Origin of the sequence: Luteitalea sp. (genome assembly GCF_022842525.1) — a bacterium.
Lineage (GTDB): Bacteria > Acidobacteriota > Vicinamibacteria > Vicinamibacterales > Vicinamibacteraceae > Luteitalea.
Window position 1 is genome coordinate 1 of the sequence record NZ_JALHPM010000008.1, and the last position, 55,240, is coordinate 55,240.

At 67.9% G+C, this 55,240-nt stretch carries 60 protein-coding genes and 2 tRNA genes (1 of these 62 cut by a window edge); 26 read left to right on the forward strand and 36 right to left on the reverse strand.

Annotation, left to right across the window (positions count from 1 at the left end; genetic code table 11):
• Nucleotides 1–278, forward strand: a 278-nt coding sequence (locus Q0C41_RS03000; RefSeq protein WP_291980968.1) for a MarR family winged helix-turn-helix transcriptional regulator, incomplete at its 5' end; no start/stop codon positions are given.
• Between the two features lie 43 nt (nucleotides 279–321).
• Here the strand turns inward: Q0C41_RS03000 and Q0C41_RS03005 are convergent.
• The gene (locus tag Q0C41_RS03005) at nucleotides 322–705 is read right to left on the reverse strand and encodes a hypothetical protein (protein ID WP_291980969.1); all 384 of its coding nucleotides are present in this window, start codon (nucleotides 703–705) and stop codon (nucleotides 322–324) included.
• Between the two features lie 672 nt (nucleotides 706–1,377).
• Nucleotides 1,378–1,503 (reverse strand): hypothetical protein, encoded by a 126-nt coding sequence (locus tag Q0C41_RS03010; protein WP_291980970.1) that lies wholly within the window; start codon nucleotides 1,501–1,503, stop codon nucleotides 1,378–1,380.
• A 79-nt stretch (nucleotides 1,504–1,582) separates the two neighbouring features.
• Between Q0C41_RS03010 and Q0C41_RS03015 the strand changes: the two genes are divergently transcribed.
• Both Q0C41_RS03015 and Q0C41_RS31330 read left to right on the forward strand, forming a co-directional pair.
• Complete coding sequence (locus Q0C41_RS03015; RefSeq protein ID WP_291980971.1) at nucleotides 1,583–2,269, forward strand: hypothetical protein; 687 nt, start codon at nucleotides 1,583–1,585, stop codon at nucleotides 2,267–2,269.
• A 78-nt stretch (nucleotides 2,270–2,347) separates the two neighbouring features.
• Nucleotides 2,348–2,872, forward strand: coding sequence for a zinc-binding dehydrogenase (locus tag Q0C41_RS31330; RefSeq protein ID WP_367079102.1), 525 nt, complete (start codon nucleotides 2,348–2,350; stop codon nucleotides 2,870–2,872).
• Between the two features lie 40 nt (nucleotides 2,873–2,912).
• Here the strand turns inward: Q0C41_RS31330 and Q0C41_RS03020 are convergent, their stop codons facing one another.
• The 7 genes from Q0C41_RS03020 to Q0C41_RS03050 all read right to left on the reverse strand — a co-directional run bounded on the left by Q0C41_RS03020 (nucleotide 2,913) and on the right by Q0C41_RS03050 (nucleotide 7,671).
• Entirely contained in the window at nucleotides 2,913–3,224 is a 312-nt protein-coding gene (locus Q0C41_RS03020) for a type II toxin-antitoxin system RelE/ParE family toxin (protein ID WP_291980972.1), read from the reverse strand.
• Complete coding sequence (locus Q0C41_RS03025; protein WP_291980973.1) at nucleotides 3,221–3,439, reverse strand: hypothetical protein; 219 nt, start codon at nucleotides 3,437–3,439, stop codon at nucleotides 3,221–3,223. Before Q0C41_RS03025 ends, Q0C41_RS03020 begins: the two co-directional genes overlap by 4 nt.
• Before the next feature lie 204 nt (nucleotides 3,440–3,643).
• Nucleotides 3,644–3,719: transfer RNA gene (locus tag Q0C41_RS03030), tRNA-Lys, on the reverse strand.
• Between the two features lie 67 nt (nucleotides 3,720–3,786).
• A complete protein-coding gene (locus Q0C41_RS03035; protein ID WP_291980974.1) occupies nucleotides 3,787–4,293 on the reverse strand; it encodes a DinB family protein in 507 nt (168 codons plus the stop codon).
• Nucleotides 4,294–4,331: 38 nt separating this feature from the next.
• Nucleotides 4,332–5,372 carry an ABC transporter permease gene (locus Q0C41_RS03040; protein WP_291980975.1) on the reverse strand — a complete coding sequence of 347 codons (1,041 nt, stop codon included), beginning with the start codon at nucleotides 5,370–5,372 and terminating at the stop codon, nucleotides 4,332–4,334.
• A gap of 2 nt (nucleotides 5,373–5,374) precedes the next feature.
• Complete coding sequence (locus tag Q0C41_RS03045) at nucleotides 5,375–6,358, reverse strand: ABC transporter ATP-binding protein (protein ID WP_291980976.1); 984 nt, start codon at nucleotides 6,356–6,358, stop codon at nucleotides 5,375–5,377.
• Between the two features lie 5 nt (nucleotides 6,359–6,363).
• Nucleotides 6,364–7,671, reverse strand: a complete 1,308-nt coding sequence (locus Q0C41_RS03050) for an adenylosuccinate synthase (RefSeq protein ID WP_291980977.1) — start codon at nucleotides 7,669–7,671, stop codon at nucleotides 6,364–6,366.
• Between the two features lie 157 nt (nucleotides 7,672–7,828).
• On the opposite strand from Q0C41_RS03050, the gene Q0C41_RS03055 reads away from it, so the two are divergent.
• Nucleotides 7,829–8,947 (forward strand): hypothetical protein, encoded by a 1,119-nt coding sequence (locus Q0C41_RS03055; protein WP_291980978.1) that lies wholly within the window; start codon nucleotides 7,829–7,831, stop codon nucleotides 8,945–8,947.
• Here the strand turns inward: Q0C41_RS03055 and rnc are convergent.
• Together rnc and Q0C41_RS03065 are read right to left on the reverse strand one after the other, a co-directional pair.
• A complete protein-coding gene (gene rnc, locus Q0C41_RS03060) occupies nucleotides 8,915–9,898 on the reverse strand; it encodes a ribonuclease III (RefSeq protein WP_291980979.1) in 984 nt (327 codons plus the stop codon). The genes Q0C41_RS03055 and rnc overlap by 33 nt on opposite strands.
• Nucleotides 9,895–12,039 (reverse strand): SpoIIE family protein phosphatase, encoded by a 2,145-nt coding sequence (locus Q0C41_RS03065; RefSeq protein WP_291980980.1) that lies wholly within the window; start codon nucleotides 12,037–12,039, stop codon nucleotides 9,895–9,897. Before Q0C41_RS03065 ends, rnc begins: the two co-directional genes overlap by 4 nt.
• Before the next feature lie 98 nt (nucleotides 12,040–12,137).
• Here Q0C41_RS03065 and Q0C41_RS03070 point away from each other — a divergent pair, with 98 nt between their 5' ends.
• Nucleotides 12,138–13,298, forward strand: a complete 1,161-nt coding sequence (locus Q0C41_RS03070) for a PLP-dependent aspartate aminotransferase family protein (RefSeq protein WP_291980981.1) — start codon at nucleotides 12,138–12,140, stop codon at nucleotides 13,296–13,298.
• A 45-nt stretch (nucleotides 13,299–13,343) separates the two neighbouring features.
• Here Q0C41_RS03070 and cutA read toward each other — a convergent pair whose 3' ends face one another.
• Nucleotides 13,344–13,724 (reverse strand): divalent-cation tolerance protein CutA, encoded by a 381-nt coding sequence (gene cutA, locus Q0C41_RS03075; protein ID WP_291980982.1) that lies wholly within the window; start codon nucleotides 13,722–13,724, stop codon nucleotides 13,344–13,346.
• A gap of 26 nt (nucleotides 13,725–13,750) precedes the next feature.
• On the opposite strand from cutA, the gene Q0C41_RS03080 reads away from it, so the two are divergent.
• Both Q0C41_RS03080 and Q0C41_RS03085 read left to right on the forward strand, forming a co-directional pair.
• Nucleotides 13,751–14,140 (forward strand): septum formation initiator family protein, encoded by a 390-nt coding sequence (locus Q0C41_RS03080; RefSeq protein ID WP_291980983.1) that lies wholly within the window; start codon nucleotides 13,751–13,753, stop codon nucleotides 14,138–14,140.
• A gap of 69 nt (nucleotides 14,141–14,209) precedes the next feature.
• A tRNA-Met gene (locus Q0C41_RS03085) sits at nucleotides 14,210–14,286 on the forward strand.
• A gap of 153 nt (nucleotides 14,287–14,439) precedes the next feature.
• Here Q0C41_RS03085 and Q0C41_RS03090 read toward each other — a convergent pair.
• From Q0C41_RS03090 to Q0C41_RS03140, 11 genes are all read right to left on the reverse strand, one after another.
• Complete coding sequence (locus Q0C41_RS03090; protein WP_291980984.1) at nucleotides 14,440–15,693, reverse strand: site-specific integrase; 1,254 nt, start codon at nucleotides 15,691–15,693, stop codon at nucleotides 14,440–14,442.
• An 18-nt stretch (nucleotides 15,694–15,711) separates the two neighbouring features.
• Entirely contained in the window at nucleotides 15,712–16,005 is a 294-nt protein-coding gene (locus tag Q0C41_RS03095; protein ID WP_291980985.1) for a helix-turn-helix domain-containing protein, read from the reverse strand.
• Between the two features lie 794 nt (nucleotides 16,006–16,799).
• Nucleotides 16,800–17,885, reverse strand: a complete 1,086-nt coding sequence (locus tag Q0C41_RS03100) for a VWA domain-containing protein (protein ID WP_291980986.1) — start codon at nucleotides 17,883–17,885, stop codon at nucleotides 16,800–16,802.
• A 1,001-nt stretch (nucleotides 17,886–18,886) separates the two neighbouring features.
• Nucleotides 18,887–19,318 (reverse strand): putative toxin-antitoxin system toxin component, PIN family, encoded by a 432-nt coding sequence (locus Q0C41_RS03105; RefSeq protein ID WP_291980987.1) that lies wholly within the window; start codon nucleotides 19,316–19,318, stop codon nucleotides 18,887–18,889.
• Nucleotides 19,319–19,329: 11 nt separating this feature from the next.
• Nucleotides 19,330–19,563 (reverse strand): hypothetical protein, encoded by a 234-nt coding sequence (locus Q0C41_RS03110; protein WP_291980988.1) that lies wholly within the window; start codon nucleotides 19,561–19,563, stop codon nucleotides 19,330–19,332.
• A 546-nt stretch (nucleotides 19,564–20,109) separates the two neighbouring features.
• Nucleotides 20,110–21,006, reverse strand: a complete 897-nt coding sequence (locus tag Q0C41_RS03115; protein ID WP_291980989.1) for a hypothetical protein — start codon at nucleotides 21,004–21,006, stop codon at nucleotides 20,110–20,112.
• Nucleotides 21,003–22,004 (reverse strand): hypothetical protein, encoded by a 1,002-nt coding sequence (locus Q0C41_RS03120; RefSeq protein ID WP_291980990.1) that lies wholly within the window; start codon nucleotides 22,002–22,004, stop codon nucleotides 21,003–21,005. The genes Q0C41_RS03115 and Q0C41_RS03120 overlap by 4 nt, the downstream gene beginning before the upstream one ends.
• Nucleotides 22,005–22,181: 177 nt before the next feature.
• Nucleotides 22,182–23,822, reverse strand: a complete 1,641-nt coding sequence (locus Q0C41_RS03125; RefSeq protein WP_291980991.1) for a recombinase family protein — start codon at nucleotides 23,820–23,822, stop codon at nucleotides 22,182–22,184.
• Nucleotides 23,819–23,995 (reverse strand): hypothetical protein, encoded by a 177-nt coding sequence (locus Q0C41_RS03130; protein WP_291980992.1) that lies wholly within the window; start codon nucleotides 23,993–23,995, stop codon nucleotides 23,819–23,821. The genes Q0C41_RS03125 and Q0C41_RS03130 overlap by 4 nt, the downstream gene beginning before the upstream one ends.
• Before the next feature lie 716 nt (nucleotides 23,996–24,711).
• Complete coding sequence (locus Q0C41_RS03135; protein WP_291980993.1) at nucleotides 24,712–26,313, reverse strand: hypothetical protein; 1,602 nt, start codon at nucleotides 26,311–26,313, stop codon at nucleotides 24,712–24,714.
• The gene (locus Q0C41_RS03140; RefSeq protein WP_291980994.1) at nucleotides 26,279–26,878 is read right to left on the reverse strand and encodes a hypothetical protein; all 600 of its coding nucleotides are present in this window, start codon (nucleotides 26,876–26,878) and stop codon (nucleotides 26,279–26,281) included. Before Q0C41_RS03140 ends, Q0C41_RS03135 begins: the two co-directional genes overlap by 35 nt.
• A gap of 495 nt (nucleotides 26,879–27,373) precedes the next feature.
• Between Q0C41_RS03140 and Q0C41_RS03145 the strand changes: the two genes are divergently transcribed.
• The 3 genes from Q0C41_RS03145 to Q0C41_RS03155 are packed head-to-tail and all read left to right on the forward strand — an operon-like array spanning nucleotide 27,374 to nucleotide 29,034.
• Nucleotides 27,374–28,435, forward strand: coding sequence for a type IV toxin-antitoxin system AbiEi family antitoxin (locus Q0C41_RS03145; protein ID WP_291980995.1), 1,062 nt, complete (start codon nucleotides 27,374–27,376; stop codon nucleotides 28,433–28,435).
• A gap of 19 nt (nucleotides 28,436–28,454) precedes the next feature.
• Nucleotides 28,455–28,784, forward strand: coding sequence for a DUF6883 domain-containing protein (locus Q0C41_RS03150; RefSeq protein WP_291980996.1), 330 nt, complete (start codon nucleotides 28,455–28,457; stop codon nucleotides 28,782–28,784).
• A gap of 1 nt (nucleotide 28,785) precedes the next feature.
• Entirely contained in the window at nucleotides 28,786–29,034 is a 249-nt protein-coding gene (locus Q0C41_RS03155) for a DUF4926 domain-containing protein (protein WP_291980997.1), read from the forward strand.
• Between the two features lie 571 nt (nucleotides 29,035–29,605).
• On the opposite strand, the gene Q0C41_RS03160 is transcribed toward Q0C41_RS03155, so the two are convergent.
• The 5 genes from Q0C41_RS03160 to Q0C41_RS03180 all read right to left on the reverse strand — a co-directional run bounded on the left by Q0C41_RS03160 (nucleotide 29,606) and on the right by Q0C41_RS03180 (nucleotide 32,787).
• Nucleotides 29,606–30,091 carry a hypothetical protein gene (locus tag Q0C41_RS03160; RefSeq protein WP_291980998.1) on the reverse strand — a complete coding sequence of 162 codons (486 nt, stop codon included), beginning with the start codon at nucleotides 30,089–30,091 and terminating at the stop codon, nucleotides 29,606–29,608.
• 35 nt (nucleotides 30,092–30,126) lie between these two features.
• The gene (locus tag Q0C41_RS03165; protein ID WP_291980999.1) at nucleotides 30,127–30,789 is read right to left on the reverse strand and encodes a PadR family transcriptional regulator; all 663 of its coding nucleotides are present in this window, start codon (nucleotides 30,787–30,789) and stop codon (nucleotides 30,127–30,129) included.
• A gap of 101 nt (nucleotides 30,790–30,890) precedes the next feature.
• Nucleotides 30,891–31,157 carry a hypothetical protein gene (locus Q0C41_RS03170; protein ID WP_291981000.1) on the reverse strand — a complete coding sequence of 89 codons (267 nt, stop codon included), beginning with the start codon at nucleotides 31,155–31,157 and terminating at the stop codon, nucleotides 30,891–30,893.
• Complete coding sequence (locus Q0C41_RS03175; protein ID WP_291981001.1) at nucleotides 31,154–32,389, reverse strand: hypothetical protein; 1,236 nt, start codon at nucleotides 32,387–32,389, stop codon at nucleotides 31,154–31,156. Before Q0C41_RS03175 ends, Q0C41_RS03170 begins: the two co-directional genes overlap by 4 nt.
• 59 nt (nucleotides 32,390–32,448) lie before the next feature.
• The gene (locus tag Q0C41_RS03180; RefSeq protein ID WP_367079104.1) at nucleotides 32,449–32,787 is read right to left on the reverse strand and encodes a cupin domain-containing protein; all 339 of its coding nucleotides are present in this window, start codon (nucleotides 32,785–32,787) and stop codon (nucleotides 32,449–32,451) included.
• A gap of 182 nt (nucleotides 32,788–32,969) precedes the next feature.
• On the opposite strand from Q0C41_RS03180, the gene Q0C41_RS03185 reads away from it, so the two are divergent.
• Both Q0C41_RS03185 and Q0C41_RS03190 read left to right on the forward strand, forming a co-directional pair.
• A complete protein-coding gene (locus Q0C41_RS03185; RefSeq protein ID WP_291981003.1) occupies nucleotides 32,970–33,392 on the forward strand; it encodes a hypothetical protein in 423 nt (140 codons plus the stop codon).
• Between the two features lie 324 nt (nucleotides 33,393–33,716).
• Nucleotides 33,717–33,998 (forward strand): hypothetical protein, encoded by a 282-nt coding sequence (locus Q0C41_RS03190; protein ID WP_291981004.1) that lies wholly within the window; start codon nucleotides 33,717–33,719, stop codon nucleotides 33,996–33,998.
• Nucleotides 33,999–34,078: 80 nt separating this feature from the next.
• Here Q0C41_RS03190 and Q0C41_RS03195 read toward each other — a convergent pair whose 3' ends face one another.
• Entirely contained in the window at nucleotides 34,079–35,248 is a 1,170-nt protein-coding gene (locus Q0C41_RS03195) for a nitrate/nitrite transporter (RefSeq protein ID WP_291981005.1), read from the reverse strand.
• 119 nt (nucleotides 35,249–35,367) lie between these two features.
• Between Q0C41_RS03195 and Q0C41_RS03200 the strand changes: the two genes are divergently transcribed.
• Genes Q0C41_RS03200 through Q0C41_RS03230 form a run of 7 tightly spaced genes read left to right on the forward strand, consistent with a single transcriptional unit; the run spans nucleotide 35,368 to nucleotide 42,158 of the window.
• Nucleotides 35,368–36,519, forward strand: coding sequence for a hypothetical protein (locus tag Q0C41_RS03200; RefSeq protein WP_291981006.1), 1,152 nt, complete (start codon nucleotides 35,368–35,370; stop codon nucleotides 36,517–36,519).
• Nucleotides 36,516–38,798, forward strand: a complete 2,283-nt coding sequence (locus tag Q0C41_RS03205; RefSeq protein ID WP_291981007.1) for a molybdopterin oxidoreductase family protein — start codon at nucleotides 36,516–36,518, stop codon at nucleotides 38,796–38,798. Before Q0C41_RS03200 ends, Q0C41_RS03205 begins: the two co-directional genes overlap by 4 nt.
• A gap of 16 nt (nucleotides 38,799–38,814) precedes the next feature.
• Nucleotides 38,815–39,483: a 4Fe-4S dicluster domain-containing protein gene (locus tag Q0C41_RS03210; RefSeq protein ID WP_291981008.1), complete on the forward strand. Its 669-nt coding sequence runs from the start codon at nucleotides 38,815–38,817 to the stop codon at nucleotides 39,481–39,483.
• The gene (locus Q0C41_RS03215; RefSeq protein WP_291981009.1) at nucleotides 39,480–40,043 is read left to right on the forward strand and encodes a Rieske (2Fe-2S) protein; all 564 of its coding nucleotides are present in this window, start codon (nucleotides 39,480–39,482) and stop codon (nucleotides 40,041–40,043) included. The genes Q0C41_RS03210 and Q0C41_RS03215 overlap by 4 nt, the downstream gene beginning before the upstream one ends.
• Nucleotides 40,040–40,264 (forward strand): DUF6755 family protein, encoded by a 225-nt coding sequence (locus tag Q0C41_RS03220; RefSeq protein WP_291981010.1) that lies wholly within the window; start codon nucleotides 40,040–40,042, stop codon nucleotides 40,262–40,264. Before Q0C41_RS03215 ends, Q0C41_RS03220 begins: the two co-directional genes overlap by 4 nt.
• Nucleotides 40,265–40,274: 10 nt before the next feature.
• Nucleotides 40,275–41,420: a cytochrome P450 gene (locus tag Q0C41_RS03225; RefSeq protein ID WP_291981011.1), complete on the forward strand. Its 1,146-nt coding sequence runs from the start codon at nucleotides 40,275–40,277 to the stop codon at nucleotides 41,418–41,420.
• A 36-nt stretch (nucleotides 41,421–41,456) separates the two neighbouring features.
• On the forward strand, nucleotides 41,457–42,158 hold the full coding sequence (locus Q0C41_RS03230; protein ID WP_291981012.1) for a DUF542 domain-containing protein: 702 nt from the start codon (nucleotides 41,457–41,459) through the stop codon (nucleotides 42,156–42,158).
• 486 nt (nucleotides 42,159–42,644) lie between these two features.
• Here the strand turns inward: Q0C41_RS03230 and Q0C41_RS03235 are convergent, their stop codons facing one another.
• Both Q0C41_RS03235 and Q0C41_RS03240 read right to left on the reverse strand, forming a co-directional pair.
• Nucleotides 42,645–43,619: a hypothetical protein gene (locus Q0C41_RS03235; protein WP_291981013.1), complete on the reverse strand. Its 975-nt coding sequence runs from the start codon at nucleotides 43,617–43,619 to the stop codon at nucleotides 42,645–42,647.
• The gene (locus Q0C41_RS03240; protein WP_291981014.1) at nucleotides 43,619–44,539 is read right to left on the reverse strand and encodes a hypothetical protein; all 921 of its coding nucleotides are present in this window, start codon (nucleotides 44,537–44,539) and stop codon (nucleotides 43,619–43,621) included. Before Q0C41_RS03240 ends, Q0C41_RS03235 begins: the two co-directional genes overlap by 1 nt.
• Before the next feature lie 362 nt (nucleotides 44,540–44,901).
• Here Q0C41_RS03240 and Q0C41_RS03245 point away from each other — a divergent pair, with 362 nt between their 5' ends.
• The gene (locus tag Q0C41_RS03245) at nucleotides 44,902–45,345 is read left to right on the forward strand and encodes a hypothetical protein (protein WP_291981015.1); all 444 of its coding nucleotides are present in this window, start codon (nucleotides 44,902–44,904) and stop codon (nucleotides 45,343–45,345) included.
• A complete protein-coding gene (locus tag Q0C41_RS03250) occupies nucleotides 45,315–46,019 on the forward strand; it encodes a tetratricopeptide repeat protein (protein WP_291981016.1) in 705 nt (234 codons plus the stop codon). Before Q0C41_RS03245 ends, Q0C41_RS03250 begins: the two co-directional genes overlap by 31 nt.
• A 43-nt stretch (nucleotides 46,020–46,062) precedes the next feature.
• Here Q0C41_RS03250 and aroA read toward each other — a convergent pair whose 3' ends face one another.
• Nucleotides 46,063–47,352 (reverse strand): 3-phosphoshikimate 1-carboxyvinyltransferase, encoded by a 1,290-nt coding sequence (gene aroA / locus Q0C41_RS03255; protein ID WP_291981017.1) that lies wholly within the window; start codon nucleotides 47,350–47,352, stop codon nucleotides 46,063–46,065.
• Between the two features lie 67 nt (nucleotides 47,353–47,419).
• Between aroA and Q0C41_RS03260 the strand changes: the two genes are divergently transcribed.
• A complete protein-coding gene (locus Q0C41_RS03260; RefSeq protein ID WP_291981018.1) occupies nucleotides 47,420–48,283 on the forward strand; it encodes an alpha/beta hydrolase in 864 nt (287 codons plus the stop codon).
• A 14-nt stretch (nucleotides 48,284–48,297) separates the two neighbouring features.
• Entirely contained in the window at nucleotides 48,298–48,882 is a 585-nt protein-coding gene (locus Q0C41_RS03265) for a hypothetical protein (RefSeq protein ID WP_291981019.1), read from the forward strand.
• Nucleotides 48,883–48,940: 58 nt separating this feature from the next.
• Here the strand turns inward: Q0C41_RS03265 and Q0C41_RS03270 are convergent, their stop codons facing one another.
• Nucleotides 48,941–49,594 carry a response regulator gene (locus Q0C41_RS03270; RefSeq protein WP_291981020.1) on the reverse strand — a complete coding sequence of 218 codons (654 nt, stop codon included), beginning with the start codon at nucleotides 49,592–49,594 and terminating at the stop codon, nucleotides 48,941–48,943.
• Nucleotides 49,522–50,553: a PAS domain S-box protein gene (locus tag Q0C41_RS03275; protein ID WP_291981021.1), complete on the reverse strand. Its 1,032-nt coding sequence runs from the start codon at nucleotides 50,551–50,553 to the stop codon at nucleotides 49,522–49,524. Before Q0C41_RS03275 ends, Q0C41_RS03270 begins: the two co-directional genes overlap by 73 nt.
• Before the next feature lie 254 nt (nucleotides 50,554–50,807).
• Between Q0C41_RS03275 and Q0C41_RS03280 the strand changes: the two genes are divergently transcribed.
• Complete coding sequence (locus Q0C41_RS03280; protein ID WP_291981022.1) at nucleotides 50,808–52,208, forward strand: Gfo/Idh/MocA family oxidoreductase; 1,401 nt, start codon at nucleotides 50,808–50,810, stop codon at nucleotides 52,206–52,208.
• A 79-nt stretch (nucleotides 52,209–52,287) separates the two neighbouring features.
• On the opposite strand, the gene Q0C41_RS03285 is transcribed toward Q0C41_RS03280, so the two are convergent.
• The gene (locus tag Q0C41_RS03285) at nucleotides 52,288–52,794 is read right to left on the reverse strand and encodes a hypothetical protein (protein WP_291981023.1); all 507 of its coding nucleotides are present in this window, start codon (nucleotides 52,792–52,794) and stop codon (nucleotides 52,288–52,290) included.
• Between the two features lie 97 nt (nucleotides 52,795–52,891).
• On the reverse strand, nucleotides 52,892–53,869 hold the full coding sequence (locus tag Q0C41_RS03290) for a hypothetical protein (RefSeq protein ID WP_291981024.1): 978 nt from the start codon (nucleotides 53,867–53,869) through the stop codon (nucleotides 52,892–52,894).
• A gap of 127 nt (nucleotides 53,870–53,996) precedes the next feature.
• On the opposite strand from Q0C41_RS03290, the gene Q0C41_RS03295 reads away from it, so the two are divergent.
• Together Q0C41_RS03295 and Q0C41_RS03300 are read left to right on the forward strand one after the other, a co-directional pair.
• Entirely contained in the window at nucleotides 53,997–54,950 is a 954-nt protein-coding gene (locus tag Q0C41_RS03295) for an L-threonylcarbamoyladenylate synthase (protein WP_291981025.1), read from the forward strand.
• 49 nt (nucleotides 54,951–54,999) lie between these two features.
• Nucleotides 55,000–55,240 carry the 5' portion of a hypothetical protein gene (locus Q0C41_RS03300; RefSeq protein ID WP_291981026.1) on the forward strand. 74 nt of this gene lie beyond the right edge of the window, so 241 of the gene's 315 nt are visible here — the first part of the coding sequence; the start codon lies at nucleotides 55,000–55,002; its stop codon lies off the right edge, out of view.

The following is a 55,240-nucleotide window of genomic DNA, read 5'->3' on the forward strand; positions in this document are numbered from 1 at the left end:
TGGAAACCGCCGGGCTCGTCACGCGACACATCGACCAGACCGACCGCCGCCGGGCCGCGATTCGTCTCACGCCGGCCGGGCGCCGCGTCGACACGCGCCTGACGGGCACCGTCGAGGCAGCGGTTCAGGGCGTCCTCGACGCCAGCGCCCCACGCGAACGCCGCGCCGCCGAGCGTCTGCTGGGCCGCCTGGCCCTCGCCCTGGCCGAGCCGCCGCGGTCGCGTCGCGGACAGGCAGCCCGTCCGTTGCCGTCTCCCACGCGACGGCCGCATCCCTGACGGTATCAGCCAAGTGCTTGGAGGTCCAACCTTCGACCGTCGATCACATCAGCACGAGCCGACGTTCACCGGCGGACACGCGATGAAGAATCGACACGATGGCGCGGGGGTGACAGGGCTTGGCCACGAACGCGGCACAGCCCGACTCGAAGGCACGCCGACGAAAGCGACCGTCGGCCGCCACCCATCCGGTCAGGGCCACGACCGGAGCGACCTGGCGCGCGGTGAGGCGCCGGCACTCGTCCCACTGCTGCCAGCGGGTGACGTCGACCAGCACGACGTCCGCGCCATGACGCTCGAGCGCCTGCTCGGCGTCGGCACAGGTCGGCACACACGACGTGCGCACGCCCATGGTCCCCTCCAGCCAGTGTCCGTACATCGTCGCGACCTCGGCGTCCCCTGACACCACCAGCACGTGTCCTACCATCCCCGGCACCTCCCTTCCCGCGACGAGCGATTCGCGCGGTCGCCCGGTGCCCATGCAAACGAGAGGCCCGCAGACGCCTTGCCGGTCACGCGCATCGATGCCCGCAGCGACGCCGAAGCCGCGACATGTCGTGACAGTGACGAGTGAGCGTGCGTCGGCCGACAGCAAGCGGACCGGGCACCGGGCATCGGGCACCGGACATCGGGACACATGGACGAGTCGTGGCGGACGAAGGACGGGAGCCACGCGCATGAGGCTAGTGCGCCTGAGGTCAGCGTGACTTGCTCGGAGCTGACGCGTTGGGGCTTGCGGAGTCGGGAACGTCCACGGGACACGAGGGACACGCCCGGTGGGGCTCGAGCGCGAGGCGAGCCGGAGGCGGAGCCGAGCGCCTGAGGCCAGCGGGCCCACCAGCCGCGCGCATGCGCGGCTGGTGCGCCCGGTGGGACTCGAACCCACGACCAACGGCTTAAAAGTATTTGGCGGCCAGGGGCCTCTCCGTGTGCATCCCAGAGATCACCAGTCCTCCAACCGATTCATCGACATTCCCCGCACTCGCCGCGTCGCCCCCCACCGAGCCCGCTCGCTGCCGACGGCTCCGCACCCCTTATGCACCCCCCGCTTGTCGCCTGGGGGTGCAGCCCTGCAAAGTGGGTCCAACGTTCGACGGGCTCATGCGCTCGTGGCACCGCCGTCACCTCGACAGCACTCGTCCGCACCGTCCTCGCCACGCCACCGGAGCATGTCGCCGACGCCGACCGCATCGATGGCATCGGCCACCACCATCTGCGCGTTCACTTCGACGAGTGGTCGGCACCAAGGATGCTCGCAATCCCAGTCGTTGGCCCCCGGCTGTTCTGACGGTGTCAAAGCATGTATGCGCCATCTCTCCCGCACGCCAGGCCCGCGCGGTGCTGGGCAGTTCATTGTCTGTGCGGCACTGCTGTGCGCCGGCGCGTTGCACGCCGCCCAGGCTCCACCAGCATTGCCACCGCCAGACGCGTCGACTCCTGACCTGCGCTACGCCGCGTCGCTCGTCGCCGCGGAGCGGCCTGTCGGTGTGGTCCTGATGGACGACGAGCTATACGTCGCTCCTCGCGCGATGTGGCCATATCTCGCGCCCGACGCCACGCGAACGACGTCGGCCACGGTGAGCGAGGATGATGGCTTCACGCTGATCGAGAGCCAACGCGCCAGCGTGTGCCGCGCGGCCGTCGCTCGTGCTGTGCGGCCCATGCGGCTGACCGGCACGATCCTCGAGATTCCCTACCCCCTGGTCAGGCAGGATGCGCAGGCGAAGCCCCCGGTTCCTCCCGGCAGCCTCGGTGGCGGCGGATCACGACCGTCACCGCGGAGCCGGGAGCGTCTCGACCAACTCTTCGATGTCGAGGTCCGCGCTGGCGACACGCTCTCCGATGCGCTGACCCGCATCGTCCGCGAGGGCGTCCCCTTTGGCTGGGGTGTCGTTGAACGCGCCGGCGAGGGCACCCGCTGCCAGCTGATTTGGATCACCGAGGACACGGTGTCGTGGACGTCCTACGATTTACTGGACCTGGGGCGCTGAAGGGGACGGAAGAGGAAGCTGCTCTTCAAGGGGCCCGCTCCACTCATCCGGCTGCTGATCCGCGGCGGCACCACTTCGATCGGCCTTGCGGCGCCAGCCATCGCACGAACGGACGGTGCGCAGGTCGCCGCGACCTCCCGCCAGCGGACGGGAGAGGCGTCGGTGTGTGGCGGTGGCGCCGACCACTTCTTCCTCGACGACGGTGCGTTCGCGAACGCAGTGCGGCGGACCTGGCAGGACGGCGCCGACAAGGTGCTCGAACTGGCAGGCACGGCGACGCTGGCGGACTCGATCGCGGCGGTGCGAGAGCCGGGGGGCGTATGCACGGCGTGCATGGTCGGTGACCGCTGTTCGTTCGCTGACTTCGCGCCGATGGATGTCATCCCGACGAGCGTCTCCCTCACGCCTACTCGGGCGGGTCGACGATTTTCCTGGCGATGCCGCTGCAGGCGCTCCCCGAGCAGGTGGCGGACGGGACGCTGCGGTACGGACAGGCCGGGTCTTCGACCTAAACGACACGTCGAGGCGCATCCGACGATGGAATCCAACATCGCCGGCGGCAGAATCGTGGTCGTCACCCACCGAGCACCGAGGACGACATGAACACGCCGAAACGACGCCACGCACCCGGCATCGCGAGGTTCTACAGCACCGGACGGCGGCCGCGACTGGCATGCCAGAAGGCAAGGACCTCGACGCGCTCGAGGTCTTCGTTGACGCGGTAGTAGATGTCGTAGCGGACGCGTGCCAGGTGGAGGCGGCGCACACCAGCCAGGTCTGCGTCGCGAGCCGTGGAACCCACGCCGGGCTGGGCAGCGATGAGCGACGACGCCCGCTCGACCTCTTCACCGATCGCGCCTGGTGCTTTCGGCCGGTTGAGACGCCACCACTCCTCAGCGGTAAGGATCTGCGCTTTCGCGACATCTGTGACGACGATGTCGAGGGGTCGCCTCATCCTCGCCGGCGAAGATCGGCGAGGAGGTCGGCCATCGGTGTCGTCTGGCCATTGCTGCACTGCGCGATGGCCGTCAGCAAGACCCGCTTGGTCTCCGCGTCGACCTCGAAGGTCTCGTCACCGTCGGTCGCCAGTACGGCAACCGTGGCGCCTTCGGGCAGCTCGCCGTCCAACTCGACGCGACCATCCACCACGCGTCCATGTGCAATCCTCATGCGGGGATTCTAGCGCCCTATGGGCGTGACACGTGCGGGTGCGCAGCTGCGACTCACATCACCGGCGAGGCGTCGACTCGACCATCTGCACTTGGGACGGCGAGGGGCTGGGGCTCGCACCCCTAATGCACCCCTGAGCCGTTTTGCGGCGATTCGTCTAGCTAGGAGCAGATACTATAAGTTGCTTATTTACAACAACTTACGTGGTGCGCCCGGTGGGACTCGAACCCACGACCAACGGCTTAAAAGGCCGCTGCTCTACCGACTGAGCTACAGGCGCGCCGCCCTCCAGTCTAGCAGTCCGGCCCGACGGTGCGTACGCCTCGCGGCGGGCCGCGGCGCCCGTCCTACATCGGCTCGTCGGCGCTGTCGCCGTAGATGGCCGGGACCGTCGAGCCCGAGGCACGCAGGTACGCCGCCAGCTGGCCGCGATGGTGGATGCCGTGGTTGTTGGCAAGACCGAGCAGCGTCGCCGCGGGCCGCTTCATCATGCCGAAGAAGTCGACGAGCCGCGCCATGTCCTCCCCTGACGCCTCGCGCAGGCCGGCCAGCCGCAGCGGCATCGCCCGCTCGTAGAAGCCGACCACGTCGTCGACCGTCGCGAACCCGGCGATCTGGGCCGCTGCCGCGTCCTTGTCGACACTGAACGCGCCCGCCAGGATGCAATCGAGGAACCACACGTCGGACTGGGCCAGATGCGTTGCCAGCTCCCAGGCCGACCGCGACTTCGCGTCGGGTCGATAGTCACGCCCGCTCTCCGGCACGGCGCGCAGGACCTTGAGGGTGATGGGCAGTTCCCCTTCCATCAACTGGGCGAACTGTTGGGCGAGGAACGTGGCCTGTTCTGGCGTCATCGAGGTTCTCCTGCGGGGCTGTCGGCCGCCCCTCCTGCCTAGCGCCAGCGGAAGAGCCGCAGCGCCATCGTGAAACTGAGCAGCATCCAGGTTGCGAGAATGACGATCTGCGGCAACAGCGTCATGACGCCACTGCCGTCGATCATCACGCCGCGCAGTGCCTGGTTCAGCGCCGTCAGCGGGAGCAGCGCGATGAAGGGCTGCATGGCCTCGGGGAAATTCTCCGAGGCGAAGAACACGCCGGAGAAGACCCACATCGGGACCATCACCAGGTTCATCAGCCCGGAGACGCCTTCGATGGTCTGGGCCCGGCTGGCCACCAGCAAGCCGAGGCCGGAGAATGCCACGGCGCCAAGCACGCACAGCGCCGCCAACAGCAGCCACGACCCGTGAATGGGAATCCCGAAGACGGGGACGGCGAACCCGAGCAGCAGCCCGACTTCGAGCACGAGGAAGATGAGACGCGCCGCCATCTGCGAGAGCAGATAGTCGCGTCGACGCATCGGCGTGGCGATGAGGCGCTTGAGCAGCTTGCGGACGCGCGCGTTGACCACCGAGAACGCGACGCTCCACATGCCGGTGCCCATGATGTTCATCCCGAGCAGCCCCGGCACCACCCAATCGATGTACCGCGATCCCGGCATCGTCACCAGCCGATCCGCAACCGGCAGGGCCGGGCGTCGACCAGCACCGGCCTGCAGCGCCTCGTCGACGACAAAACGCCCGACACGGCTCTCGGGGCGGCTGGCATCGAGTTCATAGGTCACCGGTGTGCCCGGCACCACGAGCAGATGAATGGCGCCATTGCGCAGCGCCACGTCGGCCTGTGTGCGGTCGACAACGCGCACACGCACGCCCGTGACCTGCTCCAGGGCCGAGACCATCTCGGCGTGCGGCGCGGTGCCGTCGCGCAGGACGCCGACGAGGACGTCGGGCGTGCCCTGCGAGCGGAACGCGAGGCCGAGCGCGCACGCCAGCAACACCGGGAAGGCGAACACCCAGAAGATGGCCTCGGGCTCCCGCAGGAACTCGCGGAACCGGGCCACGGTCAATTCGATGAGCGGATGGCGGGGAGACATGGTCAGGCGTCGCGCAGTTGGCGGCCCGTGAGGGCGACGAAGACGTCCTCGAGCGTGGCGCTGTGGGTCGTGAGCAGCGTGAACGCATCCGGGTCGGCGACCGAGGCCAACAGTGCCGGCAGCGCTTCATGCAGGTGCGCGACGATCAGCGTGCCTCGGCCGTCCTGGATCGACGCGCGACGCACGCCGGGCAGCGCCGACAGCACCGCGACCGACGGCAGGTCCTTGCCCTCGGCGAGCGCGAACTCCACGACGTGCTCCGCGCCGAGCGACGCGATCAACTCCAGCGGCGTGCCCAGGGCAATCACCTTGCCGTGATCGACGATGGCGACGCGGTCGCAGAGGACCTGTGCCTCGTCCATGTAGTGGGTGGTGATGAGGACGGTCCGGCCGCGCTGCTTGTAGGCCGCGAGCAGGTCCCAGAGCTGGCGGCGTGATTGCGGGTCGAGGCCGGTCGTCGGCTCGTCGAGGAACAGCAGTTCCGGATCACCGGCGAGCGCGCAGGCCAGCGCCAGCCGCTGCTTCTGTCCACCCGAGAGCTTGCCGTACCAGGCATCGCGCTTCGCTTCGAGCCCCACCATCTGGAGCAACGCATCGACGGACGGCCCCTGGCGATAGAAGGAGCGGAACAGCCGCAGCAGTTCGGCGGCCGTCAGCTTGTCGTTGAGCTGTGTTTCCTGCAGCTGGATGCCGAGGCGCTGGCGGAGGGCGTCGGCATCGGTGGCCCAGCGCCGGCCCAGCAGCTCGACGTCGCCGGCGTCGGCGGTGTTGAGCCCCTCGAGGATCTCGATGGTGGTGGTCTTGCCGGCGCCATTGGGGCCGAGCAGCCCGAAGCACTCGCCGGCCCGCACCTCGAGGTCGAGGCCGTCGACGGCGAGCACGTCACCATAGCGCTTGACGAGCCCGGTACACCGGAGGGCGACCAGCTCGTCCGCGCCTCCCCGCACCGCGTCCCGTGTCGTGTCGGAGGCGGGGATCGTGGTCATCGCCGTCAGTCAGGCAGCGTGAACCAGCGGGCCGCGAGCGAGTCGCTGCGCAGGATCGTGTCGTGGCGGTCCGAGCCGGTGGAAATCAACACGACGGGCACGCCGCAGACCTCCTCGAGTGTGGCGATGTACGCGCGGGCCTCGTCCGGCAGGTCCTCGAACCGACGAGCGCCGGCGGTGGGCGCCGTCCAGCCCTTGACCTCGCGATACACCGGCTCGCAGCGCGCGAGCTGACCGATCTCCGACGGGAAGTGGTCGAGCGCTTGGCCGCCCACCGTGTACGACGTGCAGATCTTCAGCGTCTCGAAGCCGTCGAGCACGTCCATCTTGGTGATGGCCAGGGCATCGAGGCCGTTGACGCGCACCGCGTAGCGCAGCGCGACGGCATCGAACCAGCCGCAGCGACGCGGCCGGCCGGTCACCGAGCCGTACTCGCTGCCGCCATCACGGAGCTTCTGGCCCATGTCGTCCAGCAGTTCGCTCGGGAACGGCCCCTCGCCGACGCGTGTGGTGTAGGCCTTGGCGACGCCCATGACGCCGGTGATGTGCCTCGGTCCGATGCCGAGCCCGGTGCAGATGCCGCCCGTGGTGGCATTCGAGGACGTCACGTACGGGTACGTGCCGTGATCGATGTCGAGCAGCGTCCCCTGCGCCCCCTCGAACATGACGCGCTTCCCGGACCGGATGGCCTCGTCGAGCAGCACCGACACGTCGGCGACGAACGGGCGCAGGCGCGTCCAGATGGCGTCGAGCCCCGCGAGCACCTCGCGCCAGTCCATGTGCGCGTCGGGAATCAGGTGGTTGCGCGCTTCGACGTTGTGACGGACCGCATCCTCGAGCATCTGCCGCGAGGCGTGCTCGGCCAGGTCGCCGACGCGGATGCCGCGCCGGCCGATCTTGTCCTCGTAGGCCGGGCCGATGCCGCGCGACGTGGTGCCGATCTTCCGCTCGCCCCGCTTGGCCTCCGACAGGACGTCGAGTTCCTTGTGGTACGGCAGGATGAGGTGCGCCTTGCTGCTGACGAAGAGGCGCCCCGTGACGTCGATGCCCGCCGCCGTGATCTCGTCGATCTCGGCAAACAGCGCCTGCGGGTCGACCACCAGCCCGTTGCCGATGATGCAGGACACCGACGCGTGCAGGATGCCCGACGGCAGCAGTCGCAGGATGAACTTCCGGCCGTTGACATACACGGTGTGGCCGGCGTTGTGCCCGCCCTGATAGCGCGAGACGAACGAGAAATTCGGCGTGAGCAGATCGACGATCTTGCCCTTGCCCTCATCGCCCCACTGGGCACCCAACACGGCAATGTTCATGACGGAGACACTTTGCACGGAGATCTGTCGCACGCCCTCGCGCGACCACGGAACACGCCATCCTAGCAAACCGGCTGCCGCACGCGCCACCAGGCTCGCTCTCCGTGGCATGGTTGACACTGCCCCCGGCCGTCCGTAGGCTCTAGGCCTTCCGCACATGCCCCTGATCCATCGCGTGCTGTCCGTGCTGGCCTCGCCGACGCCAGGCATCCCGTTGCTGATCGGGGGCTGCAGCGCCGGGCGCACGCACGCCCTGCATGCCGTCATGGCACGCCTCGACGGCGACACGACGCCGATCTACCTCGACGTCGAGCGCCTCGCCACCACACCGGAGCAGTGCTATCGGTCGCTGCTCCGTCACGTACGCGTGGCCGAGGATGCCCCCGCCCTGCCGGCGCCCGCCTCGCTGACGTCGCCGCGCGATGCCTTCGATGCCGTGCTGGCGCTGCTGACCAGCGCGCGCGCCGTCTCGGGACGTCGCTTCACCTTCCTCCTCGACGAGGTGCTCGACCTCAGGACGTTCGAGAGCTTCCCGGGCCTGAAGACCCTCATGGCCGAGACCGGCGCCGCCCTCGGCGCCTCGGCCAACCGGTTCGTGCTGGCCACCCGCTTCCGCCAGCGTGGCACGCGACTGGCCGCCACGTGGCCCCGCATCGCCCCCGTCATGCTGGACGACCTGACGATCACGGACGACGGCCGGTCCACGGACGCGCTGGCCGGACTGGACCCGACCGAGCAGCAGCAGGTGCTCGCCCTGACCGGCGGACGGCTCGGCTACGCGGTGCTGGTGGGCGAGGCGCTGCGTCAGGCACGGCGGCAGGGCATCGCCGACCCCGTGGGCGCGCTCACCGAGCAGATGCTCACCGGCAGCGCCCTCGAGCGACGCCTGCGTCTGTCGTATGAAGTGCGGCTGCAGCGGGCGCGCGGGTACGGCGCGTTGCGCGCCATCCTCGACGTCCTCGCCGAGCAGCAGCCGCTGACGCTGACGCACATCGCGCAGCGCCTGCATCGCACCCCCGGCTCGACCAAGGACTACCTGTCCTGGATGCTCGACGTCGATCTGCTCACCGTGGAACGCAAGCGCTACACGGTGACCGACCCGCTGCTGCGGTTGTGGATTCGCCTCAACAACGGCGCCGATGCCCCCACCGACGCGCAGGTCGCCCGCGAGACACAGCGCTTCGCCAGCGAACGTCTGGCCGACCTGCCGGCCGTGGCACCAGTCCCCGCGGGACGCCCGGCCTCATCGGCCGGCAGCATCATCGAGATCGATTGAGCCGAGACGCAGGGCCTCGAGCGCGCCACGCGCGGCCTGCTGTTCGGCATCCTTGCGACTCCGCCCCGTCGCCTCGGCCAGGACGCGGCCGGACGCCTGCACGTCCACGGTGAACACCTTGTCGTGATCGGGGCCCACCTGATCGACGATCCGGTACATGGGCGGCGGCAGGCGCCGCGCCTGCAGGTACTCCTGCAGCGACGACTTGAAGTCGCTCGCCCCCGCCGTCGCCACGCCGCGCGCCCGCGTCTCGTCGATGAGGGGCGACAGCAGGCGCAGGATCAGGCCGCGCGACGCCGCCAGGCCCCCATCGAGATACACCGCGGCGATCACCGCCTCGCAGGCGTCGGCCAGCAGCACGGGCTTCTGCCGCCCACCGGTCTTGTCTTCGCCACGGCCGAGCCGAAGGTGCGCGCCGAGGTCGACGGTCTCGGCGACCCGCGCCAGCGCCGTGTACGACACCAGCGACGCCTTGATCTTGCTCTTCTGCCCTTCGTCGGTGTCCGGGTACTCCTGGTACACGAGATCGGCCACCACGAAGCCGAGCACCGCATCGCCGAGGAACTCGAGCGACTCGTTGGTCGACGCCTGGCCGAGTCCGTCCTCGTGGGCGCGCGACCGGTGGGTCAGGGCGTGTTCGAGCAGGCTGCGGTCACGGAAGCGGTACCCGAGGCGCTGCTCCAGCGGCGCGAGTTCGTCGCGCAGCGGCACCACCTTCGGCCCGGTCGCCGCTGGTGTCTCGAAGCGGCGCAGCAACCGCTGCGCCTCCTCCGCTTCGTCGTCGGGCACGGTCACGCGCAACTGCCCGAAGAACGCGATCGGCACCGGGAAGACGCTCCGCAGCGGCGATCGCTCGACGAGCGGCGTGAACCCTTCGGCCTCGAGCAGGCCGGACACGAGCGACGCTTCGGCGTCCGAGGTGGTGGTGCAGACGACCGAGCGTCCCGTCACGCGGCGCCCCCCCCGGCGGCGTGATGCTCCAGCACCGGCGCCCCCTTCCCCACCTTCAGCACGATCATCGTCATGTCGTCGTGCTGCTCGGCGCCGTCGGCGAACTCGCGCACGCTCTCGAAGATTTCGTCACACAGGGCATCCGGCTCCAGGTCGGCGTGATCCTCGACGCACAGGCACAGGCGGTCCTCGCCATAGAGGTCGCGGACCCCGTTCATGGCTTCGCTGATGCCGTCGGTGAACAGCACGACGACGTCGCCAGGGGCCAGGGTGATCGTCTGCTCCTTCAACAGGCTCTCGAACCGTGACCGCACCGATTCCATGCGCACCCCGAGCACCAGCCCCTCCGGCGCCAGCAGGCGCGTGCGCGGGAAGCCATCACCGGCCCGCAGGTGAATCAGCGGCGTGTGTCCGGCACGCGCATGCGTCAGCGTGCGCTGACGCAGATCGAGCACGGCATAGGTCATCGTCACGAAGCTGGTCCGGCTCATGTTGTTGGACAGCACGAGGTTGACTTCGGCCAGCAGGCTGCGCGGCGACTGGTGCGTCTTGGAGAGGGCCAGCATCAGCCCCTTCAGTTCCGCCATGTACAGCGCCGCCGAGGCGCCCTTGCCGGAGACGTCGGCGACCAGCAGCCCGATGCGATCGGCGTCGAGCGGGAAGAAGTCGCAGTAGTCGCCGCCAATCTCCCGGGCCGGTCGACACGCCGCAGCCAGCGTCAGGTCGCCGCGGTACAGCGTCTCGGACGGCAGCAGCGACGTCTGGATGTCGCGCGCCAGCTGCAGTTCCTGCTGCAGCCGTTCCTTGACGACCTTCTGCTCGAGCAGTTCCTCGATGTTCTCGACCATCGAGTTGAACGACGACGCCAGCGCGCCGAACTGGTCGCCGGTGCGGACGCGAATGCGGTGCGACAGGTCCTCGGCCTGGACCCGGCGCGTGCCCTCGAACAGCTCGTGAATCGACCCCGTGATCGACCGGGCCAGCGTGACCCCCATCGCGAAGGCGACCGTCTGGATCACCAGGAAGAGACTGCCGATGATGAGCAGCATCAGCAGCAACACCTGACCGAACGACAGGCTCTCGCCGATGGCCTGCGCCTCGGTGATCTTGCTGTACAGATGCACGAGACTCGGCTGAATCTGCAGCCCCAGCTTGCAGCTGGCGCCCGTGTCCCAGTTGGTGACGTCGAGGAAGTTCACCCAGGACAGGGCGTACGGCGAGACGTCGATGCGCATCTCCGCCCCATCCGGCACGTCGCACGGATCGGTGCCGGAGGGACTGGACCGCCCGAGCCCGCCCAGGCGAATCCCCGTCTCCTCACGGATCACGCCGGCGGTGGCATCGTCGAGCGGCAGGTCGACGATGACGGCGCGACGCGCCGTGCCGGGCGTGCCGATCCAGGACACGCTGCGGACGATCAACCGCGCGCCCGCCGACGCCCCGGCCTCGTCGCTGACGGGCATGACGAGGGCCGACGGCCCCTGCCGCAGCAACCAGTCGGGGACCGACGCTGGAGGCGCGCCGTGATCCCAGGCGCCGACCGTGAGGGGGCCCGTGCGCGTGTCGCCGTTCATCGGCAGCAGCGCGATCGAGATACCGGGATAGGTGCGGGCGCCGGCCGTCACCTTGCGGGTGAGCAGATCGCGGACGTCGGAGGGCGTGCGCGTCTGCTGCAACTCGACGGCCGCCATGTCGGCGTAGACGCGACTCTGGGCCTGCAGGTCGGACAGCTTCTCGGTGACCAGGTACGAACTGAAGCTCAGCAGCGTCAGCGCGCCGACGATCAGGAAGAACAGCAGGATCAGCGCCGCCGGGACGACCCCGATGAAGAAGTACGACAGGATGAGCTTGCGACGGACACGCCACAGGAGGCGCACGCGCAGGACGCGGCTCACCCGCCAGAGCACGACCGCCCCGCCGACGATGACGGCGATGGTGGCGAGACGGCGGAGGGTGTCGAGGGGTGACCAGGCGCCGGCGACGAGGCTGACCAGGGTCAGCAGCAGCCGCGCCAGGAGACCGCCGAGCAGCAGCCGCCCGGCCCAGTGGTCGAGCAACAGGGCCCGCGGCGAGGGCAGCGGTGGCAGGGCGTGCGCAGGGGGCGCTTCGAGGCGCACCGGGCCGGGCGAGTCAGGCGACATGCGATCTCGGCCCCGGGCAGCGCACGACGCCGTGCGCGTCAGGCCAGCAGTGGCCGAATGATACCATCGCGTTTTTGCCCGCCCCCGAGAGGATTGCCGTGAACATCGACCCCACCGCGCGCTTCTCCACGCTCTGCATCCATGCCGGGCAGGCTCCTGACGAGGCCACTGGCGCCATCATCACGCCCCTCTACCAGACCTCCACCTATGTGCAGGAGGGGCTGGGGCGGCACAAGGGCCACGAATATGCCCGCACGAGCAACCCGACCCGCGACGCCATCGAGGCCAACGTGGCCGCGCTCGAGGGCGGCACGACGGGCTTCGGCTGGGCCTCGGGCATGGCGGCCATCAACGCGGTGCTCTCGCTGCTGAAGCCGGGCGACCACGTCGTGGTCACCGACAATACGTACGGCGGAACGTACCGATTGTTCGAGCGGGTGCTGCGCCAGACCGGCCTCGACTTCACCTATGTCGACACCTCGGACGTCGAGGCGACGGCGGCGGCGTTCACCGACCGGACGCGGATGCTCTTTCTCGAGACCCCGACCAACCCGGTGCTGCGTCTGGCCGACATCGCGGCGTTGTCGGCGGCGGCCCATGCGCGTGGCGACATCACCGTGGTGGTGGACAACACCTTCGCCAGTCCGGCGGTCCAGCAACCCCTCCTCCTCGGCGCCGACATCGTCCTGCACAGCACGACGAAGTACCTGAACGGACACTCGGACAGCGTGGGCGGCATGGTGGTGGTGAAGCACGCGGCGCACGCCGAGTGGCTGAAGTTCTACCAGAACGCGGCCGGCGCGATCCTGAGCGCCTTCGACTCGTGGCTCATCCTGCGCGGCACCAAGACCCTTGCGGTGCGGATGGAGGCCCACAACCGCAACGGACAGGCGATTGCCGAGTACCTGAGCGGGCACGCGAAGGTCGACCGCGTGCACTACCCCGGCCTGCCGGCGCACCCGCAGCACGCGCTGGCCCAGCGGCAGATGCGTGGCTACACGGGGATGGTGTCGTTCGACGTCGGCACGCTCGAGCGTGCCCGGACGGTGCTCGAGAAGGTCCGGCTGTTCGCCCTGGCGGAGAGCCTCGGCGGCGTGGAGAGCCTGATTTCGCACCCGGCCTCGATGACGCATGCGTCGGTGCCGGCCGAGCGCCGCGCCGCGCTCGGCGTCACCGACAGCCTGATCCGCGTGTCGGTCGGCATCGAGGACATCGAGGATCTGCGGGCCGATCTCGACCAGGCCCTCGCCGCGCTTTGACGGTGACGGCCGGCTCGGAGAGCCGGCCCTACCAGGCGGTCTCGCCTAGCCAACCGCCACGCTGTCCCGCACCCACGCCAGGTAGGCCTCGCTGCCGCCAGCGGCGGCGAGCACGATCCACTCCGGTGTCTCGTAGGGGTGCGCGTCCCGCACGGCGGCCCACAGTCCGTCGAGGGCGCGGGCGGTGGTCTTGATGACCCACTGGTGTTCCTGGGCCTCCTCGATCGCGCCCTGCCAGCGGTAGACGACGGCGTGGCGTGGGAGCCTGGTGACACAGGCCGCGTGGCGAGCCTCGACGAGTGCACGCGCCACGCCCGCCGCCTGCGCATCGTCGGGCCACGTCGTCAGCACGATCAGCACGGGATCGGCCTGATCCGGGGCATTCCCGGCGTTGTGCGTCGATGGCGATTCCTGTATCGTCCTCATGGCTCGAAATGTCTGCTCCTGACCCGGTGCGCCAGTCTAATCCGAAGAAGCCGCGGCGGGCGGCGGGCGCGGACGCCGTGTCGGCGATGCGGCGGCAGGCGGTGCGCACGGTGCTCGGCCTGGTGTTGGTGCTGGCCGTCGTGGACGGCGTCTTCGGTCAGCGTGGGCTGCTGAGCAACATGAGCACGCGGCGGCGCATCCAGGAGCGCACGGCGTCCAACGAGCAGCTGGTGCGCGAGAACGACCTCTTCCGCGAGGACATCCGGCTGTTGCGCGAAGACCCGGCCACGGTCGAGGAACTCGCGCGTCGCGACCTCGGCCTGATCAAGGACGGCGAACTGCTGATCATCCTGCGCGACACGGCAGGCACCGCGACGGCACCGAGAAAGATTCCGGCCAACGCATCGACGCGTTGACCATGTGACGTGTGCGTGATACTCTTCACAAGTTGTTCGGGGAGCGGTTGTCTCCCCTACGCACTCTGACGCGGGGTGGAGCAGCCTGGTAGCTCGTTGGGCTCATAACCCAAAGGTCGCGGGTTCAAATCCCGCCCCCGCAACCAACTCAGAGTTCGCTGAAAGCCACGAGAAATCGTGGCTTTTGTCGTTTCCGAGGGATTGCCCCAGCCACCCTCTGTGACCTGCCCAGAGCCCGTTTGGTGACAAATTGGTGACAATCGTGCGGAGCCACATCGGCCCGCACCGCGATCACCGCATCAACCGCCGGCCGCGAGCCGCAGCGGTCTCCCCTGCTGGCTCCAGCTCACCTCCAATCCCCGTCGCAGTTCCTCGTCGGTCACGTTCAGGTAGCGCTGCGTCTGCTGGATGCTCGCGTGGCCGAGCATCAGCTGGATGATCCGGATGTCGACGCCATCGGCCAGCAACCGACACGCGCCCTCGTGCCTGAGGTCGTGCCAGCGCAGGTCGATGCGCTGGAGCTGCTCCCGGTTCCAGTCCGCACCAGTGCGGCCGGGCTTCGGGTCGTAGCCATACGCCAGCAGCTTCAGCGTCTCCCAGGCGGTCTGGATGTTGGGCTGGTAGCTGCCCTCCTCGGCACCGAAGACGAACGCGTCGGGGCCGAGCGTCCCGCGACGCTGCAGGATGGCAGCGAGCCGCCCCTCAGGGTTGAAGGGCACGCGTCGGTTCTCCTTGTCCTTGGTCGTCTCCCCCGGGATGCCGATCTGACAGGTCTCCCAGTTGACGCGGCGGTTCTGGATGAGCAGCATCTCGCCGCGCCGGCACACGAGCTCGAGCGCGCCGATGATGCGGTCGTGCAGCAGCGGCCCGGCGAACCGGTGCTCGCCAACGTTCATCCGCTGCAGCGCGGTGTCGAGCAGTTGCTTCTCTTCGTCCCTGGTCAGCCGGCGATCGCGTGAGGTCTCCAGCTTCTTGTTCATGCGAACGCCGAACCGGTGGAACGGCGACTTCCGGAACAGCGGCGGTGTTTGCGCCATGCCCCAGTTCATCGCACCGCGCAGGAGCTCGAGAGCGCGGTGGACGGTGGCGATCTCAACCTGCTCGGCATAGTCCGAGTCGGCCTTGAAGCCGTTGATGTCGTCCGGCTCCTCGAGCGCGTCGAGCGGCAGGTCGCCGAGGTAGCGCTTCAGCACCACCACGCGGCTCTGCACCGACGGCAGACTGCGCAGTCCCGCGGGCTTCACGCAGCGCTCCATGTACGCGTCCAGGAACGCCGACACCGTCGTCGGCGCGGCGTCGGTGTTCGAGCGCGCACGCCTCGGACGGCGCGGATCGCGGCCTGCCTCGATTTCGCCGATGAAGCGCCGCTCCCACGCGCGGGCCTCCTCCATCGTCTCGATCGGCCGCTGTCGGTCCGCGGGCATCCGCGGGATGGCGAACTCATTGGCCGCCACGCGGTAGCGCGTGCCGCCGTGCATCACGTCGAACCACAGGTGTTCCAGGCAGCGCTTGGGATGCGAGCAACTGCCCCTGCATCGTCGCAGGATGGCCATGGGTCTCTCCTTGTCTTGTCAGATCGGCTTGGTTGGGGCGCCTCGACGCAACCAGTCGAGGACATCGTCTGGATGGAACCTCCTTCCCCTGACGCCGAAGCGCTGCGAACGCAGCAGCCCGCGCCAGTAGGCGCGACGGACGGTCTCCTCGTGGCAGCCGATGAACGCGGCGACCTCGAAGGCGGTCAGCAGGCGCCCGGGCAGGCCCGATCGCGATGCTTGTTCCGTTGGGAGGGCCGGTTCGCCGAACCGGCCGTCAGCAAAGTCCTGATTGTCGACCCGAATCGCTTCCGTGTGGATGTGCTGGCGCATGACGTTCCTCCTGAACTCCCCTGCTCGGCCGCACCGAGCGTCGACGCGCTGCACGCGAGGTGCAGCGCCGGTGGATGGAGAGCGAGCCGGGAGGCTCCGCGCGTCGGCGACGGCCGTGGGGCCATGCACCGAGCGCGGCCGGCTCGGAGGTCCGCTCACAAGAGCGCGCTTCGCGGGCCTGCGGGCGGAGGTGCTGCTGCCCGCGCACGGCCACGACGCGGCACGTGCAGCGGTTCAGCTGAAGCGACTGGCCGCGCGGGCCCTCTGCCGGGCGCGGCGCTTCGTTCAGGTCGAGTGACGATAGTCAGAGACGGTAGTGAGCTGACGACGGCCGGCGCCTGGCGCAGACCGATCCTGTCGCTCGTTGCTTACCGGTTGAGGCCACGAATTGCCTCGCGTAGCCTCGGGTGGTGTCCCGCCGGCAGCGTGAGCCGCTCTGGTGTCTTGGGGTGCGCGAGTTCGGACGCGATGCGCGAGGAACTCAACGAGATGTCCGCGTGGGTGATGTACCGGCGCGGAGGGTGGCGACTGGTCGCCACGTGTCGGATTGGACGAAGCCACGCCTCGTGGGGTTCGGTGTCAAGGCCCACGATGACAACAATCGCCGGGCGGGCTGTGGAGCGCGGTCCCCGCCAAGGGCACCTGATGACAAGCTATATGTCGATGCGGAAGTAGTCGCGATGGCGAGACGGATCAGGCGGCTCTCGAAGAGCTGATCACGTCTCTCACCGGACTGTGGCAAGCAAGAGTCCCCCTTGCCGCCTGCACGGACTCGCGGCGGGCTCAGGACGTTGTCAGCGCGAGGACACGCTGTACGTTCGCCGGTGGCGCACCACCGTGTCTGGACGCTTGACACGGACCTCTATGGTCCTTGGCTTGGAGACCGTTTCCAAGGAGGATCCGGGCATGGCATAGGCGAGCCGGTAGTACTGTCGGCTATCGCGAATCATGCCGGCCAGCCCAGCTGACAGCTCGTTACGCTCGTCGACCAGAGTGCCCCCTGTGGCGTCCGCGACCTGTCGCAGGAGGCCGAATCGCTTCAGCACCATCGCATCGCCTGCAGTTCTCCCAAGAACAGAGGACGCCATTGCGACGTCAAAGTCGTTGCTGCCCTTGACCTCTGGCATCGGCGCTTCGAGTCCTCGAGGATCGACGCAGTACACCGCCACGTTTGCCAAGGATGCATCGCCCATCGTCCGGCGATAGTCGTCCAATAGGGCCTGCTCCTCGGGCGGCGGGCGCCCTTCCGGGCTCACTGGGCCCAGTGAGCCGCCTTCACTGATCACGAGGACGGTGCGACGCTCCGCCGCCTGCCCATGGGCCACAAAGACGCGGCTGACCTTGCTGATGACTTCGAGCAGAACTCGCGAGGTCTCGTTCTGCGTGAAGCTTACTGATCCGGCGCCCTTCAACCCCCGCATTCGGCGAACCAAGGAGAGAGCAGACCTGCGGTCCACACTGAGCTGCTGGACGAGCTCGAACGGGCTCGTGTTCAAGATCGCCAGGCGGTCGTGTTCACCGAGTGCGTTGATGAGACTGGTGGCCAGATCGATGGATGCCTTGGTCCGACTCCCACCAATCTGAAGGTCATCGAGGATCAACACGAAGTCCCGCCGCTGCTGAGGACCACGAACGGCTTCAAGGTTGACGAACTCGAACGCCACCAGTGGCTGCGGCGTGCCGTTGTCGAGCACTTCGACATCGTCACGAGAGAGGTCAGCGACCGTGATGCCTTTGTGCGTGACGATCGCCGACACTTCAATCAGGGTCGTCGACGTCCGAAAGGTCGGTGATTGTCCGTCCTGTGCGCGCGACGCAAGGAGCTGCATCAGTGACGCAGTGACGAAGGCAAGGGCGATGGCGGCCCGAATGCTTCCCATTGGGACGACTCTCTCTTGTGTCGCCTACGCAATCACCCGGGGCGCGGGTGGGCGGCGGCCGATGCGCAACTCCCCGATGCGCATTCTTGCACTCAAGGCAACGCCGCGCCGGTTCGCAGACAGAGCCAAGGCTCGCGGTGCAGAGGTCGACAGCATCGATTGGAACGGGACCTCCTTCTATAACGTATTGGCGGGCCAAACCGAACGTCCCGTCATACCTGCGACCACCTTCAAACGACCGTCCGTCTGAGGCCAGTAAGCCGCGTTACCGCTTGTCTTTGCAACCCGCACCCACCACACGAATTGAAGGCATGTTGCAGCCCCGGCGCAACGGCTCGGTGTCTCCTTGCGTCGAGGTGCTACGATCGCGCCCACTTCGTGCAAGCGCGTTCTCAATGGATGAGTTGCACCATGCAATCGCCAGCTATCGCAATCGGAGCACTTACCCTTGCCGCCGTTCACGTCCTGGCGCAGGACGTGACCCCAACCGTCGACTCGTCTGCCGTGCGCCCCGTTATCTCTGTAAAGGCATCGCCGAGCCTTGCGTACGTGCCCGCCAGGATTCTGGCCCATGCTGAGTTGAGGGGCGGAGCCGTCGACTACGAGCCCTTCTATTGTCCGACCGTCGTATGGGACTGGGGCGACGGCACGACATCCGAGAACGTGGCGGACTGCGAGCCGTATGTGCCTCGCACGAGCAAGATTCGACGCCACTACAGCATCGTGCATACCTATTCGCTCGGCGGCCGCTTCGAAGTTCGATTCACGATGATGCGAGGCGACCGCGTGGTGGGCAGTGGGGCGCGATCCGTTGTGATTCGTCCGCCCCTGCGGATGTTCGTAGAGACTCCACGATGACCGCAGTACAGCTCGTCCTCCCGGAGGGGTCCAGCGCAGCGGGATGGAGAGCGAGTCGGGAGGCACAGCGTGTTGGTGGCGTGCCCAAGGCCTCAAGCTTCGCTTCGCATATCGCGTGTTCCCGAGCGGCGGCACAGTGCTGATCAGCGCGGTCTGCGGTCAGCGCCGGCGCTCGAGATCGGAAGCCGGTCCAGGAACTGCCGAGCGCTCACGATCTCGACTCCGTCAGCGATCTTCAAGTCGAGCAGATGACGGTCACCGGTGACGATGATGGCCGCGTCGCCCGAAAGCGCGGCGTCGATGAACTTGTCGTCATCAGGATCCTCCGGCACCCACCCAGACCTGCCCCGCGCGGGCACGTACTCGGCACCGGCACTCAATCGACCGATGACGCCAGTCACTTCGGCGACCGAACGCTTGAACTTGCCGGTCAGCTTGTTGCGGAGTTCCGAGACGGTCGCTTCGGTGAAAACCAGCACGACAAGGCCAGCGTCAGCAGCCAGAAGGCAGTGGTGCGGAGCTCCTCGCCAGAAGAGCCCGGAGATCAAGATGTTCGTGTCGAAGACCGTCCTCATGTCTCGAGGCGCTACTCGTGCAGGATGTCGTCTACCAGCCGTTCCCGCTCATCGTCGGACAGTCGAGCCCAATCGACCCCGCGTTCCTTGGCGAGTTCGACGATGCCCGGCTCGAAGGTGTCCACGATTCGTTCGAGGGCCGACGCCCCGGCAATCAGTCGCAGGACGGCCTCGCGCCTTCCCTCCGGCGACAGACGTTCCAGGCTGTCCAGAATCTGCTTCTCGCTGACTTCGATCTGAGGCACGTCACGTTCCCTTCGCCACGCCGGAATCGCCCCAGCGTGGCACCCGCGGCGCACACCGGTCAAGTTGAACGGCGTGCGCCGATGCTGGTGGGACGGTCCGACAAGTGCCACATCGTCCTGGAAGCGTCCGGGCGCGGGTCAAGGCCGCGAAGCGCCGAACGAAGTGAGGGCAGCCTTGAGGCGCGCCTGACGCTCCCGGACACTGCACGTCAGAGCGTCGTCTGCGGGCACAGGCTGGGCACGCTTGTGCAGGACGCGGCGATGTGGTTCAGGGCTCCACTGCGGCTCACGGGGCTGTGACCGTCGGACACGTCCGACGGCTACGGCGATCGGCTGCGGCGAGGGAGACGTGAACGACCCCTTGGGCCGCGGCGCGGACCGAGAACGCGGGTGGCAATTGGGGTCGTTCACGTCTCCAATACCTGCATTGACTGCCCCGGCGGTTGGCGCGGGCGGCAGAGAACGCCGCCCGGTGTCCGACGCGGCGTGGCGTGCGGCAAGTCGTTGCGCCAGTGTCGTTTGCGATGGGCGCCTGGCACTCGTGGCTCACAGGACCATGCGCCGGTCGCGAGACGGCCAGGGGGCCCAGGCCAGGGGTCGAGGACGGCGGCGGCTGTCTTCCCCTCTGGCTTCCCCCCTCTCAACCCCCTCGGGAGGCCGGCGGACCCCTTGGCGGTCGCGGTCGACCAGGGGTGAGAGATGGCCGTACGCCTGCGAGAGGACGAACGAGTCCACTCGCATATCTCCGCGCTCCCAGCCGCCAGCAAGCCGCGTCGCGTCCGCTCCAGTGAAGAGCTGTTCGAGCTCCTCGTGGATCGCATCGAGGTACGTGCCGTACACGTCCGGCCAATCGCGCTTCACGGCAATCCGCAGCGTCCAGCGAGGCGCCGTGAGCAGGGCCGGCACACAGGCTCGCAGCGCCGTGCGGAAGCGGTCTGGCCACGGGTCGTGCGCGACGTAGAGCACGACGATGCGCCCGTCCTCGTCGAGGCCGATTGGGCAGGCGTCGGGCAGTGCTGCCGTCGGCGACAGGCCGAGCGCCTCGGCCTTTTCCGCGGCCGAATCCAGCCAGGTCAGGTGCGGTGCCGCGAGCACGGCGTCGAGCCGCATCAGCCGCTCCAGCGCGATGCTCGGTGACACGACGCGGCGATACCGACTGCGCTCCTCGCCGATGGCGTCGTAGAGGGCACGGGCGTGCAGCCGATAGAGCTGCGCCCGGTTGTGCAGACACGGGATGCGCAGGGCGTCGCCACGCGCCACGAGGCGCGCGAAGAACCCGTTGCACTTCGCGCCCTGCACCGTGCCGGCGAAGCTCGCGTATTGGCGCGGCACGCACACGCCGGAGTGCCGCAAGACGAACGTCAGGAACCGCGCCTGGCGCACCGTGAAGCCTCGCGCGGCGATGGCCCTGACTCGCGCCTCGTTCGCGCCCAGGGGAGTCAACGGAGCACCTCCTCCGCCAGTCCGCCAGCCCGCCCTCCCCCACCCCGACGACTCCCGCCACCACCGCTCAAGGTGAGGCTGCCTGTGCGGTAGGTCGAGAACCCGGCACGCGCCACGCTGGCCGCGTGGGCGCCGCGGTAGTGCGGCGTCACGACCTCGATATCCTCGCGCCCCCACCGCCCGTCCGGTTCCTGGTACTCGACGCGGACGTCGGGGAAATGGACCTCGTTGTCGAAGAACGGCAGGTCGTGGTCGGCGGCCCAGGCTCGCACCTCCTCGAGCGTCCGCTCGCCGTGGCCGTCCATGTCGTCGCTTGCATCGTCGCGCCCGTGCCGCCAGCGCTGGTACTCGCTCTTCAGCTCGTGGTCGAGCACCACCCGCTCGATGCGGGCGCCACGGTCCTCGAGCCGCGATGCGGCCTCGCGATACGCCTTGTGGACGTGCAGGTCGTGCTCGCGTTCGCGCGGACGGACCAGCCCCGCGTGAAACGCCTGCCGATGCTCCGGCCGCTCGTCACGGTAGCGCTCGAGCACCTCCTGCCCGGCCTTCGTGAGACCCACCGCGTGGTCGCGCGACCCGGGCACGCGCGCGCTCTCGATGAGCCCCTGGTCGCGCAGGTGCCGCAGGTCGCCTGCGCGCGGGTCGGTGGCGCCACCGCGATGGTCCTGGAGGTCGCCACTCGAGACCACCCGAAAGGCCCCGACGGTGGCGAGTGTGCGCACCTCCGACCCTCGCAGCGTGTACGTGCGGTCGTCGCAGCGCACCTGCTCGCGCTCGGGGCCGCGCGGCAGCGCGACATGGCGCGTAAACACGTCCTGCCGCCCATCGTCCCGCCCGTCCTCGCGATCGCGGTCGGCCCACCGCGCATAGTCGCGGCTGGTGTCGTCTTGCGCATCCGCGTTCTGTCGGTCGTTGCCCGGGCCGCGGCCCAGGCTGCGCGCATCGTCGCTGTCGCGCCCGCGGGAATCGTCATCGTAGTCTCTCGGATCGAAGCGCATGGAGTGCCCCTTTCACGGCGCGCCCGACCGTCATGTGTCACCACGAATCGTGGTGACAAATTGGTGACAATCGTGCGCGGTTTCGAGTAGCCGGCAGTTGCCGCGATTCTCGAAAACCCCAATGAAAACGGGCCTGGGCTGGATGGGGTGGCGTGGGGTGGAGTCGCGGAATCTGACTCATAACCCAAAGGTCGCGGGTTCAAATCCCGCCCCCGCAACCACTTTCATCGGCACGCAAAGGTCGCCTGTTTCCGGCGACCTTTTTGCGTTCTGGGCGGCAGTCAGCATCGCAGCCAGATTCCCCTTCAGCTCGATCCCCAGCTGGCCGTCCCTCGGGGTCACGACAATCGATTCAACGAGCCCGCGCAGGCTTTCGGACGCTTCCAGTCGCGTGTCCTCGCGTTGGAGCGCCGCAGCCAACTCCTCCACTTTCGACCTGTAGAGGTCGGCCATGCTCGGGTGAAGGAGCGGCGGCGGCTCGTCGGCCACTGCGAGCTGGGCCAAGAGTGTGTTCTTCCGCTCCTGGAGACTGTCGTTGCGCGCCTTCAGCTCTGGCGTCCGATAGCCCTCGACGATGGCGTCGACGACCTTCTCGATCTCGCGCTTCACTCGCTCCAGTTCGCGCTTCGCGCCGCTGAGGCTGGCGCGCTGCTCCATCCGCAGCCGGTTCATCTCCTTCGCGAACTCGCGGCAGAACTCCTCGAAGAAGTCCTGGCGCAGCAGCTTCTCCTGCAGCGCCGCCAGCACACGCGCCTCGACCTCCTGACGCGGGATCGTCAGCGTGTTCGTGCACGTGCCGCGCTCGCGCGTGCCGAAGCAGCCAAGGCGATCGCGGTAGTAAACGACGAAACCAGCGCCGCAGACGCCGCACTTCGTCATCCCGGTGAACAGATACTTGGGCCGGACGAACTGCCGGAAGCGCTTGCCCGATTCGGCGCTCCTCCACTTCTTCTGCACCGCCGCGTAGCGCGCTTGCACCGCCTGCCACTGCTCGTCGTCCACGATGCGCAGCGCGGGCACCTGGCTGATCACCCACTCGGATTCCGGATTGGGTCGCGACACGCGCTTGCCGCTGTCGGGATCCTTCAGGTAGCGCAGCTTGTTCCAGACCAGACGGCCGATGTACAGCTCGTTGTGCAGGATGCCGGTGCCTCGCTTCGGGTTCCCGTAGATCGTGCTTGGCCCCCATAGCGCGCCACGCGGGCCGCGCAGGCCTTCCCGATTCAGGTCTTTCGCGATCTGCTTCGGCGAGATGCCGGCGATGTAGTCCTTGAAGATGCGGCGGATGATGTCGGCTTCTTCGGGCACGACCTCGCGCTCGCCGGTCGAGACGACACCGTCCTTGAACGTACGGACGATGCGGTAGCCGAAGCAGAGGCCGCCGCCGGCCTTGCCGAGCTCGACGCGACCGCGCAGTCCCCGCCGCGTCTTGTCCGCCAGCTCCTTCAGGAACATCGCGTTCATCGTCCCCTTCAGGCCGATGTGGAGGAACGTGATGTCGCCCTCGGCGAGCGTGACGATGCCGACGCCGGCGAAGGTCAGGCGCTTGAAGAGGCCGGCGGTGTCTTCCTGGTCGCGGCTGAAGCGATCGAGCGCCTCGGCCAGTACAACGTCCACTTTGCCGCGCAGGGCCTCGGCCATCATGGCCTGGAAGCCCGGCCGCATCAGCGTGGCGCCGGAAATGGCGTGGTCCGAGTACTCCCCCGCGATGATCCAGCCTTGCTTGCGCGCGAACTCGCGGCAGATGCGGAACTGGTCCTCGATGGAGGCTTCGCGCTGGTTCTCTGACGAGTACCGGGCGTAAATGGCGACCTTCATTCGCGGCCCTCTTCGGTCGACTGATCGGCGTCGCGGCTCGTGGCGCGCTGGAACACCTCACGCGCGGCCTGCCTGGCGAGCAAGCGCGCCAGCGCGCGAAGGGATTCGTCGACGTGCGCGCCGGACTCCGATGATACGCGGCGGCTACGCACGAACGTCTTGCGTTCACGCACCGGCCCCCAAGAACGAGATCGATTCCGTCCTCGCATGATGCCCCCGGCGAAGAGCTGCAACGGTTGAACGTTGGGAACCACTCGGGGCGTGCCGCACGGCCTTCTGGCCGATGTCCGCCTTGATGGGCGGTGCGGCGTTTCGACTGGCGAATGCGGCGCCTGTTGTCGGCACGGCATCGGCCGTCGAGCCCGAGAGGACCGTTGCAGCCCGCGGAGCGTGGTGCGCGGTACGGTCCGGAGACGGCGCGTTCATTGCGGCCGTCGAGGACTGGCGCGCGGGTGGTGACCACGCGCGCGCCGATGGTCCTGGTGGCACCAGCGGCGGCCTGGACGCGCCGTCCGCATTAAGTGCCGTTGTCGCTCTCGATGTCCCGGTCTATCGCTCGGCTGCCTGCACCGCCAGCGCTGTGGGCGATGGCGGCGTCTGGTCGCCTTTAACGGCAGTGCCGGCTGGTCGGATGCCCTGAGAGCAATCACGACGAGCTGGGCGACAGCCAAGTAAGTCGATACCGGAACTTGCGGGGTGCCTGATTCCGTGGCCGCTGAGGCGACGGGACTCAGGATTGCCTCCAAGGGCCTGGGACCGATGGAGGGGTGGCGCGGGAGCGCCACGGGAGTAGTAGACAGGCTACGCCCGGCAACGGGGTCTGTCAATCGGTCGGCGCGCCCCGTATGCAGGATGCTCACCTACGGTGACGTGGCGAAGACGCCGACGCTCAGGGCTGATAGCCAGGATCCCCGGCGATCGTGTCGACAGCGTGAGCCATCGCTCGCGTTAGCCTGTAGGGGAACAGCAGAGACAGGTAGGGAATCAGCTCTCGGTGCTTCCAAAGCGCATCCGGTAGAACCGCGGGGTCGAGCTTCCGCGCTTCCTTCAATAGCGCCGACCAACTTTGGGGCTGCCCCGCAAACCATGTCTTCATCTGACCCTGATCGTCGTCGTGCGCCAAGTATCGGTCTGGTTCGGACGGCTGGAACTCGACAAACTCGACGTGCGTGATGTCTGACCACATGAGCACGAGATGCTGCCGCCACAGACGCCGCGCCAGCCAATCGATTCCAACGTGCAGCATGTATGAGCGCCCGTCAAACTCCTCCCCGTCGAGGTCGCTGTCCGCGCCCATCTGATGCAGGAGCACCTGCTCAAGGTCGTGATAAGGATCGGCGAGCGCCCCTCTTGAGTGCCGTTGGTTCACGGTGGCAAGAGTGCGAACCAAGGACAACATCATGCCCTCGCTCCGCTGGACTTCGCCTAGCTGTCCAAGCGCAGAGGCGGTCATGAAGAAGGCTGGGACGCCGCTTTCACCCAGCACCTTGATGTGCCGCGCCTCCCTGGTCAGCACTGTCCGTACATGCTCGGATGTGGCGGAAGCCAGGTCACCGAGCGTTCTCTCGGAAAGCAGGTAAGCACCAAGAAACCCGCATACGAGCAGCGCACGAGACGGGTACACGAGGCCATCCGCCATATCGGGGACGACGAGGTCTCTAGCGTCCGCGGCCTCTTTCGCCAACGCTGCCAATGAGGTGCGAGCGCCCTCGAAGGCAAGGTCGTACGACGGCAGCCACAGTTTCGAATCCAGCTTCCGAACGACCGCGAACCTCAGAATGCATGCGCAGGCAGTCAGCCAAGCCTGCGCGACCGCCATGTAGTTCTCGGATCGGGTCCAGCTTGCCGCGCCGTAGGCCGTCAACAGCGTGACGCTGGCGATGGCACGTCGACACTCAGGAATGGATGCGGTCTCTGGTGGAAATGGCAGGACTGCGCTCAGGTAACGCGAAAGCACCCGAACTGGGAATAGCGATGTCGCCTCGCTGTAGTACAGCTCCAACAACGTTCGGATCTCTGGGAGCGCCTGAGGCAGATACTTCCCGTGAGCCGTGACGAATCGTGACACCAACTGCTCACGCTCGATCGGTTCCACGGGCGGCCAGCCAGACGGAATATTCGCCGCATTGAACTTCTCGACCCGATCACGGACCGGCGGCGTCAAGGTGGCATTCGTGACTAGGAACACACGGTCGGCACGGCGAACTGGCGTGACAGCTGGGTGTGTGATCGCGGTACCAGCGAGCGCGAAGAGCTGACCCTGGATCTTCTCGAAGTCCTCGAGCCGGATCATGTCAGGGCCCTTGAGTTGATACGCGTGCAACTCGCCGTTCGGAGCAAAGGTCAGAATGTCCTTCCCATGCTCAAACGGATGGTGAACCGGGCCCTGTAGCACGCGGTGGTCTTCCGCGGCTAGCAGTTGGGCGAACGCCAGTTCATAGCCTCGCTCACCTGCGCTAGTCAGCCAATTTTCGACGAGCCTCTCGAACACGCCATTCCTCGCGTTTGGTGGACAGAATTTGCTCGTACTCTCTCTGGAAAGTGGGGTCCTTCTCCCACTCCTTTGCCTTCGGGACGACCGTGGCTGCCGTATCCGGATGCATCACCCACATGAAGCCTGGTTTCGGCATCAGCGTCTCCGGATCGAAGTCCATGTCTACCTTGCGGAAGACTTCAAGGAGATGCTCGGCGGTCATGCTGCCGCCGGAGTGCACGACGTTGCCCACCGAGTCAGCAGCCTCGCCGGCGACCTCCAGCATCCGCCTCGTCTGGGCTTGACCAATCCGTGTCGCGAGGTCGGTCAGCTTCCGCTGAATGGCGGCCAGATCGAATCGCTTCATCTCCTCGCGGTCAAGCGAGAACTCAAACGATTCCGCCCGGTACTCGATCTCTCCCTCGGAACGATCCACCCGGATCAGCTTGCTGGAGCGACCTTCGTGCTGGCGAGCCGTGGCGACACCCTGAATCAATGGCGTCAATGCAGGCACCTGCTGCTGCACCCATCGAAGCAGGTCTCGGTTCGCCTTCGCTTTTGCCTTCGTGAAGTCTGGAAACATGTCGGCTCACCGCCACATCAATGCGAACGGTCCAGTGCAGCACGCTGCTGCTAGTCAGCCAGCACGCTCTCGATTTGCTTCAGAGCGCTCCGCAGGTCGTCGGCGATCTCCTCCGCCAGGACATGCGGCTCAGGTATTCCGTCACACGGATAGTCTGCCCGTCGACGTGGTGCTCGTCACGGCCGAGGTCGAACAGGTCCGACGCAACTCGGGCGGTGCGCAGGGGCGGCGCCGATGGTCGCGGCACGCCGGTCCCCTCGGGCACTGCCAGCCACACCCCCGCTGGTAGCTGCGTTCAAACGCCATCGCAATGAGACGAGCTGAATCGCTGGAAGGCGTGTGGCATTACGGCTACATATAGCTCAACCTTAGATATCTTACCGTCGCCGGCCGAGGTCAGCCGGTTTGCTGGGCCATGGGCCATTGCCGTCACCTGTTGCCTGAATTAAGCTGTTGTCCATTGTGGGCAACAAACCAGAAACAGGCAACGCCATCGTGGCCGACGTCATCGCCGCCGTTCGGGGCCGGCTACCCGCGAATTGGGCCGGGACCATTCTGCGTCCCTCGAAGACCGCCGACGGGGAGACCGTCGAAGCGGTCCTAAGAGTCCAGCGCAAGGGCGCCGCGGCGGGGACGATCCGAGTCAACGCGAAGAGCCGCGTCGAACCGAAGGACGTAGATTACCTGGCGGCCTCCCTTCAGCCGACTGCGGACGAGCCCGTTCTGATCGCCGCCCCCCACCTCAGCCCACGGACGCAGGAGCGGCTCCGCAGTCGCGGATTCGCGTACGCCGACCTGACCGGCAATGTCCGGCTCGAGATGACCCAGCCGGGCCTGTTCATCGAGACCACCGGTGCCCGGGAGAACCCGGAGCCTAGTCCGCGGGAACGCAAGTCCCTCAAGGGAGCCAAGGCCGGCCGCCTCGTTCGAGCTCTCTGCGACTACCGGGCTCCGGTCGGCCTGCGCGAACTCGCGAAGCGGGCCGGCGTCGATCCTGGCTATGCCTCGCGCGTCGTCGAGCTCCTGGACCGTGAAGCACTCGTCACGCGAACCCCTCGAGGCCCCATCACCGCAGTCGACTGGCGGGGCCTGCTGACCCGGTGGGCGCAGGAGTACTCGCCGTTCCGGCGTCAGGGCGCCACGATGTACCTCGCTGCTCGGGGCATCCCGGCGGTGACCGAGCGTCTCAAGCAACTGAAGGTGAGGTATGCCGTGACCGGATCGTGGGCCGCCGCTGAAGTCGCGCCGGTCGCCCCGCCGCGTCTGCTCACGGTCTACGTGGATCGGCCGCGCGACGTCGAACAAGCCCTCGATCTGCGTCCTGCAGAAGCTGGCGCGAACGTGGCACTCTTCACGCCGTTCGACGACATCGTGTTCGAGCGGACGTCGGTGAAGAAGGGGGTCACGGTTGCGGCCATGAGCCAAATCGCGGCAGACCTGCTGACGAGCCCAGGCCGGGGACCGAATGAGGCCGAGGCGCTGATGCAGTGGATGCAGGAGAATGAGGATGCCTGGCGGACCGGTGAAACCAGGGATCTCCGTACCGCGGTATCCTGATGTCGCAGCGGTCTGTGTGATGCGGATTCCGCCGGACTCGGTCATCGACGAGACGAAGTTCACGAACTACCTGCTCGTGCCGAGGCCGTGGGACGACAAGAGCGGTTACTTGCGGCAGGCCGGCTTCGAACTGGAGAATTGGGCCGATCTTCGCGCCGCTGTCAGGCTTCTGGCCGATACAGCTGATGCAGTCGAAGATCGCACGAATGATTACGGAACCTTCTATCGCGTCGAAGGCGTGATCGAAGGGCCAGCCGGGAGCCTGTCAGTGGTCTGCATCTGGCTGAAGCAGGCGGTCGACGGAGCGTTCAGGTTCGTGACGCTGAAGCCCGCGAAGGGGAAGAGCTGAAATGTCTCTACAACTTTATGACCGCGTGGCCCTCCGCGCGTCCTTTCCCGAGCACGCGCTTCGAGCCGGCGATGTGGCGACGTTGGTTGATTTCGTGGAGCATCCCTCGTCAGGACCTCGAGGGTGCGTGCTGGAACTCTTCAACGCGCTCGGCGAATCGATTGGCGTCGTGACGGTTCCTGCGGACGCGGTCGAGCCTCTCCGCGCGGACGAAATGCTGTCCGTCCGGCCAATGGCAGTCGCCGGCTGAACCGCGCCGCTCCTCGCCGGTCAGACCCGACTCGCCGACGCTCCGACAGTTGCCAAGAACATAGGGAGCGCACGGCGCGGGTCAAGGCCGCGCAGCGCCGACGGGACGGAGGGAAGCCTTGACGCACGCCTTCGCTCCCGCACAATCCAAGGTCGGAGCGTCGGCGCTCTCTACGGCCGACAGGAAGACCAAGGCCACGCACTGGGCCGGTTCTTTCCGCACGATCCGCGCGCCTGCCGGTCACCATTCGCGACCACGACATTTGACGCGACCTGCAGCTGCGCCCTCTCAGCAACAGACACAGACACGCGAGGCGTGAGCGACCCCGTGGACACGAGAGGACCCGCTTTCGCGGGCACGAGGCGGGGTCGCTCACGCCTCTCTTCTGCCCTGTTCCCTGCCTCGGGCGCTCAGGCGTCGGCATAGAACGCCGCCGCGGTTCTGCCCGGGCGTGGCCGCGAAGTTGAGGCCCTCCAAGGGGTTGGCGCCCTGGCAGCGCGGCTGAAAGGCTTGATGAGACGGCTGGGCCGGTGGTCAGCGGCTCGCGAGGGGGGGCCAACCGCGCATGGGCCTATCGTCTCCATCCTCGGCCCCCCGTGTTGACCAAGGGAGAGAAAGGTGTCCGACCCACTACGCCAATCTGAGACGAGGAAGACGACCTCGACGCCGACCTGAGAGGCTGCGCCGGCTCGGCTGACGCGTGGCTGCGGCTCCGCACAATCCCGGCCGAGACGCCGATGGTCACGGCGAACGTGAAGGGGACCAGCATCATGGCCGCGGCTGTCGTCAGGGCTGCAGGAACAGCAGGCGCAACCAGGTAGATCGCCAGTGCGTATGCGGCACCCACCGGAATGGCCTTCGGCAGCGACAGGGGCGGGCGACGGCCAGCCATGGTGGCGAGTGCGCTCAGCCAGACGACCTGTGCGGCCGACAGCGGCAGCACGAGTCCACGCATCAGCAGCGTGGCGCTGCCTGGCCACGTGTCTACGGCGACGGTGACCTCCATCAGCAAGGCCGCCGCCCACCACGCCGTCGTCATGCCGAGGAGGGCGGCCACTGCCCCAGCCCGGTGTTGCACGGCGACCCGCTCCACTACCTGCACGCCAGCAGCATTGGAGATGAGGTAGACCCACGGTGCGAGAAGGTCGAACCCGTACGTGAACCAGGAACCACGCCATGCCATGCGCCACCGTCACGCACGCAACCTGCCCCGCGAAGATACGCAAGACGACCGACCGCTCCGTGTTGCTGAGAGCGAGCACGCACGACGATCGCGGCCGGCACGCCGACGCACAGCGTGCGGGCGAGCGCTACCCATGCGTGGCACAATGCCCATCGCGTCCCGCGCGCACGTTCGATCTCCGCGTCCGCCTCGATCTGCTCGAACGCATGCACCAACGTGCGGTCCAAGGCACACACACGCGCGGCCGTGTCGCAAGCGCGGCTGAACACGGAACGACGCATCACGCCAGGCCTCCGTTCAGGACGAAGCGGGCAGCCTCCACCGCCGCCAATGCGCAGCCCCAGCGCCGTCGGTGCATACAGCCTTCGCGGTAGCCCGATGGCACCTTCTGGCTGTGTCTCCTGGCGCGACGTCACGAGTCCCTTCTCCTCCATCCGTCCCAGCGTGACGTACACCGTGCCGCGCTTCACCGCGTTGTGCGACGCCTCGACGAGCTCGAGGCCGTACATCTCGCGGCCCTGCTCCAGCAAATCGAGAATGAGCAGTTCCTTGCCGGATGGGAGGGGGTCCATCTAGGCGACCTCCCGGTCTGCAGCCGACGCCGTTGCCATCAGTCCCCGCAGCGCCGCGGCGCCCGTCATCGTGGCGACCAGACACTGGCCGACTAGCGCCGCTACCGGCCACCGCGCCGCCCGAACGTCAAGATGCCGGCGATGATGAGTAGCGCCAACTGCACGGACGTCAGCAAGGCCAGCGTCAGACCTGTCCTCACCGTTTTCGAGCTGTTGCCACGCCAGACCTCCACCACACGCCCGTCCAGCCCGACGAGGGCCGTGGCCAGGCCTCCAGCGTGCAGCGCCGCGAGCACTTCGGACTCGACGTGCTCGCACGAGCCTTCGCCGTGTACACCGAGTCTCCATGGCGTGTTGGCAGTCGTCACCTGACCTCTGGCAGAAGGATGCGGGGTGCGGGTTGGCCGGCCGTACGCTTCAGATACGCAACGTAGGCTCCACTGAGCAGAACGCCCGCCAGCAACATGAGGGATGCGAGACGGATCGATGTCCTTTGCCCCGTGGCCAGGCCCCATCCAAGCCACGGCACACCGATCGTCCAGAGCAGGAAGATCGGCCGTGCAAGGGCGGCAGTTGGCAGTTGGTTCGCCGCGCGTATCGGTGGCTTCCCTCCTGAAGCCGACATCGCGCGGTAGTAGGCGTACATCGGGACGAGTCGCCCTTGGATGCCGACAACGACCTGCGACAGGAAGCCGACCAAACCCGCGACACCGTAGAACCAGGCCAGGCCACTCCGCGCACCCGGCGACGGCAACGTCAAGACGATCCCCAGACCGGCCGCCACGAACAACCAGGCCATCGCGACGTGCGTCTGCCACGTGGACCAGTCGCGCTTCGGCAGAGCAGGCGGCCGCGGTAACCTGTGCTTCACTGCTGCGCGCATGCGCTTGACGAAGCTGGCCAGACCGCCTCCGATGAGCGCGGCACCAATCGGCAGCCACGCGCTGCCCGTCAACAGCGTCGCAACCACAACGACGAGGCCAAGTTCGAGAAGAACGGCACTGACGGCGAGCCCCGGTCCCGTCGGCATCTTCGCCGGCAGGAACATCGGCACAAGCCGGTACGCAAGCCCGACGACCATCATCATCGGCCACCCAACTGCCGCCAGATGGGCGTGCGCGAAGGCGGCCGCGCGCGGCGAGAAGCCGAACAGGCCGTGGGCGCGATCGAGCCCAAGCGCAATCCCGAGTAGTGCTGCCGCCACCATGTTCACGAACGCGAGCACCACATGCAACAGCACGGGCCAAGGCGCGGTGGCGCCTCGAAGGCCGAGTGCGGTCCGGCCTGCCACCCACAGCACCGGCGACAAGACAAGCGTCGCCGACCACGCCATCGCGTCGTACCGACCGGTCCAGGCGTGTGCAACCATGCCAGTCGTCCCGACCGTGTACGCGGCGCACGCCAGCCAATCGACACGGCCCACTGGCAATGGCAGACCGAGGGCCAGCGGCGCGACAATATAGAACGCGCCAAGAATCGATCCTGTGAGCCAGGCAATCGTCACGAGATGAACGATCGCCACCATGCGGGGATGCAGAAAATAGCCGCCAGGCAATGCGGGATTGACGACCAAGACGGCGAACGCCAGAGCCAGCCCCACGTGCGCCCATCCGAAATACGCAAGGGGAAGCGGGGACGACGGTGTTCGTGACTGACGACTCATGCTGGACGTTCGCGCAGCATGATCAGGAGCATACGCGCAGGCTCGAACGCGTTGACGGCGTGCGAGACGCCGGCTGGCATGCGGACGACGGCTCCTGGCCGTGCTTCGACCGTCTTCGCACCGATCGTCAACGTCAGCGCGCCATGGATCACGAGCACCAGTGCATCGAAAGGGGCGGTGTGCTCGCTCAGTGCTTCTCCAGCGTCAAACGCAAACAGCGTGACGGTGCCGCCGCCGTTCTTTGCCAGCACCCGGCTCGAGATGCCGTGCTCGGTCGGAGTAATCAGTGCGGCCAGTTCAAGTGCCTCGGCGGGCGGAATCGTTCCGGGTGCCATCGTCATCGCTCTCCCTTGGGTCAAGGCAGCCGTATCGCGCCCTGACATATGGGCCAGCCTGAACGATTCGAAGACCTCAGTCCTTGCGTTGGCGCAATGGCCGGCCTAAATGGCCTACGGCCCTCAGCGGCCCGCGCCCCCCAACTCGAGTCGACCTGAATCGGAGCGGCCCAACGGCCTCGGTGCAAAGGTACGAGAGGGAACCACACATCAGACCACATCCGACACCGCTCGATGGCGACTTCCTCAAACTCGATCTCCCGGCTGAATTCGCGCAGCTCGAGCGAGAACGGACCGAGACAGGTGCAATCCAGACGGCGAAGACACTTGTGAAGTATCCAAGCCTCAGGGTCGTCCTGATCGCGATCGGTGCGGGCGGGCGCATTCCCGAACACCAGACCGCCGGCCGGATCACCTTCCAGACGGTGGCCGGGCGCATCCGTACACATGCCGGCGGCCGCGCGTTTGACATGCCTGTCGGGCTGGTGCTCGCTCTCGATCAATCGATACGACACGAAATCGAAGCGACGACCGACAGCGCTTTGGTGCTCACCATCGCCTGGCCGCAAGACGACACCGCTTCCGACGACACCGGCCCTTCATGAACGCCGAGGTGCGCAGCTTCCGGCGGACGTCAGCATCCCTCTGTTTGGCGCGCTGGCGACCGCAGTCCTTTTCTGCGGACTCCGCCGCACGCGCGGCGGGTTCAGGCGTTGACAAGGCCAGCAACTCCTGGCCGCCCTCACCAAGCTACCGCGATCGATGACCACGCGCTCGACGAAGCCGACCACCCTCGCATACAGGTCGGCCTGCTGGTACGGCCGCAGGTCGCCACGCAACACCAGCGTCCGGCCACTGATGACCGTACCAGTGGAGTCTCTCGACTACCTGTTGCCCTGCCGCCATCGTCGTCAGGTAGAGGACGACAAGTGGCCTTGGCCACGGCAATGCCGATGGCCATGATTGCGCCAATGAACGACTGCACGTTCAAGCTGGTGCCGGTGATGATGAGCATCAGCAGCACGCCAACCAGAACCCGGCGGCTATCCCCGCTGCCCCCCGAAGGCGACGGCCGCGACGACGTCTGCGCAGCCCGCCAACGATCTCATGCCGAATGCGAGGGCGCGACGATGTACAGCGTTCCGATGATCGAGCCTGCAATCCACCCGAGCGGCTCGAGGCGAGTGAGCGCGATCATTCCCGGGTGGTAGCGGGCAGCGTTGCCCTCGGCGCATTACGCGGGCGCCCGCCGACGCCGAACACCTCTGAGCGGTCGTGCTGGGACGAGTGTTCAGGCCCTCCGCGGGCGCAGCAGAACGCGGGAATTCAGCACCCAGAGCGCGCCGACGGTCAGCACCAGCAGGACGAAACCCGGCCACACCTCGCCGGTCCGATCGCGGAAGTACCCCAGCACCAGTGGCGGGAAGAATCCGCCCAGGCCGCCCACCGCACCGACCAGGCCGGTGACCGTCGCGGTGCTGCCTGGAAAGTGCTCCGGGACGAGTTTGAAGACAGCGCCGTTGCCGAGACCGAGCAGCGCCGCGGTGGCGAGGGCGCCGATCGTGAAGGGCACCATCGACTCCCACGTCAACAACAGGCTGAACGGCATGATCGCCAGAAAGACCCACCAGAGCACCGTGGCGCCGCCGTGCCGATCGGCCAGGACGCCACCAACCGGACGCATCAGCGTGGCGAGCACCACGAAGCCGGCGGCCCGGAACCCAGCATCGGCAAGCGTCAGGCCGAAGTCGTCCCGGAGCAGCGTGGGCAAGTAGACCGAGAAGGCGACGAAGCCGCCGAAGGTCAGGAAGTAGAACGCCGCGAGTACCCAGGCCAGCGGCTCGCGGGTGAGCACCGTCACCATGGCGGCAATCGTCGCGGGTCGTCTGGTACTCAGCGCGTTGCGCGCGGTCGCCGCGAACACCGCCGCCCACGCCGCGATGATCACCGCGAGGCCGAGGAACACGGCGTCCCGACCGACTGCCGCCGCGATCACCGGGCCGAGGAACACGGCGGCCGATTGCCCCATCGTTCCGAGGCCGTAAATGCCGAGCGCGGTGCCTTGCCGTGCCGGGGGAAACCACGGCGAGACAAAGCCGACACCAACGGCAAACGACGAACCGGCAAGCCCAAGCAGAAACGCAAACAGCAGCAGCGTGCCAAAACTGTCGGCCAGCGGGACGATCGCCGCGGAGATCGCGACCGCGGCGAACAGGAACGTGAAGACCAGCCGTCCGCCGAACCGATCGGTGAGCATGCCCATCGGCAGGCGGGCCAGTGAGCCGAGCAAGACGGGTACGGCGATCAGCAGCGCTGTCGCCTGCCCGCCCAGGCCGAACTCCTCGCGAAAGGCTGGCGCGAACGCGCTGATCAGGCCCCACGCGGCGAAGCAAAGGCCGAACGACACCGTGGCGAGCAGCAACTGCCACTGCGCGCCCTTCATGTCAGACGTCGCATGCACGGCGCTACGTTACCCGATCCGTGCCTCGGTTGACGCGCGCAAGGCCAGCCCGTACGATGCGCACAGAGCAGCGGAGATCACGCGTGGCGTGCCGACTGCCGGGAACGGGGAGACTCCACATGACGTCGGCAGTGACCAGAGCCATCGCCTGGAGCATGGCGGTGACCTGTGCGCTGGGGCTGCTGATCGTTGCCGGGTCGCGCACCCTGGCACACTTCGATGCGGCGCTGGTCGCTTACACGTTCGCGGTGCTGTTTGCCACCTTCGGCCTGACCTATCGCTACGCCATGTGGCTGCAGCGGCCCCCAACCGGCCTGTACTGGCGGCGCGGGTGGCAGACCTTTTTCCGGCGTGGCCGCCAACGTCGCAACGTCGCGCTCGGTGTGCAACGGGTGGGCCTCGACCTGCTGGCCAACCGCTTCATCTTCGCGCGTGGGACCGCTCGCGGCCTGACCCACATGCTCATCATGTGGGGCTGCCTGCTGGCCGTCGCCATCACGTTTCCGCTGGTGTTCGGCTGGCTCTACTTCCGTCCCGTGCCCGGCGACCTCGACCTCTACGAGGCCATGGTCTTCGGCGTCGCCGCCTTCACCTTCCCGCACGACTCGCTGGTCGCGTTCCTGCTCTTCCACGGACTCGTGTGGTCGTCGTTCCTGGTGATCGCCGGCGTGATGCTCGCGATGCGCCGCCGCATGCGCGAGCAGGGGCCGATGGCCGTGCAGCGGCTGGTTGAGGATTTCCTGCCGCTCATCCTGCTGTTTGCCGTCAGCCTGACCGGCCTGATGCTCACGGCGAGCTACACCTGGATGAAGGGCTATGGCTACACCTTCATCGCCATCCTGCACGCCGTCACGGTGATCGGCACGTTCCTGTGGCTGCCCTTCGGCAAGTTCTTCCACGTGTTCCAGCGCCCCGCCCAGCTCGGTGTCACCTTCTACAAAGACGCCGGCCGTGAGGGTGAACCGGCGTACTGCCGTCGCTGCGGCCATGCGTTCAGCTCACGGATGCACGTCGAGGATCTGATCGAGGTTCAGCGGCAGCTCGGCTTCACGTACGAGATACCAGGCAGCGCGGTTGAACACTACCAGTGGATCTGCCCGCGCTGTCGGCGGGCTTCGTTCGTGGCCGCGCAGGCCTCTGCCTGGCGAGGCCACCGGGGCGGTGGGCCGCTGGCCGACGCACGCCCTATGCGCCCGATGCCCGTCCACGTCAACGGCGGCCTCGGCCAGGGCCCGCTGGGGCAAGAGGACGCCGAGAATTTCTATCCATGACCGACCCCGCCCCCCTGCGCACGCCACCCCTCGAGTTCGAGCTCATCGACCGGTTCGGGCCGTCGCTCGCCCACACCCGCACCGGTACGGAGGATACCGGCCCACCGGATCGCCTGGTGAAGACGCACTGCTGCTTCTGCGGTCAGCAGTGCGGCATGCAGCTGAAGGTCACCGCCAACCGCGTGGTGGGCGTCGAGCCGTGGTACGAGTTCCCCTTCAACCAGGGCATGCTGTGCCCGAAGGGCGTCAAGCGCTACCTCCAGCAGTCGCATCCCGATCGCCTGCTGACGGCCTTTACCCGCGACCGCGCCGCCGGCGGCGGCTTCCGACCGCTGGGCTACGACGAGGCGATCGCGCGCGTCGCCAGCGAGATCGACAGGATCCAGCGCAGCCACGGGCCGCACGCCTTCGCGTTGCTCTCGGGTGCCAGCCTGACGACCGAGAAGACCTACCTGATGGGCAAGTTCGCCCACATGTGCCTGCGAACGTCGAACATCGACTACAACGGCCGGCTGTGCATGGTGAGCGCCGCCGCCGGCAACAAGAAAGCCTTCGGGATCGACCGCGCGGCCAATCCCTGGAGCGACATCCTCGATGCCGAGGTGGTGGTGGTGGCCGGCGCCAACGTCGCCGAGTGCGCGCCGATCACCACCAACTACATCTGGCAGGCCCGCGAGCAGGGTGCCAAGGTGATCGTGATCGATCCGCGAATCACGCCGCTGGCCCGCACCTGCGACCTGTTCCTGCCCGTGAAGCCCGGCCGCGACACCGCCCTCTTCAACGGCATCCTCCACCTGATGATCGCCAACGGCTGGGTGGACGAGGACTTCATTGCCACTCGGACCGTGGGCTTTGGCGACGTCGAAGCGGAGGTGGCGCCGTGGACGCCAGCGCGCACGGCCGAGGTCACCGGAATCGCCGAGGGACGCATCCGCCAGGCCGCGGAGTGGTGGGGAACGGCGCGCACCAGCTTCCTGCTGCACGCACGCGGCATCGAGCACCACAGCAACGGCGTCAAGAACGTGCTGAGCGCCATCAACATCGTGCTCGCGTCGGGCCGCATCGGCCGCCCCTCCTGCGGCTACGCCACCATCACCGGGCAGGCCAACGGCCAGGGCGGGCGTGAGCACGGTCAGAAATGCGACCAACTGCCCGGCGGGCGCGACCTCGGCAACGACGAGCACCGGGCCTACATCGCCGGCGTCTGGGGGATGGCCCCAGACGACCTGCCGCAGCCCGGCGTGGACGCCTACGAGATCATGCGCAAGGCGCACAGCGGCGAGATCAAGGGTCTCCTCAGCCTGTGCTTCAACCCGGTGGTGTCGCTGCCCGACAACAACTTCGTGCGCGAGGCACTCGAACGGCTCGAGTTCTTCGTGGCCATCGACTTCTTCATGAGCGAGACCGCGCGCTATGCCGACGTCGTCCTGCCCGGGTCGCTCCAGGAAGAGGACGATGGGACCGTCACGCAGGTGGAGGGCCGCATCGTTCGGATCAACAAGGCGGTGGAGTGCCCGGGCGAGGCACGGCAGGATTGGCGCATCATTCAGGACATCGCCGGCGCACTGGGCCGACCGCAGGGCATGACCTTCGCCAGCCCGCGCGAGATTTTCGAGGAACTGCGGATCGCCTCGAAGGGCGGGGTCGCCGACTACTCCGGCGTCACCTACGAGAACGTCGTCGAGCACTACGGTGTGTTCTGGCCGTGCCCCGCTGAGACGCCGCCCGGTGTGCCGCTCCCAGGTCCGCAGGGCACGGTGCGGCTGTTCGAACCGGACGCGTGGAATCCAATCGCGCAGGGGGCCGGGCCGTTCTACTTCCCGGACGGCAAGGCGCGCTTCAACGTCACGCCCTATGTAGGTCCTGTCGAGGATGTCGATGCCGAGTACCCGATCATCCTGACGACGGGCCGGGTGGTGAGCCAGTTCCTGTCGGGCAATCAGACGCGCCGGATAGGGCCGCTGGTTGACAACTACCCCGAGCCGCGGGTCGAACTGCACCCGCGCCTCGCGCAGCGCCTCGGCATCGAGGATGCCGACTGGACGACGGTCGAGAGTCGCCGTGGGACGTGCACGCTGCGCGCGGCCGTGGTCGCGACTATCCGTCCTGATACGGTGTTCGTGCCATACCACTGGGGTGGGCGCAAGAGCGTCAACCAGTTGACGATTGCGGCACAGGACCCGATCTCGAAGATCCCGGAGTACAAGGTGTGCGCCGTCCGCGTACGCCGTGCCCACGGGCCGCCGTCGTACGCCGACGCGCTCGAACCACAACAGTGACCCGAGGTGGTGCCAGATGCCCGTGCCCGACGCTTACGAGTTCTTCATCGATCCGGCCCGCTGCATCGGCTGCCAGGCCTGCATCCAGGCCTGTACCGAGTGCGACACGCACAAGGGACAGTCGATGATTCAGCTCGACTACGTGGACCGCGCTCACTCCACCCAGACTGCCCCGGTGGTGTGCATGCACTGCGACTCGCCGACCTGCGCCGAGGTCTGTCCGGCCGACGCCATCAAGCGCACCGAGGACGGCGTGGTACAGACGGCGCGCAAGCCGCGCTGCATCGCCTGCAACAACTGCGTGCTGGCCTGTCCGTTCGGCGTCCCGAAAATGGCGACCGGCACGTCGCTGATGATGAAATGCGACATGTGCTACGACCGCACGTCGGTGGGGCTCAAGCCGTACTGCGCGTCGGTGTGCCCAAGCCAGGCGCTGGCCTTCGGCACGCGTGAACAGATGTCACGCCTCCGTCCACAGGCCGCGCCGATCAATGCCTTCCAGTTCGGCCGGCAGGTGATTCGTACCAAGGTCAACATGATGGTCCCTCGCGAGCACGGACGGCCGGAGGGGTCGGCGCAGATCGTCGACGTCACCGCCGCCATGCATGCGCCGACCATCAGCCACGACATCCTCGACGATGTGTTTGCGGACATCGCCGGGACGGACGACGGAGCGGACCAGTGATCGCCCGCACGAACCACGAGTCGGGCGCAGCCGACCGGACGGTGACGCCGCCTGACGGTCGCGCGATGGCCGATCAACCCCGCTGGCGGCAGGACTTCCCGATTGACGCGGCACAGGATGATTACGTCTCGCGCCGCGAACTCACGAAGTTCGTCGTCCTGACGAGCGCCGCGTTCGTCGTCGGCCAGTGGTGGATCGTACTTAAGAGTCTGTGGCGCACGGCGCAGCCGGACACGGCCGTGCGGATCGCCGCGGTCGATGACCTTCCGGTGGGGGGCGCGCGCACCTTCTTCTACCCCGAAAGTAGTTCACCGCGCCTGCTGGTGCGCATCGGGTCCAAGTCGTTCGTCGCCTACGATCAGCAGTGCACGCACTTGCTGTGCCCGGTCGTCCCCGACGTGCCCAGCGGGCGACTGCACTGCCCCTGCCACAACGGCTGGTTCGACCTCGCCAGCGGGCAGGTGCTTGCCGGTCCGCCGCAGCGCGCCCTGCCGCGGGTGCACGTCGAGGTACGTGCCGATGGCGTGTACGCGACGGGCGTGGACGAGGCCGCCACGTGACGCCGGCACCGCGCGTCGCCCGCGCTCAGCGTCTGACGATCGTCAACGGCATCCTGCTGGTGGTAGTGCTGATCGTGGTGGTGCAACTGTGGCTGCTCACCGCGACCATGAACGCCTTTCTTGGCGGCGAAACGTCCACGGTGCTCCCCGCCGCGCTCGTGAGCCTCGGCTGCTTCGGTCTGAATGCCGGCCTGCTGCGCTACCTGATGCGGCTGGGGTGACGGATTCAGCATGAGCGCACCGATTCCACAATGGGAGCCGCTGGCAGAGCCTCAACTCGTGGATCAGCGCGACACCTACGACCGCATGCGGTCGGCGTGTCCTGTCGCCCGATCCCCCCGAGGCGTCACGTTGTTCAGGCATGAAGACGTGGTCGCTGCGGCCAACGATCCGGCGACGTACTCATCGGCGACATCGGCGTACCGCGCGGTGCCGAACTCGCTCGACCCACCCGAACACGCGCGGTTTCGTGCCGTCATCGATAGGTTCTTCGAGCCCGGCCGCATCCGATCGCTCGAACCACGCATCCGGACGATCGCCCGTGCGGTGGTGGACGGACTCCCGCGCGGCGTCGGCGTGGACGCCGTCACCGACATCGGCTATCCGTTCGCGGTACGGGCCCAGGCCGAATGGCTGGGGTGGGACGATGTCGAGGGGCAGCTCCTGGGCTGGATGGCTGACAACCACCGCGCGACGCGCTCCGCTGAACGATCCCGGACGGCCGCGGCGGCCGCGGCCTTCGATGCGATCGTGCTGACCCAGGTGCAGCATCGCCGCCAACTGGGCTGTGCCGCGCCAGACGACCCGACCACCGAACTGCTGCGGATGACGATTGACGGCGCGCCGCTGGACGACGCCGACATCGTGTCGATCCTGCGCAACTGGACGGCCGGCGACCTGGGCTCCATGGCCGCGGCGCTGGGCGTCGTCCTGCATTTTCTCGCGACGCACGCGACCGTGCAGAGTGCACTTCGGCGAGGCATCGGGGATTGTGCCGAGGCGATCGACGAGATGCTTCGGATCGACGACCCGTTCCTGGTGAACCGACGCGTAACGACCGTTGCCGCTCGGGTCGGCGAGTTCGTGCTCGCGCCGGGGACGCGCGTGTACTTGAACTGGACGTCAGCGAACCGTGACGAGACGGTGTTCGGCAACCCGGATGCGTATCGACCCAGGGAGAACTCCGCGCACAACCTGGTCTACGGCACCGGCATCCACGTATGCCCGGGGCGTCCGCTGGCGACCATGGAACTGGTCGTGGCCGTGCAGACGCTCCTCGCTGGCACGTCCCGCATCGAGCTGGCAGCCGACGCCGAGGCACTGCGCGAGACGTACCCCGTCGGTGGATGGCGACACGTGCCGCTGCGTCTGTCTTGAGGCCCAGAGACTCCCGATCTGTCTCATCCGGTACGGGTGCGGGCCACGCAGGCGCCCGAGACCATCCGCGTGTTCCAGCAGCACCAGATCGATTTCTGCTGCGGCGGCCGCATCCCGCTGTCGCAGGCCTGCTCGACACACCAGCTCGACCTGGAGGCGTTGATCACCGAACTACAGCAGGTGGCGACGCCGACGACAGATGAGCCGACCTGGAACGACGCCACCCTGGCCCGAATCATCGCGCACATTCAGACGCGCTATCACGAGCAGTTGCGGGTCGAACTGCCGCGCATCGGAGCGATGGTCGACAAGGTGGTGTCGCGGCATGGCGATCACCTGCCGCAGACACTGCTGCCGCTCCAGCAGAGCTTCTCGACCCTGCACGACGGGTTGATCGACCATATGGAAAAGAAGGACCGCGTCCTATTTCCATTCATTGTCGGCATCGAGGCGGGGACGCCGCTGCCGGTGACCGATGCGGCGGCGTGGATTGCCGGGCCGATCTCGATCATGGAGGCCGACCACGACGAAGCAGGCAGCGCACTGGCGACCCTGCGCCGGCTGACTGACGGGTATGCCCCGCCAGAGTGGGCCTGCCCGCACGTTCCGCGGCCTGTACCACGCGCTCGCGACGCTCGAGACCGATATGCACCTGCACGTCCACTCTCGAGAACAACATCCTGTTCCCGCGGGCAATGCAGCTGGCCGGCCGCGCACACTGAAGTCGATCCAGGGTGAAGGATCGCGGCAGCCATCGTCTGCCGCGCTGGGCACCTCGACCGGATCGAGCGTGCGCGGACGGAGATGGAGACGCGCTCGGGCGAAGCGGCTGCCAGTTTGACGTCTTCATCGGCCCGAGTTTCTGAGCTCACGCTCGCGGGGCTCCGCGAGCTGCACGACGAGATGTTTCGCCTGGGGCCCTGAGACGAGGTCGGTCCCGCGTTCGGGACCTCGCCTGTCGTCCCACCGGTCCCGCCGAGGCGCGTGCGGTGCTCGATGCGTTGGCGCCGCTGCTCGATCGCCTTGAGGCAAATCGCAATCCGTTCGTGCATGTCGTCAGGGCGGTGTGCTGCGTGCTCCGGGCCAGGCGCGTCCGCCTTGCCGAACCGGTCATCGGGCTCGGGCTTGAGGGGGCTAGGTCGGGCGCGGCCGTGGCGGCGCACAACGACATTATCGCGACTGCGAGCAGGTCATTCCATATCGTCCAACAATCTCGTTTCGCGCCTACGACACGGCAAGCAGAGGCGAGAGATGACCGTACCGGTGGCCGAGTTCGAAGACCTCGACTCTCCCACTCCCGGCCTCGACTGCCTTTCGCAGGGCATCGCTGCCGACGCTGACGAGGGCGGCCTCGCCGTCCTGCTTCCAGCACCGATAGATCGCCTGGGCGCGAGACGAGGCGAACGCCCTGCGCGCTCGCGTGAGGCGCTGCGTGTCGGTCGCTGATGGCGTGCGGAGCTGCTCGAAGTACCAGCGCATCTCGTCGACGACGACGTTCCCGGATGGTTCCATCAGCTGGAACTGCACCGCCTCCCTGGCCCGAAGCGCCATGCCTGGAAGATGCGGCGGGACGACGATGCGGAGTGTCCAGACAGGCAGGGCGCGGAGCAGCGTCGCGTGGCGCTCGAGAAAGACTCGGAAGTCGTCCAGGTCCGGGCGGTCGATGACGTAGACGATGACGCCCCGTCCCGCCAGGTCAATGCCGATGGGGAGCCGCTCTGGGAAGGACCGGACCTGCCGCGTGGCGCCGTGCCGGGTCGTGACGTGCGGCAAGTCGGTCGGTGCGATGGCGGTGAGCGCCGTCAGGTGCGCGGCCTTCTCGTCGGCCGTCGCAAGCCAGATGAGATCGGGGTCCTCGACGATGGCGTCGAGCACCATGAGGCGCTGGATGGCGCGGTTGATGGACATGCGGCGGCGCAACGTGCTGTCTCGCTCGCCGATGGCCGTGTAGAGCGCCCGCTGGTTGACGTGGTAGATGCGGGCACGGTTGTGCCGGCAGTCGTGCATCGACGCGACTCCGAGCCGCACCAGCTTGTCGAAGAACTTCCGCGTCTTCGCCCCGTGGACGATGCCGCAGAAGCGCGCGTACTGGCGCGGGACGCAAACGCCGGAGTGCAGCATGACGGTCGTCAGAAAACGCGCCTGGCGCTCGGTGAAACCCTTCTTCGCGACAGCCTGAACGCGTTCGTCGAAACGCATCACAGGAACTCCTCCATGTGCCCGCGTGGCCGGCTGCCACCGCGCCCTCCCCCACCGTTCCGGCCCGAGAAGTGGAGACTGAATCCGGAGGCCGACTTCCCGGCAGCGTGGGCGCCGCGGTAGTGGGGCGTCATGACCTCGACGTCAAGCGCCTGGTCGCGTCCGTCGATGTCGTACTCGATGCGCAAGTCCGGGAACTGGACGTGCCCCTGGTCGTCACACGGCAGGTTGCGTTCGTGAGCCCAGGACTCGATCTCCAACAGGCTGCGTTCCGGCCGTCCGTCGCTGTCATCGCGTTCGCGGTTCGGCTCCTGCAGGAATGACTGGTACTCGGCCTTGAGTTCGTTCTCGAGGACAACTCGGTGGATCGTCGCCCCGGCCTCATGCAGTCGCTCAGCCTCCTCGAGGTATGCCCGGTACAGCTCGGCGTCGTGCTTCAACTCACGTGGGCGCTGCACGCCGTGACTGAATGCCTGACGGTCTGGCGCATCATGATCGCGGCGGCGGGATTCGAGCAGGTCACGCCCTTCCTTCGTCAGCGTGACCACGGTGGTGTCGCGGTCGACCCGGTGGGTCTGCACTAGGCCCGCCTCGCGAAGGTGCCACAAATCGCCGTGACGCGGATCGAGGGGCTTGTCGAAGGCGTCGCGCAGGTCGTCTGCAGGGACGACACGGAAGGCACCAACGGAGGCCAGCGTGCGGCTCTCCGAACCACGGAGCATGTGGCTGTGTTCGCGCACCCAGACGTGCTCCCGTTCGCGTCCCCGCGGCAGATCGACGTGACGCGAGAAGACCTCACGCGGGTCGGCGCGTTCCCGCTCCCGCTCGCGAGAGTCGCCACCGCCGCGTCCGCCTCGGCTGAGCTCACGCGAGCCGCCATCGCCGTCCCGCGCGTCATAGTCTGATCGTGGGTCGTACATCGCACACCTCCGTGAAATGCAGCGGAAATTGCACAATCACGCTGCCGTCCAACAGAGGCGCCGATGTAGTCGAGGGTGAGCCCCCGCAACCAACGCAGAGGTTCGATGAAGCCACGAGAAATCGTGGCTTTCGTCGTTTCTGAGGGATCGCCCCAGCCACCCTCTGCAACCCGCCCGTCCGAGCGTTCAGTCTCCTTGCGTCGGCCTCGCCCGTGAGGCGGAGCAGCGAGCTTGGTGCCTTGAGGAAGCGTTCGGCTCCTGCGACGCTGCGCCAAAGTGACGCGAACACGGCGCCGAATCCCGGCGTACACTGTTGCCCTCCACCGACGTTCAACGACGCATCGAGCAAGGACGGGCGTGCCATGCCAATCGCTCTCGACGAGGTGCCCTCACGCGGGTCGCAGGGCGCGAGTGCCGGAAGGCGTCGTGTCCGGATTCCTGGCGCAGTACTTCTGGCCGCGCTCTTCAGCTCAGCCGCCGTGGCCCAATCCCCACCGGGGACGACAGCCCAACAGGCGCTCGCGCCGTCCGAATCGAGCCAGGTCAAGGGGGTGCTGCTCGCGGACAGGCCCGACGACACCGTGTTCCTCGCCGTCGAGGCGATCGACGATGGGTCCATCGGGCTCTTCGTCTCGTCGATGGCGCCGAGGTGTCGGGCACCGGAGGACGTCTTCGATCTGCCCGTGCAGGTCGACCGGGCGGGATTCCAGCTGAAGCACGTCATCCGGCAACAGCACCCCAGTCAAACGGAGCATGTGTCGAGTCGATCGCGACTGTGTACCAGGCCGAGCACTACTGGCCGCTGAAGACCGCGACGGCTGTCACACTCCACCTGCCATGGGGTGCCGTGCCGCTCAACGACGCAGCCCTGGCACACCTCAAGTCGATCACTCCGGCACGTCCTCCGGTGACGCTGCCAGATGATGCCGCCACCTACACCGCGCTCCTGGACCAGCTGACTGAGTTGCTGGCCGTCGGGCGCAACCAGGAGGCGCGTGCGGCAGCTGAAAAGGTGCTGCCCTATTTCGCGCGTCGCCCGCCAGACGAAGGCGGCCGGTTCTTCGGCATCCTCGGAACAGCGCGCCGTCGAACGAGCGACCTGTCGCTCGCCGCTGCCAGCTTCGAAGTCGCGATCAGGCTGCTGGAGATCGCGGGGGACACGCTCTCGCTGGGCGTGGTGAGCGACAATCTCGCGACGGTGCGCCGCCTGCAGAAGCGCCTCCCCGAGGCCGAGGCGGCCAGTGATCGGGCGATCGCGGCGTTCGAGTCGCTCGACACTCCCAGCGGCAATGCGTCGCTCGGCGGCGCCTACAACAACCGATCGCTGATTCTCGCGGACCAGGGGTCGGCCGAACTGGCGCTGGTCTACAACGAGAGAGCGCTTGCCCTGCTGAAGATCGCCTACAAGGACGACCCGCAGGCGCTCAGACCCTTCCTCGAAGACAACAAGTTCCTCCGTAAGGCGATCAAGAAGCCTTGAACCCTGCCCGCCCCGTACGAGATGCCCGCTCGGAGCGCGCGCCCTACCCTGCCGGGGACGCCGTGGCGGTGACGCGGGCCAAGTCTTCGAAAAACCGGGGGTAGGTCTTCTCGGTGCAATGCGGGTTGGTGATGACCACGCCTGGCACGCGCAGGCCGGCCAGCGCCAGGCTCATCGCCATGCGGTGGTCGTTGTAGGTCTCGATGATCGCGCCGTGCAGGGGTGACGGCGTGATCGTCAGCCCATCGGCGTGCTCGTCCACGAGGCCACCGAGCTTGCGCAGTTCGCGGGCGAGGTCGCCGATGCGATCGGTCTCCTTGTGGCGGATGTGGCCGACGCCGGTGATCGAGGTCGGGCCATCGGCAAAGAGCGCGACGACGGCGAGCGTCTGCGCCGTGTCGCTGATCGCGTTCATGTCCACCTCGATGCCCCGCAGGCGGCCGCCCGTGACGGCAATCCCGGTGGGGGTGTCGGCGACCGCACAGCCCATGCGCTGCAGGCAGTCGACGAACGCCACGTCCCCCTGCAAGGCGTCGCGGCTCAGCCCCTCCACGGTGACGGTGCCGCCAGCGATGGCCGCAGCGCCCCAGAAGTAGCTGGCCGCACTCGCATCCGGTTCGATCGCGTACGTCGTGCCCGCGTACCGTTGGGGTGCCGCGATGGCGATGTGGGTGAGCTGCTCGGCGTCGGCCGTCACTCCGAAGGCCTGCATCACCCCGAGCGTCATGTGCACGTACGGCTGCGACACGAGCACGCCGTCGACGCGCACGACGACCTCGCTCGACGCGTACGGGGCGGCCATGAGCAGCCCGCTGAGGAACTGGCTCGAGATGTCGCCACGAATGTGCGCGGTGCCGCCACGCAGCCCCCGCGCGTCCATCACCACCGGCGGACAGCCGCCCGCTGACTCGGCGCGGCACTCGGCCCCGAGGGCGTTCAGCGCATCGAGCAGGTCGCCGATCGGGCGCTGCCGCATCCGCGCAATGCCGTCGAGCCGGTAGTGCCCCCTCGTGGCCGCCAGCATGCCGGTGAGGAACCGGATGGTCGTGCCGCTGTTGGCGACGTAGAGGTCGGCCTCCGGCACCCGGAGTCGACCGCCGCAGCCGGTGACGGCGATCGTCGCGGCCTCGACGTCCACCTGGACATCGAGGCCGAGCTGACGCAGTGCGTCGACCATCACGCGCGTGTCCTCGCTGTCGAGGGCACCATGCAGCGTCGACACGCCGTTGGCGAGTGCCGCACAGATGAGCGCGCGGTTGGTGATGCTCTTGGAACCCGGGGGGCGAATCGTGGCGCGCAGCGGGCCACTTCCAGCGATGGTGACGGCGTCCATGTACGTGCCCAGTATCGCATCGGGCGTCCGCCCAGCCGCGCCACCGGGTCTGATATCCTGCGCCCCCGTGCGACTCTTCTCCACCCTCCTGCTCCTGCTGGCCACCGCGTCCGTGACCCACGGGCAGACGGTGAGCCGCGACCTGCCTTACACCACCCCGGCGACGGAGCGACAGACGCTCGACGTCCACGCCCCGGCCGGCGCGACGGGTCTGCCGGTCGTGTTCTGGATCCACGGCGGCGGCTGGCAGACCGGCCACAAGGGCCTGGTCGCCCTCAAACCCCGCGCCTTCAACGACGCCGGCCTCGTGCTGGTGTCGATCAATCACCGCTTCCTGCCGACGGTGACGATGGACGAGATCGTGCGCGACGTGGCGAAGGCGTTCCGCTGGGTGCACGACCACGTGGCCGAGTACGGCGGCGACCCATCGCGCGTGCTGGTGATGGGCCACTCGTCCGGCGGCCAGTTGGCGGCCCTCCTCTGCACCGACGAACGCCTGCTGAAGGCCGAAGGGCTGTCACTCGCGCCGATCAAGGGGTGCGTCCCCGTGGATGCCGATACGTTCGATCTGCCTGCCGCCATCGAGGTGGCCGAGACCCGGGCCCGCGCCTACGGGGTCCCGTTGCCGACCAACGGCCATCGGCAGAAGTTCGGCAACGATCCGCGCAAGCATGTCGACTTCTCCACCGTGACCCATGTGGCCGCGGGCAAGGGCATCTCGCCCTTCCTGATCCTCCACGTGGCGGAGAACGCCGACACGGGCGCGCAGGCCCGCCGGTTGGCCGCGGTGCTGAAGGGCGCCAGCATCCCGGCCACGGTCGTCGGCGTGCGCGAGACGAGTCACGAGCAGCTCAACGCGAATCTCGGCAAGCCCGGCGACCCCGGGTCGGAGGCGCTGTTCGCCTTCGTGAAACAGGCCCTCGGCCGGTGATATCCTCGCGCATCATGACCCCAACCATGTTGCGCACGCTCGGCCTCCTCGTCCTCACGGCGTCCGTGGCGCAGGCACAGGTGCCCGCCCCGGAGGCGCAGATCGCCGGTGCCGTGCAGGCAGCGCCCGCCGATCAGCGCGCCACCGCCACCGTGGTCGGCTTCGACGCCCAGGGCAAGCACACCACGCTCCGCAAGGGCACGGGCCTGCTCGTGTGCCTGGCGGACGACCCCGCCGTCGACGGGTTCAACGTCGCCTGCTATCACCAGGATCTGGAACCGTTCATGGCGCGCGGCCGCGCACTCGCGGCGCAGGGCACCAAGGGACGCGGGGCCGAGGACATCCGCTGGAAGGAAATCGCGAGCGGCACGCTCCCGATGGCCAAGGAGCCGCGCCTGTTGACGATCGTCACGGGCAGCGCGTTCGATGCGGCGGCCGGCACGGTGACCGACAGCTACACGCGCTGGGTGATCTACACGCCCAACGCGACGGCCGAATCGACGGGCCTGCCGACCACGCCGGCTCCCGGCGCCCCGTGGCTGATGTTCCCCGGCACGCCTGGGGCGCACATCATGATCAGCCCGGCCCGCCCGAAGTAGGTCCGCGCTCGGTACATCAGGGGGTTCGGCGACGCCGCCGCTGCTGATCGGACGACGGTCAGTGATCGAGCGCGCGCCGGACCGTCCGCAGCAGCGTCTCGGTCGAGAACGGCTTCTGCAGGATGACCAGATCGTTGGTCAGCGTGACGCCATGCTGGGCGATGACCGCGTCGGAGTACCCCGACATGAAGATCACCTTGACGTCCGGGAACTCGACGCGCAGCACCTGGCCGAGCGCCCACCCGCTGGTGCCCGGCATCACGACGTCCGTGAGCACCAGATCGAACTGGCCATCGGCCGCGCGCACCGCGGCGAGCGCCTGGTCGCCGTCGGCCGCTTCCTGTACCTGGTAGCCGCGCAACTGCAGCATCTGCGCCACCACGTCGCGCACCCCCGGCTCGTCTTCGACCAGCAGCACACGTTCCGATCCGCCGACCACAGGCGGCAGCACCGGTGTCATGGTGTCGATCTCGTCGGCGACCGCCGGGAGATACAAGGTGAAGGTCGTCCCGCTCCCCGGCGCGCTGTCGACCGCGATCTGGCCGCCGTCCTGCGTCACGATGCCATGGACGATGGACAACCCGAGACCGGTGCCGCCTTCCTTCTTGGTCGTGAAGAACGGCTCGAACAGCCGGCGCATCACCGTCGTGTCCATCCCGACACCGGTGTCCTGCACGCGCAGCCGCACGTAGTTGCCCGGCGTGAGGAGCACCTCGCGCGCCGCGGCCTCGTCCAGCACCTTGATTGGAGGTCTCGAACGAGAGGATGCCGCCCCGCGGCATGGCGTCGCGCGCATTGACGGCCAGGTTGGCGATGACCTGGCTCATCTGGTCCTGATCGACGAGGATGGCCTCGAGGGCCGGCACGCACCCGTGCGCTGATGGCGATGATGGAGGCGAGGGTACACAGGCCGTCGGCCGTCTCGATCGGCGTGAGGGCAATCTCGATCGGGACGTCCTGGCCATCTCTCCGGCGGCCGAACAGCGCGCGATCCTCCGCCATCGGCCGCGCCCTCGGTTCGCCGAAGAACTCGGCCACGTATCCGACGTGCGCCGCGCGATAGCGTTCGGGCACCAGGACGTCGATCTGCTGATCCAGCAGGGCGTGGCGGTCGTAGCCGAACAGAGCCTCCGCTCCGCGATTGACGAACAGGATGCGGCGCTCGCTGTCCATGATCACGATGGCACTCGGCGCCGACTCGACGACATGGTGGAACCGTGCCTCGGCCCGGCGCGCCGTGTCGGAGGCCTGCGCCAGATCGCGGGTCCCCTCCTCGACCTGCCGCTCCAGCACGGCTCGCAAGGCTTCGAGTTCGAGGCGACGTTCATCCGACAGGCGCGCGGCGGCCATGAAGGCCCGGGCCTTCGGCAGCACGCGCAGCAGCGTCACGGCGGCGGCCACCGCCGCCAGCGACGCGACGACGGTGACCGACACGCTGCCGCGCGAGAGCGGCTCCCACAACCCGACGAAGGTCGCGAGATTGGCGAGGGCGGAGGCCGCGAGGAAGAGGGCGAGCGCCCCCACGGCCCAGAAGGGCGCGAGGCGGGGTCGCGTGGTGCGGACGAAGTGCAGCAGCGCCCCCAGCATCGCGAGGCACGACAGGGCGATCAGCAGCTCCGCGCCGCCCTGCAGCCGCAGCAGCACGGGATCTGCTGTCGCGGCGACGGGCACGCCGAGCGGCGCCTGCCCTGCGGCGCGGTGGGAGGCCGGGCCGAGCAGGGCGATCGCCGCCCACGCCGTTGTGCTCAGGCGATTCAGGCCCCGGCGTCGGCCACGGCGGTGCTCTCGGGTGCTGCGCGTCGTCAGGTGGCCGCCCTTGGAAACGCCCGACTATTGCATCAGTCACCGGGCTTGCCAAGGGGCACCGCCCCCAACCGCCGTGCCCGCGCTATACTCCGCGCCGTCTCCTCCTTCCCGAGCCCCCCATGACCCACACCGACCGTCGAGCGTTTCTCAAGAAGAGCGTGGTGGCCACTGCCGGCGCCGCCATCGGCACCCTGTCCACGACCGCGCGCTCCTACGCGCAGATCCGCGGCGCCAACGACCGCATCACCGTCGGCGTCATCGGCATCCGCAACCAGGGCACCGTGCACCTCCAGAACTGGTGCGCGCTGAAGGACAGCCACAACGTCCAGATCCGCACGCTCTGCGATACCGACGAGCGCCTGTTCCCGAAGGCCCTGGCGCTCGTGAATGAGAAGTCCGGCCAGACGCCCGGCACGGAGTGGGATCTGCACCGCGTGCTCGAAGACAAGGCCATCGACGCGGTGTCGATCGTGACGCCCAATCACTGGCATGCGCTGGCCACGGTGCTGGCCTGCCAGGCGGGCAAGCACGTGTACGTGGAGAAGCCGGCCTCGCACAACATCTGGGAAGGTCGCCGGATGATCGAGGCGGCCCGCAAGTACGGGCGGCACGTCCAGGTGGGCCTCAACAACCGCTCGGCGACCAACGTGCGCGAGGCGATCGCCTTCCTGCGCAGCGGCGGCATCGGCGAGGTGTACATGGCGCGGGCGCTCTGCTTCAAGGCCCGGGACTCGTACGGCATGGCGGCCGACAGCGAGGCGCCCGCCGCCTTCCACTACGACCGCTGGCTCGGCCCAGCGCCGTGGCGGCCGTACAACGAGAAGCGGGGCCACTACAACTGGCACTGGTACTGGGACACGGGCAACGGCGACACGGGCAACACCGGCCCGCACCAGCTCGACATCGCCCGCTGGGGCCTTGCCAAGAACGAGCACCCGGTCTCGGTCTATTCCGCGGGCGGCCTCTACGGCTTCCGCAAGGACGATGGCGGTACGGCGACGCCAGGCAAGCGCGTCTATGGCGACGTCGAGACCTACGGGCACGACAGGACCTCGCAGGAGACGCCCAACACACAGACGGCGACCTACACGTACGCCGATGGCACGCTGCTCGAGATGGAGACGCGTGGCCGCTACACCAACCACGAGGGCAGCGCCGGTCAGGAAGTCGGCAACCTGTTCTTCGGCAGCGATGGCTGGCTGGAGATCAGCGGCAACACGTGGAAGGCATTCCGCAAGCGTGAACGGGAGCCCTTTGCCGGGGCCAAGGAGGCCGAGCGAGGCAGCCACTGGGGCAACTTCCTCGACGGCCTGCGCGCGGGCAAGACGGAGGCGCTGCACGCCGACATCCTGGAGGGACACCTCTCCACGTCGTTGTGCCACCTGGCCAACATCTCGTACCGGGTGGGTCGCTCGCTGAAGTTCACGGGCACCACGGAGCGCTTCGTGGACGCCCCGGATGCCGATGCGTTCCTGACACGCACGTATCGCAAGCCGTACGTCGTGCCGGAGCGCGTGTAGGACGCCCCCCTGATACGTAGCCGCCGGGCTTGCCCGGCGGCTACGTATGGTTGCCAGGGCCCGTTGCGCCAAGGCGGCCCTACCGAAGCCGAATCCCCACGGTCACCGAGGCGCGCATGTGCGGCTCCCACCCGAGCGTGAGCTCGGGCGCGATGAAGACGCGCGGCGAGGCGTTGATCCGCACGCCGCCGCCTGCGATGAAGGCCCCCTCGGTCGAGCTGTACGACTGCCCCCCGTAGAAGGTGTCGCTGTGGGTCATGGACCCGCCCCCGAGGGTAACAAACGGCGCCACCTTCGATCCGAGCGGCAGAACCCCGATTCGCGCGACCCCGAGCACGAAGAGGTCGCGGTCGTCGTCGGGCCCGATCATGGACAGGATCTCGGGCCCGATGGCGATACGGGGCGTGAGGACCCACTCGAGTCCACCACCGAACGCGCCGTGGTCGATCCGGCCATCGTCGACGAACCCGGCCCAGCCCCCACTGAACATGAGGTTGGGAACGGCCGACGGCTGCGCCGATGACAGGTCGGGAATGAGCAACGTGAGGGCCGCGGCGACGACGGCGGCAGCACTGCGGGCACACATGACAATGTCCTCCACCCGTAAAGGTGAAGGACGCGCCCGAATGGGCTCATCTCATCCGTGCAGTCGCCTGGGGCGGGATCTGGCCCGGGCACGACCGTCAGCGCGCTGCCTGCAGATGTGGCGCCAGCACCTGCTGCAGCGCGTCATCGGTGGCCGGTTGCTCCACGTCGCGGAACAGGGACCACCGCTCCTCGTGCGTGGCCGCGCCCCCCGGCGCGAGCGAGACGAGCGCCCCGAGCGTCTCGAGTTCGACGAACGCTCCGGCCGTATAGGCCTCCGTGTTGACGCCGAAGTCGGGATACGTCGCCGACGACTGCCAGTCGTACCGCTTCACGAACAGGTGCCCGTTCCGATGGTAGGCCGCCCACCCCTGGCGGTTGGCGATGCCCACCTTCTGCGATCCGGCGCGCGACGCGTCGGTGCGCAGCCGCAGGAACTTCGGTCCGATCTGCCAGCGCGGGTCAGACAGATCGGTGTACGCCCAGAGCGTCATCGCCCGCACCGGCTGCAATGCGTCGTCGTGCGAGGCATACGGCTCCTGCGGCAGGATGATCGTGCCGCCGGTGTTCATGATCGTCAGCGCCCAGGGCGACACCTCGATGTCCCACAGGTTGCGATTCACGAGGCGATGCCCGACGATCACACCCGTGCCCGTCTCCGCGAGCGTGACTGTGAGGATCTTCTCGATGCCGGTCTTCGGCTCGACCGCCTGCGTCAGCGTGACGCTGCGGCCCGACACCTGCACGTCCACCGGGTCGTTGTCGGGCGAATAGCTGCGTGGCATGTGCTCGGGCGCGCTCCACAGACGGTGCCCGCCCCACGCCTTCCATTCGCCGAGCTCGGTCTTGACGGTGCTCTCCGGCACCCACCCGAGGAGGTTGTCGCCGCCGGCGAACCCGTAGCGCACGATGCGCGGGCCGATCTCGGTGGCGACGAGCACCTCCACGGTGCCATTGGCCAGTCGCACGCATTGGCCCTGCCCCGGACACGGAACACGATCCACCTTGACCTCCGCCCCGGCCGAGGACGCGAGCACGAGCGACGCCGCCACTCCGATCATCACATCGCGCACCATGGGCGGATTGTATGTCGCGGAGGGACGCCTCGGCGAGGCGTCCCCCGACAATCCGTGCTGCTACAGACCCGGGCAGTTCACCGGACGACGTGACGAAGGGTCGGCTGGGGCGGCGTATCATCGCCGCATGGTCGGCCCTGACGAGATCGCTGCCGCCGTCGAGGCTTTGCGTGCGGGCGAGGTCATCGGCCTGCCGACCGAGACGGTCTACGGGTTGGCGGCGGATGCGTCCAACCCCGCCGCCGTGGCCCGCATCTTCGCCATCAAGGGCCGCCCGTCCGACCATCCCGTCATCGTCCATCTGGCAGAGGCCGCGGACATGTCGCGGTGGGCACGCGAGGTGCCACCGGTGGCCGCCGCACTCGCCCGACGGTTCTGGCCCGGCCCGCTCACCCTGGTGCTGCCCCGCGCGCCCTCCGTTGCGCTCGCTGTGACCGGCGGACAGGACACCGTGGCGCTTCGGATCCCTGCCCACCCGGTGGCGCTGGCAGTGCTGCGCGCGTTCGGCGGCGGCCTCGCCGCGCCGTCGGCAAATCGCTACGGGCGGATCAGCCCGACGACGGCGGCTCACGTGCGCGAGGATCTGGGTGAACAGGTGCGGATCGTGCTCGATGGCGGGCCTTCGGAGGTGGGTCTGGAATCGACGATCGTCGCGTGCCTCGATGGCCGCGTCACGGTGCTGCGCCCAGGCCGCATCGGCGTCGAGGCTATCGAAGCCGTCTCGGGTCCCGTGACCAAAGCGACGGCCGCGGCACCCCGCGTCCCGGGGAGCGTTGCGTCGCACTACGCGCCGAGGACGCCGGTGGAACTGATCGCGTCGGCGGCGGTCGCGGATGTGGTGACGGCGCATCAGCGCGACGGTGTGCGAGTCGCCGCCCTCGCGCCCTCATCCCCGGCAGAGGCCGCGGCAGTGGCGTGGATCGTCGCGGCACCAGACGCGGAGCGCTACGGGCGCGACCTCTACAGCCATCTGCGAACACTCGACCAGGCGGGCGCCGACGTCATCGTCGTCGCACGACCACCGGAGGCGCCGGACTGGGTCGCGATCCACGATCGCCTGACACGGGCGGCCGCTGGGTAGGCAGCTCGAGACCCCGCGCGGGCGCATTGGCGTCTTCATCCGATGCGCCGTGTTCCACATCCTCGTGTCGCTGGCCGGGCGTGACTCGCACGGCTTCGCGATCATGCAGAAGGTCGCGGCCCGGGCCGGCGTACGTCTGGGACCCGCCGCGTTCCGCGAGGGATATGGCGAGGACATGACATGGGCCTTCGCCGAGCGGCGGCGTACCGAGCCGGCCTGGCGGGTCTGGCCGCGCACGCTGGTACGTCGTGGTTTTCGGGACGACACCGCGCTGCTGTTCCTGCTGGTGG

Coding starts and splice junctions, on each gene's coding strand:
- Q0C41_RS03180 (WP_367079104.1), bottom strand. CDS start 32,787: ATGGCACCCGGAACGATTCCGCCCGCCGAGGCACTTGAACTGGCCGCA.
- Q0C41_RS03065 (WP_291980980.1), bottom strand. CDS start 12,039: ATGTCGCCTGACTCGCCCGGCCCGGTGCGCCTCGAAGCGCCCCCTGCG.
- Q0C41_RS03210 (WP_291981008.1), top strand. CDS start 38,815: ATGCCCGTGCCCGACGCTTACGAGTTCTTCATCGATCCGGCCCGCTGC.
- Q0C41_RS03040 (WP_291980975.1), bottom strand. CDS start 5,372: ATGTCTCCCCGCCATCCGCTCATCGAATTGACCGTGGCCCGGTTCCGC.
- Q0C41_RS03095 (WP_291980985.1), bottom strand. CDS start 16,005: ATGCGCCAGCACATCCACACGGAAGCGATTCGGGTCGACAATCAGGAC.
- Q0C41_RS03005 (WP_291980969.1), bottom strand. CDS start 705: ATGGTAGGACACGTGCTGGTGGTGTCAGGGGACGCCGAGGTCGCGACG.
- Q0C41_RS03025 (WP_291980973.1), bottom strand. CDS start 3,439: ATGAGGATTGCACATGGACGCGTGGTGGATGGTCGCGTCGAGTTGGAC.
- Q0C41_RS03285 (WP_291981023.1), bottom strand. CDS start 52,794: ATGTGTGCCCGCAGTGCTGCCGCCGTCGTCGCCGCGGCCCTCACGTTG.
- Q0C41_RS03235 (WP_291981013.1), bottom strand. CDS start 43,619: ATGCGTTTCGACGAACGCGTTCAGGCTGTCGCGAAGAAGGGTTTCACC.
- Q0C41_RS03015 (WP_291980971.1), top strand. CDS start 1,583: ATGCGCCATCTCTCCCGCACGCCAGGCCCGCGCGGTGCTGGGCAGTTC.
- Q0C41_RS03140 (WP_291980994.1), bottom strand. CDS start 26,878: ATGTTTCCAGACTTCACGAAGGCAAAAGCGAAGGCGAACCGAGACCTG.
- cutA (WP_291980982.1), bottom strand. CDS start 13,724: ATGAGGACGATACAGGAATCGCCATCGACGCACAACGCCGGGAATGCC.
- Q0C41_RS03100 (WP_291980986.1), bottom strand. CDS start 17,885: ATGGGAAGCATTCGGGCCGCCATCGCCCTTGCCTTCGTCACTGCGTCA.
- Q0C41_RS03295 (WP_291981025.1), top strand. CDS start 53,997: ATGGTCGGCCCTGACGAGATCGCTGCCGCCGTCGAGGCTTTGCGTGCG.
- Q0C41_RS03280 (WP_291981022.1), top strand. CDS start 50,808: ATGACCCACACCGACCGTCGAGCGTTTCTCAAGAAGAGCGTGGTGGCC.
- Q0C41_RS03035 (WP_291980974.1), bottom strand. CDS start 4,293: ATGACGCCAGAACAGGCCACGTTCCTCGCCCAACAGTTCGCCCAGTTG.
- Q0C41_RS03125 (WP_291980991.1), bottom strand. CDS start 23,822: ATGAAGGTCGCCATTTACGCCCGGTACTCGTCAGAGAACCAGCGCGAA.
- Q0C41_RS03155 (WP_291980997.1), top strand. CDS start 28,786: ATGTCTCTACAACTTTATGACCGCGTGGCCCTCCGCGCGTCCTTTCCC.
- Q0C41_RS03055 (WP_291980978.1), top strand. CDS start 7,829: ATGCCCCTGATCCATCGCGTGCTGTCCGTGCTGGCCTCGCCGACGCCA.
- Q0C41_RS03045 (WP_291980976.1), bottom strand. CDS start 6,358: ATGACCACGATCCCCGCCTCCGACACGACACGGGACGCGGTGCGGGGA.
- Q0C41_RS03120 (WP_291980990.1), bottom strand. CDS start 22,004: ATGCGCTTCGATCCGAGAGACTACGATGACGATTCCCGCGGGCGCGAC.
- Q0C41_RS03200 (WP_291981006.1), top strand. CDS start 35,368: ATGACGTCGGCAGTGACCAGAGCCATCGCCTGGAGCATGGCGGTGACC.
- Q0C41_RS03165 (WP_291980999.1), bottom strand. CDS start 30,789: ATGGACCCCCTCCCATCCGGCAAGGAACTGCTCATTCTCGATTTGCTG.
- Q0C41_RS03105 (WP_291980987.1), bottom strand. CDS start 19,318: ATGAGGACGGTCTTCGACACGAACATCTTGATCTCCGGGCTCTTCTGG.
- Q0C41_RS03290 (WP_291981024.1), bottom strand. CDS start 53,869: ATGGTGCGCGATGTGATGATCGGAGTGGCGGCGTCGCTCGTGCTCGCG.
- Q0C41_RS03240 (WP_291981014.1), bottom strand. CDS start 44,539: ATGTACGACCCACGATCAGACTATGACGCGCGGGACGGCGATGGCGGC.
- Q0C41_RS03020 (WP_291980972.1), bottom strand. CDS start 3,224: ATGAGGCGACCCCTCGACATCGTCGTCACAGATGTCGCGAAAGCGCAG.
- Q0C41_RS03225 (WP_291981011.1), top strand. CDS start 40,275: ATGAGCGCACCGATTCCACAATGGGAGCCGCTGGCAGAGCCTCAACTC.
- Q0C41_RS03090 (WP_291980984.1), bottom strand. CDS start 15,693: ATGGCCATCCTGCGACGATGCAGGGGCAGTTGCTCGCATCCCAAGCGC.
- Q0C41_RS03265 (WP_291981019.1), top strand. CDS start 48,298: ATGACCCCAACCATGTTGCGCACGCTCGGCCTCCTCGTCCTCACGGCG.
- Q0C41_RS03150 (WP_291980996.1), top strand. CDS start 28,455: ATGCGGATTCCGCCGGACTCGGTCATCGACGAGACGAAGTTCACGAAC.
- Q0C41_RS03205 (WP_291981007.1), top strand. CDS start 36,516: ATGACCGACCCCGCCCCCCTGCGCACGCCACCCCTCGAGTTCGAGCTC.
- Q0C41_RS03050 (WP_291980977.1), bottom strand. CDS start 7,671: ATGAACATTGCCGTGTTGGGTGCCCAGTGGGGCGATGAGGGCAAGGGC.
- Q0C41_RS03245 (WP_291981015.1), top strand. CDS start 44,902: ATGCCAATCGCTCTCGACGAGGTGCCCTCACGCGGGTCGCAGGGCGCG.
- aroA (WP_291981017.1), bottom strand. CDS start 47,352: ATGGACGCCGTCACCATCGCTGGAAGTGGCCCGCTGCGCGCCACGATT.